Annotated in this window: 43 protein-coding genes (1 of these 43 running past the window's edge); 31 read left to right on the forward strand and 12 right to left on the reverse strand. The window is 73.7% G+C overall.

Annotated features, from left to right (window positions below; genetic code table 11):
* From ppdK to ACZ6S5_RS14005, 4 genes are all read left to right on the forward strand, one after another.
* Positions 1 to 495, forward strand: partial view of a pyruvate, phosphate dikinase gene (gene ppdK / locus ACZ6S5_RS13990; RefSeq protein ID WP_466000473.1) — the end only. It extends 2,214 nt beyond the left edge of the window; only the last 495 of its 2,709 coding nucleotides appear in the window; its start codon lies beyond the left edge, outside the window; its stop codon occupies positions 493 to 495.
* Positions 496 to 623: 128 nt separating this feature from the next.
* The gene (locus ACZ6S5_RS13995; protein WP_466000475.1) at positions 624 to 974 is read left to right on the forward strand and encodes a VOC family protein; all 351 of its coding nucleotides are present in this window, start codon (positions 624 to 626) and stop codon (positions 972 to 974) included.
* A 3-nt stretch (positions 975 to 977) separates the two neighbouring features.
* Positions 978 to 2,216, forward strand: a complete 1,239-nt coding sequence (locus ACZ6S5_RS14000; protein WP_466000477.1) for a deoxyguanosinetriphosphate triphosphohydrolase — start codon at positions 978 to 980, stop codon at positions 2,214 to 2,216.
* 77 nt (positions 2,217 to 2,293) lie between these two features.
* Positions 2,294 to 3,130, forward strand: a complete 837-nt coding sequence (locus ACZ6S5_RS14005) for a siderophore-interacting protein (RefSeq protein ID WP_466000478.1) — start codon at positions 2,294 to 2,296, stop codon at positions 3,128 to 3,130.
* A gap of 4 nt (positions 3,131 to 3,134) precedes the next feature.
* Here the strand turns inward: ACZ6S5_RS14005 and ACZ6S5_RS14010 are convergent, their stop codons facing one another.
* Together ACZ6S5_RS14010 and ACZ6S5_RS14015 are read right to left on the reverse strand one after the other, a co-directional pair.
* A complete protein-coding gene (locus ACZ6S5_RS14010) occupies positions 3,135 to 5,123 on the reverse strand; it encodes a DUF459 domain-containing protein (RefSeq protein WP_466000480.1) in 1,989 nt (662 codons plus the stop codon).
* 51 nt (positions 5,124 to 5,174) lie between these two features.
* Complete coding sequence (locus ACZ6S5_RS14015; protein ID WP_466000482.1) at positions 5,175 to 5,864, reverse strand: hypothetical protein; 690 nt, start codon at positions 5,862 to 5,864, stop codon at positions 5,175 to 5,177.
* Positions 5,865 to 5,974: 110 nt separating this feature from the next.
* Here ACZ6S5_RS14015 and ACZ6S5_RS14020 point away from each other — a divergent pair, with 110 nt between their 5' ends.
* The 3 genes from ACZ6S5_RS14020 to ACZ6S5_RS14030 are packed head-to-tail and all read left to right on the forward strand — an operon-like array spanning position 5,975 to position 8,059.
* Positions 5,975 to 6,949, forward strand: coding sequence for an ABC transporter ATP-binding protein (locus tag ACZ6S5_RS14020; protein ID WP_466000483.1), 975 nt, complete (start codon positions 5,975 to 5,977; stop codon positions 6,947 to 6,949).
* Positions 6,946 to 7,797, forward strand: a complete 852-nt coding sequence (locus tag ACZ6S5_RS14025; protein WP_466000485.1) for an ABC transporter permease — start codon at positions 6,946 to 6,948, stop codon at positions 7,795 to 7,797. The genes ACZ6S5_RS14020 and ACZ6S5_RS14025 overlap by 4 nt, the downstream gene beginning before the upstream one ends.
* Positions 7,798 to 7,807: 10 nt before the next feature.
* Positions 7,808 to 8,059, forward strand: a complete 252-nt coding sequence (locus ACZ6S5_RS14030) for a helix-turn-helix transcriptional regulator (protein WP_466000486.1) — start codon at positions 7,808 to 7,810, stop codon at positions 8,057 to 8,059.
* A gap of 48 nt (positions 8,060 to 8,107) precedes the next feature.
* Here ACZ6S5_RS14030 and ACZ6S5_RS14035 read toward each other — a convergent pair whose 3' ends face one another.
* Positions 8,108 to 9,676 carry an FG-GAP repeat domain-containing protein gene (locus tag ACZ6S5_RS14035; protein WP_466000488.1) on the reverse strand — a complete coding sequence of 523 codons (1,569 nt, stop codon included), beginning with the start codon at positions 9,674 to 9,676 and terminating at the stop codon, positions 8,108 to 8,110.
* Positions 9,677 to 10,032: 356 nt separating this feature from the next.
* On the opposite strand from ACZ6S5_RS14035, the gene ACZ6S5_RS14040 reads away from it, so the two are divergent.
* The 4 genes from ACZ6S5_RS14040 to ACZ6S5_RS14055 all read left to right on the forward strand — a co-directional run bounded on the left by ACZ6S5_RS14040 (position 10,033) and on the right by ACZ6S5_RS14055 (position 16,548).
* Positions 10,033 to 13,200: an AfsR/SARP family transcriptional regulator gene (locus ACZ6S5_RS14040; protein WP_466000489.1), complete on the forward strand. Its 3,168-nt coding sequence runs from the start codon at positions 10,033 to 10,035 to the stop codon at positions 13,198 to 13,200.
* A gap of 116 nt (positions 13,201 to 13,316) precedes the next feature.
* Positions 13,317 to 13,898, forward strand: a complete 582-nt coding sequence (locus ACZ6S5_RS14045) for a hypothetical protein (RefSeq protein ID WP_466000490.1) — start codon at positions 13,317 to 13,319, stop codon at positions 13,896 to 13,898.
* A 245-nt stretch (positions 13,899 to 14,143) separates the two neighbouring features.
* Positions 14,144 to 16,012 (forward strand): DNA primase, encoded by a 1,869-nt coding sequence (gene dnaG / locus ACZ6S5_RS14050; protein ID WP_466000491.1) that lies wholly within the window; start codon positions 14,144 to 14,146, stop codon positions 16,010 to 16,012.
* Positions 16,012 to 16,548: a hypothetical protein gene (locus tag ACZ6S5_RS14055; RefSeq protein WP_466000492.1), complete on the forward strand. Its 537-nt coding sequence runs from the start codon at positions 16,012 to 16,014 to the stop codon at positions 16,546 to 16,548. Before dnaG ends, ACZ6S5_RS14055 begins: the two co-directional genes overlap by 1 nt.
* Positions 16,549 to 16,551: 3 nt before the next feature.
* On the opposite strand, the gene ACZ6S5_RS14060 is transcribed toward ACZ6S5_RS14055, so the two are convergent.
* The 5 genes from ACZ6S5_RS14060 to ACZ6S5_RS14080 form a co-directional block, all read right to left on the reverse strand.
* The gene (locus ACZ6S5_RS14060) at positions 16,552 to 17,520 is read right to left on the reverse strand and encodes a TAXI family TRAP transporter solute-binding subunit (RefSeq protein WP_466000493.1); all 969 of its coding nucleotides are present in this window, start codon (positions 17,518 to 17,520) and stop codon (positions 16,552 to 16,554) included.
* Positions 17,517 to 17,909 (reverse strand): roadblock/LC7 domain-containing protein, encoded by a 393-nt coding sequence (locus ACZ6S5_RS14065; RefSeq protein WP_466000494.1) that lies wholly within the window; start codon positions 17,907 to 17,909, stop codon positions 17,517 to 17,519. Before ACZ6S5_RS14065 ends, ACZ6S5_RS14060 begins: the two co-directional genes overlap by 4 nt.
* Positions 17,906 to 20,377, reverse strand: a complete 2,472-nt coding sequence (locus ACZ6S5_RS14070; protein ID WP_466000495.1) for a sensor histidine kinase — start codon at positions 20,375 to 20,377, stop codon at positions 17,906 to 17,908. The genes ACZ6S5_RS14065 and ACZ6S5_RS14070 overlap by 4 nt, the downstream gene beginning before the upstream one ends.
* Before the next feature lie 70 nt (positions 20,378 to 20,447).
* Positions 20,448 to 21,467 carry a TAXI family TRAP transporter solute-binding subunit gene (locus ACZ6S5_RS14075; RefSeq protein WP_466000497.1) on the reverse strand — a complete coding sequence of 340 codons (1,020 nt, stop codon included), beginning with the start codon at positions 21,465 to 21,467 and terminating at the stop codon, positions 20,448 to 20,450.
* Complete coding sequence (locus ACZ6S5_RS14080; RefSeq protein ID WP_466000539.1) at positions 21,464 to 23,602, reverse strand: TRAP transporter permease; 2,139 nt, start codon at positions 23,600 to 23,602, stop codon at positions 21,464 to 21,466. The genes ACZ6S5_RS14075 and ACZ6S5_RS14080 overlap by 4 nt, the downstream gene beginning before the upstream one ends.
* A 350-nt stretch (positions 23,603 to 23,952) precedes the next feature.
* Here ACZ6S5_RS14080 and ACZ6S5_RS14085 point away from each other — a divergent pair, with 350 nt between their 5' ends.
* Positions 23,953 to 24,885 (forward strand): ABC transporter ATP-binding protein, encoded by a 933-nt coding sequence (locus tag ACZ6S5_RS14085; RefSeq protein ID WP_466000498.1) that lies wholly within the window; start codon positions 23,953 to 23,955, stop codon positions 24,883 to 24,885.
* On the opposite strand, the gene ACZ6S5_RS14090 is transcribed toward ACZ6S5_RS14085, so the two are convergent.
* Positions 24,886 to 25,131 carry a flavin reductase gene (locus tag ACZ6S5_RS14090; protein WP_466000499.1) on the reverse strand — a complete coding sequence of 82 codons (246 nt, stop codon included), beginning with the start codon at positions 25,129 to 25,131 and terminating at the stop codon, positions 24,886 to 24,888.
* Positions 25,132 to 25,567: 436 nt separating this feature from the next.
* Here ACZ6S5_RS14090 and ACZ6S5_RS14095 point away from each other — a divergent pair, with 436 nt between their 5' ends.
* From ACZ6S5_RS14095 to ACZ6S5_RS14185, 19 genes are all read left to right on the forward strand, one after another.
* Complete coding sequence (locus tag ACZ6S5_RS14095; RefSeq protein WP_466000500.1) at positions 25,568 to 26,371, forward strand: helix-turn-helix domain-containing protein; 804 nt, start codon at positions 25,568 to 25,570, stop codon at positions 26,369 to 26,371.
* Positions 26,362 to 26,553 carry a DUF397 domain-containing protein gene (locus tag ACZ6S5_RS14100; RefSeq protein WP_466000501.1) on the forward strand — a complete coding sequence of 64 codons (192 nt, stop codon included), beginning with the start codon at positions 26,362 to 26,364 and terminating at the stop codon, positions 26,551 to 26,553. Before ACZ6S5_RS14095 ends, ACZ6S5_RS14100 begins: the two co-directional genes overlap by 10 nt.
* A 615-nt stretch (positions 26,554 to 27,168) precedes the next feature.
* Positions 27,169 to 27,963: an ABC transporter permease gene (locus ACZ6S5_RS14105; RefSeq protein WP_466000503.1), complete on the forward strand. Its 795-nt coding sequence runs from the start codon at positions 27,169 to 27,171 to the stop codon at positions 27,961 to 27,963.
* Between the two features lie 11 nt (positions 27,964 to 27,974).
* Positions 27,975 to 28,781 (forward strand): ABC transporter permease, encoded by an 807-nt coding sequence (locus tag ACZ6S5_RS14110; RefSeq protein WP_466000504.1) that lies wholly within the window; start codon positions 27,975 to 27,977, stop codon positions 28,779 to 28,781.
* 64 nt (positions 28,782 to 28,845) lie between these two features.
* Positions 28,846 to 29,862: a YihY/virulence factor BrkB family protein gene (locus ACZ6S5_RS14115; protein ID WP_466000505.1), complete on the forward strand. Its 1,017-nt coding sequence runs from the start codon at positions 28,846 to 28,848 to the stop codon at positions 29,860 to 29,862.
* Positions 29,863 to 30,073: 211 nt separating this feature from the next.
* On the forward strand, positions 30,074 to 31,252 hold the full coding sequence (locus ACZ6S5_RS14120) for an ROK family transcriptional regulator (RefSeq protein WP_466000507.1): 1,179 nt from the start codon (positions 30,074 to 30,076) through the stop codon (positions 31,250 to 31,252).
* Between the two features lie 17 nt (positions 31,253 to 31,269).
* A complete protein-coding gene (locus tag ACZ6S5_RS14125; RefSeq protein WP_466000541.1) occupies positions 31,270 to 32,874 on the forward strand; it encodes a sugar ABC transporter ATP-binding protein in 1,605 nt (534 codons plus the stop codon).
* A gap of 43 nt (positions 32,875 to 32,917) precedes the next feature.
* Positions 32,918 to 34,027 (forward strand): ABC transporter permease, encoded by a 1,110-nt coding sequence (locus ACZ6S5_RS14130; RefSeq protein ID WP_466000509.1) that lies wholly within the window; start codon positions 32,918 to 32,920, stop codon positions 34,025 to 34,027.
* Between the two features lie 91 nt (positions 34,028 to 34,118).
* Positions 34,119 to 35,171, forward strand: a complete 1,053-nt coding sequence (locus ACZ6S5_RS14135; protein WP_466000510.1) for a substrate-binding domain-containing protein — start codon at positions 34,119 to 34,121, stop codon at positions 35,169 to 35,171.
* 20 nt (positions 35,172 to 35,191) lie between these two features.
* Positions 35,192 to 36,397 carry a Gfo/Idh/MocA family protein gene (locus ACZ6S5_RS14140; protein WP_466000512.1) on the forward strand — a complete coding sequence of 402 codons (1,206 nt, stop codon included), beginning with the start codon at positions 35,192 to 35,194 and terminating at the stop codon, positions 36,395 to 36,397.
* Between the two features lie 221 nt (positions 36,398 to 36,618).
* Complete coding sequence (locus tag ACZ6S5_RS14145; protein WP_466000514.1) at positions 36,619 to 37,767, forward strand: inositol-3-phosphate synthase; 1,149 nt, start codon at positions 36,619 to 36,621, stop codon at positions 37,765 to 37,767.
* Entirely contained in the window at positions 37,764 to 38,627 is an 864-nt protein-coding gene (locus ACZ6S5_RS14150) for an SCO3242 family prenyltransferase (RefSeq protein ID WP_466000516.1), read from the forward strand. The genes ACZ6S5_RS14145 and ACZ6S5_RS14150 overlap by 4 nt, the downstream gene beginning before the upstream one ends.
* A complete protein-coding gene (locus ACZ6S5_RS14155) occupies positions 38,624 to 39,511 on the forward strand; it encodes a sugar phosphate isomerase/epimerase family protein (protein WP_466000517.1) in 888 nt (295 codons plus the stop codon). Before ACZ6S5_RS14150 ends, ACZ6S5_RS14155 begins: the two co-directional genes overlap by 4 nt.
* A gap of 32 nt (positions 39,512 to 39,543) precedes the next feature.
* Positions 39,544 to 40,164, forward strand: coding sequence for an EboA domain-containing protein (locus ACZ6S5_RS14160; protein WP_466000519.1), 621 nt, complete (start codon positions 39,544 to 39,546; stop codon positions 40,162 to 40,164).
* Positions 40,164 to 41,015 (forward strand): TatD family hydrolase, encoded by an 852-nt coding sequence (locus tag ACZ6S5_RS14165; protein ID WP_466000520.1) that lies wholly within the window; start codon positions 40,164 to 40,166, stop codon positions 41,013 to 41,015. Before ACZ6S5_RS14160 ends, ACZ6S5_RS14165 begins: the two co-directional genes overlap by 1 nt.
* Positions 41,015 to 42,202, forward strand: coding sequence for a metabolite traffic protein EboE (gene eboE, locus ACZ6S5_RS14170; protein ID WP_466000521.1), 1,188 nt, complete (start codon positions 41,015 to 41,017; stop codon positions 42,200 to 42,202). The genes ACZ6S5_RS14165 and eboE overlap by 1 nt, the downstream gene beginning before the upstream one ends.
* Positions 42,199 to 43,593, forward strand: a complete 1,395-nt coding sequence (locus ACZ6S5_RS14175; protein ID WP_466000522.1) for an alkaline phosphatase family protein — start codon at positions 42,199 to 42,201, stop codon at positions 43,591 to 43,593. The genes eboE and ACZ6S5_RS14175 overlap by 4 nt, the downstream gene beginning before the upstream one ends.
* On the forward strand, positions 43,590 to 44,657 hold the full coding sequence (locus tag ACZ6S5_RS14180) for a polyprenyl synthetase family protein (RefSeq protein WP_466000523.1): 1,068 nt from the start codon (positions 43,590 to 43,592) through the stop codon (positions 44,655 to 44,657). Before ACZ6S5_RS14175 ends, ACZ6S5_RS14180 begins: the two co-directional genes overlap by 4 nt.
* Positions 44,658 to 44,852: 195 nt before the next feature.
* A complete protein-coding gene (locus tag ACZ6S5_RS14185) occupies positions 44,853 to 45,863 on the forward strand; it encodes a sugar phosphate isomerase/epimerase family protein (protein ID WP_466000525.1) in 1,011 nt (336 codons plus the stop codon).
* A gap of 167 nt (positions 45,864 to 46,030) precedes the next feature.
* On the opposite strand, the gene ACZ6S5_RS14190 is transcribed toward ACZ6S5_RS14185, so the two are convergent.
* From ACZ6S5_RS14190 to ACZ6S5_RS14200, 3 genes are all read right to left on the reverse strand, one after another.
* Complete coding sequence (locus ACZ6S5_RS14190; RefSeq protein ID WP_466000527.1) at positions 46,031 to 47,215, reverse strand: ROK family transcriptional regulator; 1,185 nt, start codon at positions 47,213 to 47,215, stop codon at positions 46,031 to 46,033.
* 108 nt (positions 47,216 to 47,323) lie between these two features.
* Positions 47,324 to 48,397, reverse strand: a complete 1,074-nt coding sequence (locus ACZ6S5_RS14195; protein ID WP_466000528.1) for a sugar phosphate isomerase/epimerase family protein — start codon at positions 48,395 to 48,397, stop codon at positions 47,324 to 47,326.
* Between the two features lie 88 nt (positions 48,398 to 48,485).
* A complete protein-coding gene (locus ACZ6S5_RS14200; protein ID WP_466000529.1) occupies positions 48,486 to 51,821 on the reverse strand; it encodes a ThuA domain-containing protein in 3,336 nt (1,111 codons plus the stop codon).
* Between the last annotated feature and the right edge of the window lie 344 nt (positions 51,822 to 52,165).

Below are 52,165 nucleotides of genomic sequence, written 5' to 3' on the forward strand. Positions count from 1 at the left end.
GAGACGGTACGCGCGGAGGCCGAGAAGATCATCGCTGAGGTGGTCGGGGACAGCGGCGTCGAGGTGCTGATCGGCACCATGATCGAGGTGCCCCGGGCGGCGCTGACCGCCGGGCAGATCGCCGAGGCGGCACAGTTCTTCTCCTTCGGCACCAACGACCTCACCCAGATGGGCTGGGGCTTCTCCCGGGACGACGTCGAGGGCGCGTTCTTCTGGCGCTACCTGGAGCTGGGCATCTTCGGCATCTCGCCGTTCGAGTCGATCGACCGGGAGGGCGTCGGCCGGCTGGTCCGGATCGCCGCCGAGGAGGGCCGGGCCGCCCGCCCGGGACTCAAGCTCGGGGTCTGCGGCGAGCACGGCGGCGACCCGGACTCGGTGCACTTCTTCCACGAGGTCGGGCTCGACTACGTCTCCTGCTCGCCGTTCCGGGTGCCGGTGGCGCGGCTGGAGGCCGGCCGGGCGGCGATCACCACCACCGGCTCCGACTCCCGCTGACCCGCGTGACACGACCGGGGCCGTCGGCGCTTACGTCGGCGGCCCCGGCTTCGCCCGGCGCGCTCTTTCCCGGCGCCCGGCGTAACCTGGGCTCGCCCGCGCTCGTGTCGATCAGGAAAGGTGGCCGCATGACCAGCCTCTGGGAGAACCTCACGGTCGACGCCCAGGACCCGTCCCGGCTCGCCCACTGGTGGGCCGAGGCGCTCGGCTACCAGGTGATCAGCGACAAGCCGGACGAGGTGGAGATCCGCCGCTCGCCCGACGCGCTGCCCGGCATCGTCTTCGTCCCGGTCACCGAGCCCAAGGAGGGCAAGAACCGGCTGCACATCGACCTGCGTCCGGCCGACCAGGAGGCCGAGGTGGAGCGTCTGGTCGACATGGGCGCCCGGCACGTCGACGTCGGCCAGGGCGACGCGGCGTGGACGGTGCTGGCCGACCCAGAGGGCAACGAGTTCTGCGTCTTGCGGCAGCGGGGATGACGGTTGAGCGCGGCTCCGGGGGCTGACGACGCCGCGCGGCTCGTCGTCGAGGGGCCGAAGGACACCGGGTACGGGCGGTCGCCGTACGAGCGGGACCGGGCGCGGGTGCTGCACTCGGCGGCGTTCCGCCGGCTCGCCGCGAAGACCCAGGTGCACACGGCCGGCACCGACGACTTTTTGCGTACCCGGCTGACCCACTCGCTGGAGGTGGCGCAGATCGCCCGCGAGATGGGCGCCCGGCTGGGCTGCGACCCGAACGTGGTGGACACCGCCGGGCTGGCGCACGACCTCGGCCACCCGCCGTTCGGGCACAACGGCGAGGACGCGCTGGACGCCCTCGCCGCCGACTGCGGCGGGTTCGAGGGCAACGCGCAGACGCTGCGGGTGCTCACCCGGCTGGAGGCGAAGGTGCTCGCCCCGGACGGCCGCTCCGTCGGGCTCAACCTCACCCGGGCCTCGCTCGACGCGGTCGGCAAGTACCCGTGGCCGCGCCGTCCCGGCCGGCGCAAGTTCGGCGTGTACGCCGACGACCGCCCGGTCTTCGACTGGCTGCGCGCCGGCGCCCCGCCCGGGGAGCGGCGCTGCCTGGAGGCCCAGGTGATGGACTGGGCCGACGACGTGGCGTACTCGGTGCACGACGTCGAGGACGGCATCCACGGCGGGTACGTCGGCCTCCGCCCGCTGCTGGCCGACCCCGACGAGCGGCGGGCGCTCTGCGCCGACGTGGCGGCCGCGTACTCCGGGGAGGCCCCCGAGGACCTGGGTGAGGTGCTGGCGGAACTGCTGGCCGAACCGGTGCTCGCCCCGCTCGCCTCGTACGACGGCAGCCACCGGGCGCTCGCCGCGCTGAAGGCCACCACCAGCGTGCTCACCGGCCGGTTCGTCGCCACCGTGGTGGCCGCCACCCAGGAACGCCACGGCCCCGGCCCGCACCGCCGGTACGCCGCCGACCTGGTGGTGCCGCGCCGGATCCGGGTCCAGTGCGCGCTGCTCAAGGGCATCGCCCTGCGCTACGTCATGCGCCGCCCCGGCGCCGGCCCCCGGTACGCCCGCCAGCGGGAGATCCTCGCCGAACTGGTCGCCGCCCTGCTTGACCGGGCGCCGGGCCCGCTGGACCCGGTCTTCGCCCCGCTCTGGCGGGACGCCCCCGACGACGCCGCCCGCCTCCGCGTGGTCATCGACCAGGTCGCCTCCCTCACCGACCCGGCCGCCCTCGCCTGGCACGCCCGCCTGGTCCCCTGACCCCCGCCGCCACCCCCGCGGCGGCGAGAACGCCGCCGGGTGGGGGAGCGGGGGCGACTTAGGCTAGCCTAAGCGGCATGACGGAGCGCCCGAAGAAGGTCACCGCCGCCACGGTCGTACGGACCGAGCGGCCCACCCCGCACCTGATCCGGCTGGTGCTGGGCGGGGAGGAGCTGATTGGCCTGCCGGTGGGCGCGTACACCGACCACTACGTGAAGCTGGTCTTCCCGCCGGCCGGGGTGGCCTATCCGCACCCGACGGACCTGGCCAGCATCAAGCGGGAGTTCCCAGCGAAGCAGTGGCCGCGGCTGCGCGCGTACACGGTGCGGGCCTGGGACGCGGCGGCCGGCGAGCTGACCATCGACGTGGTGCACCACGGCGACGAGGGGCTGGCCGGGCCGTGGGCGGCCACGCTGCGCCCCGGCGACCGGGTGCTCTTCACCGGCCCCGGCGGGGCGTACGCCCCGGACCCGACGGCCGACTGGCACCTGCTGGCCGGGGACGAGAGCGCCCTGCCGGCGATCGCCGCCGCGCTGGAGCGGCTGCCCGCCGGCGTCCCGGCCACGGTGTTCGTCGAGGTCGACGGCCCGGCCGACGAGCTGCCGCTGGCCAGCCCCGGCGCGGTCGAGCTGCGCTGGCTGCACCGGGCCGGCCGCCCGGTGGGCGAGGCGCTGGTCGAGGCGGTGCGGGCACTGGAGTTCCCGCCCGGCCGGGTGCACGCCTTCGTCCATGGTGAGGCCACCTTCGTCAAGGAGCTGCGCCGGCTGCTGCGGGTCGAGCGCGGGGTGCCCAGGGGCGACCTGTCCATCTCCGGCTACTGGCGGCGCGGCATGGACGACGAGGGCTGGCGCTCCACCAAGGCCGCCTGGAACGCCCAGGCGGAGGCGGACGAGTCGGCGGTGCCCGCCGCCTGAGCGGTCACGCGCCCCGCACCGCCAGCCGGTGGAGCTGCGGCAGCAGCCACGGGGCGATCCACTGTTGCACGCCCTCCGGGGTGAAGTGCAGCCCGTCGCTGCGTACCCGGACGCCGCCGGCCTCCCAGCTGAACCGGCCGTCCGGGCAGACCCGGCGGTTCAGGTCGAGCACCGTCGCGCCGTGCCGGTCGGCGGCCGACCGGAGCAGCCGGTTCCAGGCGTCCACCCGGCCGGCGTCGTCCTCGGGCCACAGCCCGCCGTCGGGCCGTTCGGCCCGCCGGGTGTACGGCGCGGTCAGCAGCGTGACGTGCGCGCCCTTGGCGGCGGCGATGTCGATCGCCCGGTCCAGCTCCCCGGTCAGGTACCGGTCGAACGCGGGCTCGCCGACGTGCTGCCAGCGGCCGTCGAGCCTGCGGTCCATCAGCTCCCAGCGGTCGAGCAGGATCACCGCGACGTCCGGGTCGTCGGCGCGGACGCCGCGCTGCCAGCGGTCGTCCCAGTGCTCGCAGCCGGGGTAGTTGGGGTGCGGCTCGCCGAGGTAGCGCAGCTCCGGCAGCCGGGCGATCCCGCAGCCCTGCACGGCCCGGACGCTGACCGCGAGCTTGTCCTGCTGCGGCAGGTAGGTGCCGAGTGACCAGGAGACGGAGTCGCCGAGGAAGGCGATCCGGGGCTGGCCGGGCCGCCGCCCGGGACGCTGCACCGGGGGCGTCGAGCTGGGTGAGCCGGTGACGCCGGCCGTCGGGGTGCCGTCGAGGGCGATCGCCGGGCGGGGCAGCGGGGCGGGTGGCACGGTGCCGAGCACCGCGACGGCGGCCACCCCGGCGACCGCCGTGCCGGCCAGCGCCGGCGCCGGGCGGGGCAGCCGCCGGGCCCGGCGGATCGGCCGCTCCACCAGCAGGTACGAGCCGGTGGCGACGGCCAGTGTCAGCGCGCAGCGGGTGGCGAGCAGGCCGACCCCGGTCAGCCCGGTCCGCTCGGCGGTGAGCCACTGGAACAGCGGCCAGTGCCAGAGGTAGACGCCGTACGAGATCCGCCCGAGCCCGACCAGCGGCGGCAGGGCGAGCAGCCGGGCGGTCGGGGCGGCGGGGCTGACCGTGGCGTGCGCGATGACCGCCGCCACCGCGAGGGCGGCCACGGTCAGGCCGCCCCGGTAGAGCCGGCCGTCGCCGCCCTCCGCGGTGGCCCAGAGCCAGCCGGTCACGACCGCCCCGGCCAGTGCCAGCGCGCCGAGGACCGGGTGGCGGGCCCGCCGGCCGGTCGGCCTGTCCGGCGCCGGCGGGGATGCGGCGTGGACCCGGGCGAGCAGCACGGCGAGCGCGGCGCCGACCAGGAGCGCGACCGCCCGGGTGTCGGTGCCGTAGTAGACCCGGTCCACCGTGCCCGGGGCGTACAGCGCCGCGGCGGCGAGCGCCGAGCCGGCCGCCCCCACCACGACGACCACCGGTACGGCGGTGTGCCGACGGCGGGCCGGGCCGGGACCGCGCCCGGCCGCCCAGCCCAGCAGCGCGATCAGCAGCACCGGCCAGAGCAGGTAGAACTGCTCCTCGATGCCGAGCGACCAGGTGTGCTGCAGCGGGGACGGGTTGCCGGTGGCGGCGAAGTAGTCCCCGCCCCGGTTCGCCATCCGCCAGTTGGCGACGTACCCGAGCGCAGCCAGCGCGTCCCAGCGCAGCGCGCCGAGTTCGGTGCCGGGCAGCAGTTCCCGGGCGACCAGCAGCACCACGACGAGCACCAGGAGCAGGGCGGGTAGCAGCCGCCGTACCCGCCGCCCCCAGAACGCCACCAGGTCGACCCGGCCGGTGGTGCGGTGCTCGGCGAGCAGTAGCGAGGTGATCAGGAATCCGGAGAGCACGAAGAACGCGTCCACCCCGAGGAAGCCGCCCGGGAGGGCGGCGACCCCGCCGTGGAAGGCGAGCACGGCCGCGACCGCGAGCGCGCGGACGCCGTCCAGGGCCGGCTGGTACGGGAGCGTGGCCCTGCTCGTACCCGACATGGGCCGGTTGTCCCCGTCGGCGGCCCCTTTACACCCGTGGCCGACGGATCGTCACGGTCGGGCCGGCGCGAGCGCCGCCGCGTCGTCGCCGGCCGGCGCGGTGCCCGCGCCGGTGAGGGCCCGGCGGTTGAGCACGGCGCCGACCTGCCCGGCGGAGCGTTCCACCCGGCGGCGGATGATCCGCAGGTGCGTCGCGATCGAGGCGGCGGCGACCAGCGCCGCGGCCGGCCCCGCCAGCCGGGCCGCGCCGGTGGCGAGCACCGCCAGCGCGACGGGCAGGCCGACCAGGACGCTGTTGACCAGGGCGAGCATCCCGGCCTGGCTGACCAGGTCGCGGAACCAGTGCCGGCGGAACGGCTCGGGCGCGAACGGGCCGGGATCGTCCAGCGTCGGCATGATGAGGTACGGGGCCAGTTCCGGCGCGCGGCGGGCCAGGTAGGTGCGGAGCACGGTGGCGGCGACGGCGTACCGGCGGCCCCGGTCGTTCAGCTCCACCTGGCGGGCGAAGACGAAGACGCCCAGCAGCAGGACCAGCAGCCCGAGGCCGGCCAGTACGGCGGGGCCGACCGGGCCGTGGGGTGTGCCGGTGGTGATCAGGCCGGCCGACACCGCGGTCGCGCCCGAGGCCACCGCCAGGAAGAAGGTGAACCGGGCGGCGGACTGGTCGTGCACCGCCCGGCTCAGCTCGCGCAGGTGCTCGTACTCGGCGAGCGCGATGGTCAGCTCCGGGTCGTCGGCCATCCGTCGTTCCCTCTCCACGGGTCGTGGGTCTCACCGTAGTCAAGATCTGCAATCGGACGGTGAGGAGCGGGTGTACCTCGACATATAGCAGAGGTGCTACATTTTGCGGCATGACTGCGGTCGAACTGCCGGGAGTTGTCGGAACTCCCCACCCGCCCGACGAGGACCTCGTCCTCGACGTCCGCGACCTGCGCATGCGGTACGGCACCGTCGACGTGCTGCACGGGGTCGACTTCACCGCCCGGCGCGGCGAGGTGCTCGCCCTGCTCGGGCCCAACGGCGCCGGCAAGACCACCACCATCGAGATCCTCGAGGGCTTCCGGATGCGCTCCGCCGGGGAGGTCCGCGTCCTCGGCGTCGACCCCGGCCGGGGCGACGAGCGCTGGCGCGCCCGGATGGGCGTGGTGCTCCAGTCCTGGCGCGACCACGGCAAGTGGCGGGTCCGCGACCTGCTCACCCACCTCGGCGCCTTCTACGCCCCGTACGGCACCGAGCGGATCCGCCGGCCCTGGCCGGTCGACGACCTGCTGGACGCGGTCGGCCTGACCGCGCAGGCGGAGAAGCGGGTGCACCAGCTCTCCGGCGGGCAGCGTCGCCGGCTCGACGTGGCGGTCGGCATCGTGGGCCGCCCCGAGCTGCTCTTCCTGGACGAGCCGACGGTCGGCTTCGACCCGGCCGCCCGGCGCGAGTTCCACGAGCTGGTGCACCGCCTCGCCGACCTGGACGAGACCACCATCCTGCTCACCACGCACGACCTGGACGAGGCGGAGAAGCTGGCCGACCGGATCCTCATCCTGGCCGGGGGCCGGATCGTCGCCGACGGCTCGCCGGACGAGCTGGCTCGCCGGGTCGCCGGTGACGCGGAGATCCGTTGGACCCGGGACGGGGAGCGGTTCGTGCACGCCGCCGCCGACGCCACCGGTTTCGTCCGCGACCTGCTCCGCCAGTACGGCGACGCCGTGCAGGAGCTGGAGGTCCGCCGGGCCAGCCTGGAGGACGCGTACATGGCACTGGTCTACGAGGAGGAATCCGGGGTCCGGACCGGCCGGGCCGACCGGGTGTGGCAGCAGGGGAGCGACCGATGAACCCGACCGTGGTGGCCGTCCGGGCCGGCTTCCGGCGCGGCGTGATCGAGCTGCGCAACACCTTCAGCAACGCCCAGGACCTGTGGAACTACTTCTTCCCCACGGCCGTCCTGCTGATCGCCATGTTCTTCATGCGCGGCTCCACCGTGCCCGGCACCTCCTTCTCGCTCGGCGCCCGTACGCTGCCCAGCGCCCTCGGCATGGGCCTGGCCTTCGGCGGCATGCTGGTGCTCGCCTCACAGCTGGTCATCGAGCGCGAGGACGGCACCCTGCTGCGCGCCAAGGCCACTCCCAACGGGATGCTCGGCTACCTAATCGGCAAGATCACCCTGATGTCCACGGTCGCCCTGGTGAGCATGACGATCCAGCTCGTCCCGTCCCTGCTGTTCCTGGACGGGCTCCAGGTGACCAGCGTGTCCGCCTGGTTCACCCTGCTCTGGGTGGCGGTGCTCGGCCTGGTCGCCACCCTGCCGATGGGCGCGGTCCTCGGCGCGCTGATCGAGAACCCGCGCAACCTCGGGCTGGTCATGCTGCCGAACATGGGCCTGATCGCGCTCTCCGGCATCTTCTACCCGATCAACGGCTACCCGGGGTGGCTGCAGGGCGTCGCCCAGGTCTTCCCGATCTACTGGCTAGGGTTGGGCATGCGCTCGGCGCTACTGCCCGACAGCATGGCCGCGGTCGAGCTGGGCGGCTCCTGGCGGCACCTGGAGACGCTCGGCGTGCTCGGCGCGTGGGCGGTGCTCGGGCTCGTGCTGGCCCCGGTCGTGCTGCGCCGGATGGCCCGCCGGGAGTCCGGCTCGCGGGTGGCCGCGCGCCGCGAGCGGGCCATGCAGCGGGTCGGATGAGAGGGCGTCGATGAGCGAGACCGTGCACAACCGGATCGCCGTGCTGCGCGCCGAGCGGGGCATCTCCCGCCGGCAGCTCGCCGACGCGCTGGGCGTGCACTACCAGACGGTCGGCTACCTGGAACGGGGTGAGTTCCGGCCCAGCCTGCACCTGGCGCTGCGGATCGCCGCGTACTTCGAGGTGCCGGTCGAGGTGGTCTTCTCCATCGAGCCGTTCCCCCGGATCGGGGATCCCTCGGCGGCCGGGGAACGGACGGCGTGACGCCGGAGCGGGGTCCCGGCCTGCCGCCGGGACCCCGCCTCGGGTGGATCACCAGTTGCCGAGGACCATGCGGCCGGCGACCGGGCCGAGGTTGTAGGGGCCGGAGGTGTACCAGCGGCCGAGGCTGGTGAGGCCGGCGTTCCAGACGTAGTAGCCGAAGGTGCCGTCGCTGATCTGGTAGGCCATGACGATGTCGGCCTTGCCGTCGCCGGTGACGTCGCCGGCGGCGACCCGGTCGGCGACGTTGGACAGGTAGAAGGCGCCGCCGCCGGTGTAGTCGGTGGTGCGGGAGAAGCTGCTGCCGGTGGAGGTCCAGCGGTGGATGGTCATGGAGCCGTCGCCGTCGTCGTGGGCCAGGGCCGGTTCGGCCTTGCCGTCGCCGGTGAAGTCGGCGACCACGAGGCGGTTGGCGACCGGGCCGAGGCTGTAGGGGCCGGAGGTGTACCAGCGGCCGAGGCTGGTGAGGCCGGCGCTCCAGACGTAGTAGCCGAAGGTGCCGTCGCTGATCTGGTAGGCCATGACGATGTCGGCCTTGCCGTCGCCGGTGACGTCGCCGGCGGCGACCCGGTCGGCGACGTTGGACAGGTAGAAGGCGCCGCCGCCGGTGTAGTCGGTGGTGCGGGAGAAGCTGCTGCCGGTGGAGAGCCAGCGGTGGATGGTCATCGTGCCGTCACCGTCGTCGTGGACCAGGGCCGGCTCGGCCTTGCCGTCCCCGTTGAAGTCGGCCACGACCAGCCGCCCGCCGACCGGCCCGAGGTTGTACGGACCGGAGGTGTACCAGCGGCCCTTGCTGGTGAGGCCCTCGTCGAAGACGTAGAAGCCGAAGGTGCCGTCGCTGATCTGGTACGCCATCACGATGTCGTCGTTGCCGTCGCCGTCGACGTCGCCGGAGGCCACCCGGTCACCCACGTTCGACAGGTAGAAGGAGCCCTCGCCCTTGTAGTCGGTGGTGTGGTCGAAGGCGCTGCCGGTGGAGTTCCACCGGTGGATGGTCATGGTGCCGTCACCGTCGTCGTGCGCCAGCGCCGGGCCCTTGCGGCCGCTCGGCCCGTTGATCAGTCCGGTCCGCCGGATCGGCTTGTACGTCGCCAGGTCGGAGGCGCTGTTGAAGCCCCGGTAGCCGTAGTTGTTGAGCGCGTACGGGTTCTGGACCGTCTGGTAGTCGCTGTTGAACGAGTAGACGTAGGCGCCCTTGCCGTGGTCGTTCTTGTCGGCCCAGTAGGCGAACAGTTCCATGTGGCCGGTGCGCACCATCGCGTCACCCGGCTGGAAGTCGTCGATGCTGCCGAGGGTGGTCCAGCGGGAGTTGCTGCCCTGGAAGTCGCCGGTGACGTAGCTGGCGTTCAGGTGCCAGGCCATCGAGACCAGGCCGGAGCAGTCGCGCCGGTAGGTGTGGGCGCCCTCGGCGTCGCTGGCCCAGGTGCCGGTCTGGGTGTACGTGATGCCACGGTCCACCCAGTTCTGGGCGCGGGACAGGATCTCGCTGCGGCTGATCGGGCCGTCGATCGACGATGCCTGGGCGGGGGCGGGGGACAGGCCGACCAGGCCGCCGGCGACGACCGCCAGGGCGCCGAGGACGGCGAGAGGTCTGCGTACCAGACCTGGAATTCGCTGCATTGTGCTTGTTCCTTTCTGGAGAAACGGCCCGGAAAGGGTCACGAACCGGCGTGTGGCGTACGGCGGGCATTGGCTGGAGCCGATACGGCCGGTAAAGTCCGCGACGCAGGATTCACCGTGGGGCCGGCCTCCGGTGGCCGGTCCTCAATGGGTCCTGCTGTGCGGTTGTCGGTTCGTGGCCCTTCTGTCGGAGGTGGATGGAAACGGGCCCGGTCGGTGGTGCCGTGCGTTCCGGGCGGTTCCTGGGAAAGACGATGGCGGTCGGACCAGGTAGCAAACCTGAACGGAACCTTGACAACTTCAAACGGCCTGTTCGGCAGGCCGTGTGGCGGTACTACGGGCGCGGGGGCGATGCCGTGGAACTACGCATACTTGGTGATCTGCAGGTTCTGGTGGACGGCCGGCCGTTGGAGCTGGGTCCGCCGAAGCAACGGCTGGTGTTCGCCGCGCTCGCGGTCGACGTGGGCCGCAGCGTGCCGATCGAGGCGCTGGTCGACCGGGTCTGGGACGAGGCGCCGCCGGCCGACGCCCGCGGCGTCCTCTACACCTACCTGACCCGGATCCGTCGGCTTCTCGCCACGGCCCAGCCCGACGCCACGGCGCCGATCACGGTGAGCCGCGGTGGGACCGGGTATCTCCTGGACGCCCCGCCGGACCGCGTCGACCTGCACCGGCTGCGCCGCCTCGCCGAGCAGGCCCAGGGGCTGCCGACGGACGATCCCGGCCGGCCGGCGCTGCTGCGGGAGGCGATCGACCTCTGGCGGGGTGAACCGCTCGACGGCCTGCCGGGCGGTTGGGCGGCCCGGGTCCGGGAGGGGCTGCGCCAGCAGCTGGTCCGGGTCCTGCTCGACTGGGCCGGGAGTGAACTCGACCGGGGCCGGCCCGGGCCGGTGGCCGACCGGCTCGCCGTGGCGGTGGAACGCAGCCCGCTCAGCGAACCGCTGGTGCTGTGCCTGATGCGGGCGCTCTACTTCAACGGGCGCCGGGCCGAGGCCCTCGACCTGTACGCCCGCACCCGGACCCTGCTGGCGGACGAGCTCGGCGTCGACCCGGGTACCGAGCTCCAGGAGCTGCACCGGGAGGTGCTGCGGGGCACGCTCCGGTCGCCCGTGGCCACCGTCGCCCCCGGCGAGCCGCGACCGCTGCCGATCCCCGCCGTCCCGGCCGCACCCGTCGCGCCGGAGCCGGAGCCGACCGCGCACCCGGTGGGGACCGCGCCCGGCTGTCAGCTCCCGGCGGACCTGCCCGACCACGTCGGCTGCGAACCGGAGATCTCCTGCGCGCTCAGCGTGCTGCAACCTGCCGGCCGGCGGGTGGAGGGCACCGCCGGACCGGTGGTCATCCTCTCCGGGCCCGGCGGGGTGGGGAAGACGGCGCTCAGCGTCCGGCTGGCGTACCTGCTGCGCGCCACCTACCCGGACGGGCAGATCTTCGTCACGTTGAGCAACCGCGGCGGCGACTCGGGGGACGCCCTGGACCGGGTTTTGCGTGCCCTCGGCGCCACCAACCTCCAGCAGCTGCGCACGCTGGAGGACAAGCTGGGCCAGTACCGGTCGGTGCTCAGCGGACGGCGCTTTCTGATCGTGCTCGACTCGGCGGCCAGCGCGGAGCAGGTCCGGCCGCTGGTCCCGGGCGGCCCGGGCAGCGCTCTCATCGTCTCCAGCCGAGCCCTGCTGACCACCATTCCGGGCGCCGAGCACATCGAGGTGCCGCTGCTGGACCGCGCCGACTCCACCACCCTGCTCGAGCGCATCGTGGGGCCGGACCGGGTGATGGCCGAGCCGGAGGCGACCGGCGCGCTCGTCGAGATGTGCGCCGGTCTGCCGCTCGCGCTGCGGATCGTCGGCGCCCGGATCGCGGCCCGGCCGCACCGCCGGATGGCCCGGCTCGCCGAGCGGATGCGGGACGAACGCGGCCGCCTCGACGAGATGGCGGCGGACGGGCTGGCGGTCCGGGTCAGCGTCGGGATCGGCTACCAGGCGCTGGACCTGCCGGCCCGGCGGGCGTTCCGGCTGCTGGGCTTCATGGGGATGCCCAACTTCGCCGAGTGGCTGGTGGCGGCGCTGGTGGGCGGCTCGGTGGACGACGCCGAGGAGCTGTTGGAGCAGTTGGCGGACGCCCGGCTGGTGACCGCACTGCCCGACCCGACCCACCGGCTGCTCCGCTACCAGATGCACGACCTGGTCCGGTTGTTCGCCTGGGAACGCGCCGTCGAGGAGGACGCCGAGGGGGTGCTGCGCGCGGCGATGGCCCGGGTGCTGGTGGCCGCCACCGAGATCAGTGAGCGGCTCGGTCAGCGGCTGCCGTACGCGGTTCCGCCGCTGCACCGGCAGGCGTCGGTCCCGGCGGCGCTGGAGTCCTCCGTCCTCGCGGCGGACCACCTGCGGCCCGGCTGGGTGGAGGTCGAGGGGCCCGGCCTGATCATCGCGGTGGAGCGCGCCGCCGAGCTCGGCATGGACGCTGCCGCCTGCGCCCTCGCGGACGCGCTGGTGTACGCCTCCTTCGCGGTCCGCAACGACTTCGTCGGCTGGGGCCGGACCCACACGGCGGCGTTGGCCGCGGCGCGGACGGCCGGCAATGCGGTCGGCGAGGCGGTGATCGAGTGCGGCATCGCCCTGCTGCGCTACATGGAGGACCGGTTCGCCGAGGCCGAGCAGAACTTCCGTTCCGCCGTCGAGCGGTTCGACGCGGCGGGCCACGAGCGCGGATCGGCCGCGGCCCGGAGCGGCCTCGGCACCGTGCTGCGCGAGGTCGGCCGGCACCGGGAGGCCATTCCGCTGCTGACCGCCGCCGCCGAGACGCTGGACCGGCTGGCGGACCACAACGCGGCCGCGGACGCCACCTACGGACTGGGGCACAGCCTGCGGGAGCTCGGTGACGACGAGGCGGCGCTCACCTGGCTCACCCGGGCCATTGACAGCTACCGGTCGCTGGGGCATTTCCGGGGCGAGGTCATCGCCGTCCGGGGGATCGGCCTGGTGCACCGGGCGCGCGGCGAGCTGGACGAGGCCCTGCGCTGGTGCGCGCGGGCCCACGACCTGGTCGGCGCGCACGGCGACGAGCACATGACCGCCTACACCGAGCAGGCCCTCGCGAAGGTCTGGTTCCGGCAGGGCGACGTGGTCCGCCCCCTGACACCGTTGGAGCGAGGCCTGGCGACCTGCCGGCGCCTGCACGACCGGTTCGGGGCGGCACTGATCCAGCGGACGATCGGCGAGCTGCACCTGGCCGCAGGGCGTCCCGAGGCGGCCCTCGACGCGCTCGGGCTGGCCCGCGACCGGTGGGTCGAGCTGCACCACGATCTCGGCACGGCGCGGACCCTGCGGGACCTCGGGGCGGCGCACGCGGCCCTCGGGGACGTCGCGGCGGCGCATGCGGCCTGGGAGACCGCCGCGGCGACCTTCCACCGGCTCGGCACCCGGGAGGCCGCCGAGGTGCCGGGCTGGCACCAGCGGTGGGGGTGCGCGTGCGGGTCGGGGGGCGTCCCGGCGGGCCGCGCGACCTCCGCCGTCAACCCGGGCTGACCCTCCGACCTGCCCTTCCAGGTTTCGTTCAGATCGCACGTAGGTCGCCTTCCTAGCGTCGGTTCCACGCCGGGCGCGGCTCCGGCCGGCAGTGACGACGAGATGGGAAGACGATCATGACGATCCGACGCAGCAGCGCACACCTGGTCCTGGCGGCCGCCGCGGCCTTGGCGGTCGGCGGGTGCGGGCATGCCGACCGGGCGGCGGGAGCAGCCGCCCCCCCGTCGTCCGGCGTCCCCGCGACGGCATCGGCCGAACCCCAGGTGACGCCGGCCGCTCCCGGCGCGGCCACCCCGGCGGCGCCGGCTCCGGGCGTACGCACCACCGCCCCGACCCAGTCCGGTACGGGCGGCGGTGCGGCACCCGTGCCGGTCCCGTCCACCACCGGGCCGACCCGTCTGGCGGCCCGGCCCACCACCGACTCCGACCCGGCGTGCCGGCCCCCGGTCCTGCAGGAGGCGACCGGCGCGGCGCTGGCCCCGCAGCAGGTGACCGGGGTCGAGTTGCTCGCCTGCCGCAACGGCTTCGCCCGGTTGTTCGCGACCGCCGGGTCGACCGAGATCACCGGCGGCAACCAGGTGTTCCTCCAATTGGAGAACCGCGCATGGCGGGTCGTCGGGCGTACGCCGGCGAGCACCGACTGCGGCGACCCGGGCCTGTCCGCCGAGGTGAAGGCGGTCTGTACCGGGCTGGCCTGAGCGCCGACCGGCGCACCCGGGCCGGTGTGAGCCTCCCCATCGTGCCGCACGGTCCCCCGCCCTGCGGCACCCCCGCCGGCGTGGCACCCCCGCGCCGCGCCGGCGGGACCCGGCCTCCTCGCGCGCCGGGGCGGCCGCCGTGCCCGCCCGAGGGGGCGGGCCGATCCTGGAGTGGCGAGGCCCACCCGGGGCGGGAACTGTCGCCGGCACAAGGCAGGATGGAGGGCTGAGGAGGGGGTGCAACCATGGCTGGCCGGATCCGGGACGAGGACATCGCGCTGGTCCGCGAGCGCACCTCGATCGCCGAGGTCATCTCCGACACGGTGACGCTCAAGTCGGCCGGCGGCGGCAACCTCAAGGGCCTGTGCCCGTTCCACGACGAGAAGAGCCCGTCGTTCAACGTCTCCCCGGCCCGCAACGTCTGGTACTGCTTCGGCTGCGGGGCCGGCGGTGACGCGATCAAGTTCCTGATGGACGCCGAGCACCTGAGCTTCGTCGAGTCCGTCGAGCGGCTCGCCGCCCGCGCCGGCCTCCAGCTCCGGTACGTCGAGGACGACCGGTCCGCGCCCCGGCAACGGCCCCAGCAGGGGCAGCGGCAGCGGCTGGTCGCCGCGCACGCGGCCGCCGTGGAGTTCTACCGCGGGCAGCTCACCACGGCCGGGGCCCGGCCCGCCCGGGAGTTCCTCGCCCAGCGCGGCTTCGACCGCGCCGCCGCCGAGCGGTACGGCTGCGGCTTCGCCCCGGACGCCTGGGACCTGCTCACCAAGCACCTCCGCCAGCAGGGCTTCAGCCACGACGAGCTGGTCACGGCCGGGCTGTCCCGCCCGTCCCGTTCCGGCAGCCTGATCGACCGGTTCCGTCGGCGGCTGCTCTGGCCGATCCGCGACCTCACCGGGGACGTGATCGGGTTCGGCGCCCGCAAGCTCTTCGACGACGACGACGGCCCGAAATACCTCAACACCCCCGAGACGCCGATCTACAAGAAGTCGCACGTCCTCTACGGCATCGACCAGGCCAAGCGGGAGATCGCCAAGCAGGGCAAGGTGGTCGTGGTCGAGGGCTACACCGATGTGATGGCCTGCCACCTGGCCGGCGTGACCACCGCCGTGGCGACCTGCGGCACCGCGTTCGGCGCCGACCACATCGGGGTGCTGCGCCGGCTGCTGATGGACACCGACGCGGTGGCCGGCGAGATCATCTTCACCTTCGACGGGGACGCCGCCGGCCAGAAGGCCGCGCTGCGCGCCTTCGAGGACGACCAGCGCTTCGTCGGGCGTACCTTCATCGCGGTCAGCCCCGACAACATGGACCCGTGCGAGCTGCGGCTGGCCAAGGGCGACCTGGCGGTCCGCGACCTGGTCGCCCGCCGCGAGCCGCTGGTCGACTTCGCGCTCCGCCACGTGATCAACCGGTACGACCTGGACACGGTCGACGGCCGGGTGGAGGCGATGCGCCGGGCCGCCCCGCTGGTCGCCAAGATCAAGGACCGGGAGAAGCGCCCGGAGTACGTCCGCAAGCTCGCCGGCGACCTCGGCATGGAGATTGAGCCGGTGCAGCGCGCGGTGCTGGCAGCCGGGTCCGCGCAGCCGGCCGGCGACACGAGCGCCCCGGCCCGTCCCGGCCCGGCCGCCCCGACCGTGGACAGCCCGCAGTCGATGGTCGAGCGGGAGGCGTTGAAGCTGGCCCTCCAGGAGCCGGTGCTGGCCGGCCCGATGTTCGACGCGGTCGAGGCGGCGGAATACCGGCACCCGGTGCACCAGGTGGTGCGCGCCGCGGTCGCGGCGGCCGGCGGGGCGGCGGCGGCCACCGGCGGCGCGGTCTGGATCGAGCAGGTCCGGGACGCCTGCGACGACCTGGCGGCCCAGGCGCTCGTCGGCGAGCTGGCCGTCGAGCCGCTGCGCATCGCCGGCGAACCCGACCCCCGGTACGTCTCGGTCACCATGGCCCGACTCCAATGGGGCTCGGTCACCGGCCGGATCAGGGACCTCAAATCGAAGATCCAGCGGATCAACCCGGTGAGCAGCAAGGACGAGTACTTCGCGCTCTTCGGGGAACTGCTCTCGCTGGAGCAGCACGCGCGGGCGCTGCGTGAGCAGGCCGCCGGAGGACTGTGATGGGACTCTTCACCCGCAAGCCCAAGCTGCCGCCCGCCGACCGGCCGCCGCTGGCCGCGGACGAGCGGGTGCTCGCCTGGGCCGCCGCCGGCAACGGCGAGGGCGACGGCGTCGTGGTGGCCAGCAACCTCGGGCTCTGGCTGCCCGGCCGGGCGCACCGGATCGGCTGGCACGACATCCTCAAGGCGGTCTGGTCCGGCCGGGAGCTCACCGTCACCCCCGCCGAGCGGGTCACCGAGCGGGACGGCTACCTCGTGGTGGCGGACTGCCCCGCGGAGACCTACCTGCTGCTCGACCCGGGCGACCTGCCGCACCAGGTGCGGGCGCGGGTCACCCGCTCGGTGGCGTACACCGCGCACCACCCGGTGCCCGGCGGCGCCGGCCGGATCGCCGCCCGCCGGGTGCCCGGGGTGGACGGTCTGACCTGGACGGTCCGCTACGACGCGGGCACGCCGGCCGACGACGAGGCGGTGTCCGCCGAGACGGACCGGCTGGTCACCGCGGCCCGGGCCGCCACCACCCCCGCCGATGTCTGAGTCTCAGCCGTTGCGGTAGTAGCGGCTCGCGCCCGGGTGCAGCGGGATCGGGTCGGTGCCCGGCGCGCTCTCCCGGGTGAAGTTGGCCGCCTCCGGATGCACCTTGATCAGCTCACCCTGGTACGTGAAGAGCAGCCGGGTCAGGTCGTACGCGAGTTGGTCCGGCATGTCCGCCCGTACCAGGATCACGTTCGACACGGTGATGGTCGGGGTGGCGGCGGGCGTGCCGTAGACCTCCTTCGGCAGCGTCGACGTGGTGTAGACCGTGCCGTAGCGGGCGGCGAGCGGCTCGATCAGGTCGGCGATGGGCAGCAGCCGGAACCGGCCGGGCGCGCTGGCGAGCAGGTCCTTGATGCCCGGGGTGGGCAGGCCGCCGGAGAAGAACATCGCGTCCAGGCTGCCCGCCCGCATCCGCTTCGCCGTCTCAGGCAGCGACAGGTTGAGCCGCTGGATGTCCCGGTCCGGGTCGATCCCGGCGGCGGTCAGCAGCCGCCCGGCGATGATGTCCGTGCCGGACTTCGGCGAGCCGGTGGAGATCCGCTTGCCGCGCAGCTGGGCGAAGGTGCCGATCTTCCCGTCGGCCCGGACGATCACGTGCGTGTAGTTGCTGTAGATCCGCGCGAGGGCCCGGACCGGCTGCGCCTGCCCGTCGAACGCGCCCCGGCCGGCGACCGCGTCCGCCGCCGTGTCCGCCAGGCTGAAGGCGATCTCCATGTCGCCGCCGGCCAGCCGGTTGATGTTCTCCACCGAGGCGCCGGTCGGCTCGGCCCGGGCCTCGTAGCCGGTCAGGTGCCGGCTGATCACGTCGGCGTAGCCGCCGCCGAACTGGTAGTAGACCCCGGTGGTGTTGCCGGTGGCGAGGAAGATCCGCCCGCCGTGCCACGCCTGCGGACCGGCCTGCGCCGCGCCGCAGCCGGCGACGACGACGGCCAGCAGCAGCGCGGCCACCAGCCGCAGGGGGCGGCGGATCACCGTCGGGCCGCCGGTTCCAGGGCCTCCGCCACCCGCTGGACCAGCGTCGCCGTCTCGTAGCCGATCTGGCCCAGGTCGCAGCCGGGGGCGGCGAGCACGCCGAGCAGCGCCCGCTCGCCGACCGCCATCACCAGCAGCACGCCGCCGTCCATGTCGACGATCTGCTGGCGTACCCGGCCGGCGGACATCAGCCGGGCGGCGCCCACGGTCAGGCTGGCCAGGCCGCTGATCACCGCGGCGAGCTGGTCCACCTGGTCGGAGGAGAGGTCCGGCGAGGCGGCCAGCCGCAGCCCGTCCTCGGACACCGCGAGGGCGTGCGACACGTCGGGCACCTGCTCGGCGAAGTTCGCCAGCAGCCAGTCGAGTCCGGCGGTCACGGATGGGGTCATTGGGTTCTCCCGGTGGGTGTGGTGTGCGGGGCACGGCGCGTCGCGCTGGCCACGCCCTCGGCGAGGGCGGACAGGCGGGCCCGTACCACCTCGGGGTCGAGCAGGTCCGCCTCGGGGCGGGGCGGCGCGGCGGTGGTGGGCAGGGGAGCGGGGAGCTGGCCGCCCCGGGTGCGTCGGGGCAACCCGGCCGCGGTGGTCTGCGGCAGCGGCGGGGCGTCCGCGGGGCGTACCCGGGCGGCGCTGGGCGCCAGCACCGCGGCGCCGGGCGGACGCACGGCGGCCACGCCTCGGACGTGGCCGGTGCCGGCCGGCGCGGCGCCGGCCACCGGCATCGGGACGGCGGGCGCGGCGCCGGCCACCGGCATCGGGACGGCGGGCGCGGCGCCGGCCACCGGCATCGGGACGGCGGCGGTCCGGCCCAGGGCGGCCGGGGTGGGCGGGGTGGTGACCAGGTCGCGGCCGCCGGCGCGGGGCCGGAACCAGGGCGCGCCTCGGCCGGTGAGCTGGCGGCGGGCGGCGGCCGGCCGCCGGGTGACCGACTCGACCCGGGTCAGCGCGGCCTCGGGCACCTCCACCTGGGCGACCGTGCCGCTGCCCGTGTGGTGCAGCTGCACCCGGATCCCGTGCCGGGCGGCCAGGTGCGCCACCACGTGCAGGCCCATGCTGCCGGCCGCCGCGCTGGAGAGCGTGGCCGGGGAGGCGAGCCGCTCGTTGACGGTCGCCAGCCGGCTCTCGCTGATGCCGATGCCCTGGTCGTGCACCCGCAGGGTGAGCCCGTCGACGGTACGCCGGCCGTCCACCAGCACCGCCGAGTCGGGCGGCGAGTAGACGGTGGCGTTCTCCAGCAGCTCGGCCAGCAGGTGCACCAGGTTGCCGACGGCCGCGCCGTGCACCGCCGCGGTCGGCACGTCCACCTCCACCCGGGGGTAGTCCTCGATCTCGGAGGCCGCGGCCCGGACCACGTCGTCGAGCAGCAGCGCACCCTCGTGCCCCCGGCCCGGCTCACCACCGGCGAGGACCAGCAGGTTCTCCCCGTTGCGGCGCAGCCGGGCGGCGAGGTGGTCCAGCGCGAAGAAGCGTTCCAGCGCGTCCGGGTCGGTCTCCTCGCGCTCGAACTCGTCCAGCAGCCGGAGCTGGCGGGTGATCAGGGTACGGATCCGCCGGGCCAGCGCCTCCGCCATCCGGGTCACGTCCAGCCGCAGCTCGGCCTGCTCGCCGGCGAGCCGCAGCGCGGCCTTGTTGACCGTGTCGAACGCCTCGGCCACCTGGGCCACCTCGTCCCGGCCCCGCCGGATGCCCTCGGTCAGCCGGGTCGCCGTGCCGTCCCCCGAGGAGCCGTCGCCGGCGGCGATCGCGGTGATCCGGTCCGGCAGCTCCCGGTTGGCCATGGTGAGCGCGGCGACCCGCAGTCGGCGCAGCCGGCGGCTGGTCCGGACCGCCAGCAGCACGGCGGTGACCAGCGAGCCGAGCGCGACCGTGCTGGTCGCGGTGGCGGTGAGCAGGGCCCGCTGCCGGGCGGTACGGGCCAGCGCGGCGGCGTCCCGGTCGAGTTCCTCCGACAGTTCCCGGCCGAGCAGGTTGTACCGGCGGATCGTCCCGCTCTGCGCCACGTACCAGGCGTCGCCGTCGGTCTTCAGCGACTCCGCCGAGCCGTCGGTGTCCAGCACGGCGTCCCGCATCCGGCGGGCGGTCTCCACGTCGCCGCCGCCCACCAGCCGGTACCAGGCGGTGTGGGCCGCGCCGGTGGCGATCCGCAGGAACTCGGCCTGACGCTGTTCCCGGGCGCCGCGCAGCCGGCCGAGCCCGGCCAGCTCGCCCGGGGCGAGGGTGCCCCGGACGAAGACGCCGCGCAGCAGGTCCCGCTCCAGGGACGCCAGGTGCTCCTGGGCGGCCACGGCCGCCACCTCCCGGGCCGCGTTGGCCAGTTCGGCGTCGCGCAGCTGGGCCGGGAGCGCGTCGGCGACGGCGAGCAGCGACTCGACCAGCGACACGTACGTCGGGTCGGCGCTCTCCCCGCCCAGCGCGAGCCGGCGGTTCGGGCCGAGCTGGTCGAGCTGGCCGGCGGCGTCGTTCAGCACGGGTTTCAGGTCCGGCGCGGCGCGGCCGGCCTCCGCGCTGGCCGTGCGGTACCGGTCGACGGCGGTGTCCACCCGGCGCCGCTGGGCGTCCACCAGCGGCCGGCCGGACGTACCGCCGCGCTGGCGCAGCGCCGCCGTCTCGCCCAGCTCCCGTTCCAGCTCGTGCACCAGCCGCACGGTGGCGGTGGCGGTGCCGGCGAGCACGCGGGCCCGGTCGGCGTCCCGCGACGCGTCGAGCGCGGCGTCGGTCTGCGCGGCGCCGAGCACGACCAGGCCGACCGTGGCCACCAGGATCGGCGCGAGCAGCTGGGTGCGCACCGACCAGAGGTGTTCGGCGCGGTTCGCGGTGCGATGGTGCCGGCGTACGCGGGCCGGACGGGGGAGCGGCACGGGATCTCCCGGATCGGGGGTCGGGGTGCCGGGCCCGGACGACGGGTCGTCCGGGCCCGGCGTCGTGGGATCAGTTGGCGCCCAGATCCTTGAGCGCCTTCTCCGCCCCCCGGTGCAGCTTCACCGGGTCGGTCTTGCGGGCGTTCTCCAGGCTGATGCCCTTGGCGGCCGGGTTGGCCTGGGCGAGGGCGTCCTTCTTCTCGAAGACCGTCCGGGTGATCGCGCAGGCCACGTTGGCGTCCAGGTTGTCCCGGACCAGCAGCACGTTCGGCACCACGATGGTGGGGGTGTCGGCGGCCGTCTTGTACACGTCCTTGCCGATGGTGCCGGCCTGGTACGCCGGGTTGAGCTCGGTCATCTTCGGCAGCAGCGGGCTGATGTCGATGAACTTGACCTTGTCGCCGGCGGTGGTGAAGAGGTCGGTGACCCCGCCGGTGGGCACGCCGCCGGACCAGAAGAAGCCGTCGATGCTGCCGTCCTTCATGCCGTCGACGGTCTTGGTCAGGTCGAGGCGCTGCGCCTGGATGTCTTTGGCCGGGTCGAGGCCGGCGGCGGTGAGCAGCCGGTTGGCGATCACCTCGGTGCCGGACTTCGGCGAGCCGGTGGAGATCTTCTTGCCCTTCATGTCGGCGACCGAGGTGATCCCCGAGTCGGCCCGGACGACCACCTGCGTGTAGTTGTCGTAGATCCGGGCGAGCGCCTGCACCGGCTGCGGCGAGCTGAAGCTGCCCTTGCCCTGGACCGCGTTGACGGCGGTGTCGAAGAGCGAGAAGGCGACGTCGTACTGGCCGGCGACGAGCTGTTCGATGTTCTGGACCGAGGCTCCGGTCTCGGCGGCCGTCCCGGTGAGCTTGCCGTCGGTGGCTCCGGAGAGCTGGCCGGCCAGGGCGTTGCCGACCACGTAGTAGACCCCGGTGGCGTTGCCGGTGGCGATGCCGACCCGGGTGTCCTTGGTGACCTTGCAGGTGATCTCGCTGGCGGCGTCGTCGGTCGCCGCGCCGTCCTGACGGCCCCCGCATCCGCCGGCACCGGCCACGACCAGGGCCAGCGCCCCGATGCCCGCGGCGATCCGCACGTCGATCCGTCTCACTCTTTCTCCTCCCGATGGTCCACCAGTTGGGTCGACGCGCTGCCGGCTCGTCCGGCCGAGGCGCGTCGGAACAGCACGCCCGCCACCGTCAGCGCGGCCAGGACGGCGCCGATCGTGACGGGTACGGGTTCGAGTCGGAGCAGCACCAGCCCGGCGATCGCGCCGAGGATCCGCTCCGGTACGCCGGCCGGCCCGACTCCGGGCAGCCAGCCGCCCGCCGCCACCGCCAGCAGGGCCACCCCGACCGCGGAGACCACGCCGGCCAGCGCGATCCGGGCCGGCCCGCCGATGCCGAGCAGCCCCAGGCCGGTCGGCGTGATCACGAAGGCGATCGGGATGAGGTACGCGGGCAGGGCGTATCGCAGGGTCTGCCACATGGTCGGGACCAGCCGGCCGCCGGTCACCGCGGCGGCGGCCACCGCGGCGAGCGCGGTCGGCGGGGAGACCTCGGACAGCACCGCGAAGTAGAAGACGAACATCGCCGCGGCGGGCGCGGCGACGCCGAGGTTGAGCAGCGCCGGGCCGATGATCACCCAGCCGATCACGAAGGAGGCGGTGACCGGCACGGCCAGGCCGAGCAGGGTGAGCGCGACGGCGGCCAGCAGCGCGGTGAGCGCCAGCACCACGGCCGGCTCGGAGCTGACCGCCTGAGCCCCGCTGACCAGCAGCGCGGCGGCCTGCGGGCCGAGGCCGGTCTTGGTGGTGGTGGCGGTGATGATGCCGGCGGCGGCGCAGACCGCGGTCACCGCCAGCACCCCGCGTACGCCGCCGCTGAGCGCCTCGACCAGCCGGGCCGGGGTGAGCCGGTGCCGGCGGTCCAGGAAGGACAGCGCGGCGGCCAGCACGGTGGCGATCACCACCGCCCGGACCGCCGAGGCGCCCGTGGCGAGCACCACGATGATCACGATGAGCGAGAGGAAGTGGTAGCCGAAGCGGGCCAGCAGCCGCCAGGCCGAGCCGGTGGCGAGCACCACGGGGCGTACCCCCGAGCGCCGGGCGTCGATCTCCACCGAGAGCAGGATGCCCAGGTAGTAGAGGATCGTCGGCACGGTGGCCCAGCCCAGCACCTGGAGGTAGGACACGCCCAGGTACTCGGCGATGATGAAGGCCGCGGCGCCCAGCGTCGGCGGGGAGAGGATCGCGCCGACGCCGGCGGCGGCGAGCATGCCGCCGGCCCGCTCGGGCGGATACCCGGCGCGGCGCAGGATGGGCCAGGTGACCGCGCCGATGCTGACCGTGGTGGCCGCGCCGGAGCCGGAGACGGTGCCGAGCAGGAAGCCGGAGGCGACCGCCGTCCGCCCCGGGGCGGTGCGGGAGCGGCGGAACGCGGCGGCGGACAGCTCGACGAAGAAGCGGCCGGCCCCGGAGAGGTCCAGCACCGCGCCGTAGATGGTGAACAGCACGATGTACGAGGCGGCCACGTCCAGCGGGGTGCCGTAGAAGCCGCTGTCGGAGTTGTAGAAGGCGTCGACGAGCTGGTCGAAGTCGAGCCCGGCGTGGGCGACCGGCCAGGACTGCGGCAGCAGCCCGCCGTAGTAGCCGTAGCCGAGGAAGAGCAGGCAGACCGCCGGGAGGATCCAGCCGGTGGTGCGCCGGCACGCCTCCAGCAGCAGGAGCAGCAGCACGGTGCCCATCGCGACGTCCACCGGGTCCAGCAGGCCCTGCCGGTCGAGGAAGGCGTCGTACCCGCCGCCGCCCGCGCCGATGGTCACCGGCAGCACCGGGTAGAGGCAGCTCACCAGCGCGGCGAGGGCCAGCGCCCAGTCGACCGGGGTGGGCCCGGTCCGCTCCGCCGGGGCGGTCGCCGTCCGCCGGGGCCAGGGCAGCCGCACCCCCGAGGGGTACGCCAAAAAGACCATCGGCAGCACGCCGGCCAGGAAAATGATCAGGTAGTACTTGCTGCCCTGCGGAAGCGGAAAGAAGACCTGCCAGAGGGCGAGCAGCGCAATGGCGACGGTGGCGCCGGTGAACAGCAGCCCGACCGGTCCGGACAGGACGCGGCCCGGTTTCTCGTCCTCGAACTGGGCGGCGAGTTCCCGGGTGTCGTGGTGCGCGGCGACCGGCCCGTCGTCGGCCCAGACCGGATCGCCGACCGTCCCGTCGTCGGGCGGGAGCGGGACCGGAGCGGCGTCCACATCGGAGGCCGGGCTCGGCACGCCGGCTGGTCGGGGCGTCGGAGGGGAGCCGTCGGGGGAACGCACGTGCGACACGAGGGGGCACGATACGCGAATCACGTACACCATGGGAACATTGGTGATTGCGATTGCAGTACGTGACGGAAATAGCGCTCCCATTACTCAGCGCACTCGTATTCGGAGTGGTTTTCGCAATGCCCCGAAGAAGAATGCGGTTCACTTCTTGAATCACGGAGCGTCCGAAAAGGATCCGTCCTTGATGCCCGGTTGATCCGGCATTGCGGCGACTCGACGCGGCGGGTCGCCGTTAACCGGTCGAGCCTGTCGGACCGGACGGCTAGGGTCGGCCGGTGACCACAGCGCAGCCACTCATCCAGGCCCGCGGGCTGGTGAAGCGGTTCGGCGACTTCACCGCCGTCAACGGCATCGACGTCGAGGTGCGCCCCGGTGAGGCGTTCGGCTTCCTCGGGCCGAACGGCGCCGGCAAGTCCTCCACGATGCGGATGATCGGCTGCATCTCCCCGCCCTCCGGCGGCGAGCTGCGCATCCTCGGCATGGACCCGGTCCGCGAGGGGCCCGCGATCCGGGCCCGGCTCGGCGTCTGCCCGCAGCTCGACAACCTCGACCCCGAGCTGACCGTCGGGGAGAACCTCACCACCTACGCCCGCTACTTCGGCATCCCGCGCCGGGTGGCCCGCGAGCGGGCCGCCGAGCTGCTCGACTTCGTCCAGCTCGCCGAGCGGGCCGAGAGCAAGGTGGAGCCGCTCTCCGGCGGCATGAAGCGCCGGTTGACCATCGCCCGCGCGCTGGTCAACAACCCGGAGATCGTGCTCCTCGACGAGCCCACCACCGGGCTCGACCCGCAGGCCCGGCACCTGGTCTGGGAGCGGCTGTTCCGGCTCAAGCAGCAGGGCGTCACCCTGGTCCTCACCACGCACTACATGGACGAGGCGGAGCAGCTCTGCGACCGCCTGGTGGTGATGGACGGGGGCCGGATCGTGGCCGAGGGGTCGCCGCGCGCCCTGATCGAGGAGCACTCCACCCGCGAGGTGGTGGAGCTGCGCTTCGCCGCCGAGTCGCAGGAGGCGTTCGCCGGCAAGCTGAGCGGGCTGGGGGAGCGGGTCGAGGTGCTGCCCGACCGCATCCTGCTCTACGTGGCCGACGGCGACGCGGCGGTGGCCGACGTGGCCGCGCGCGGGCTCGTCCCGGCCAGCGTCCTGGTCCGGCGCAGCAGCCTGGAGGACGTCTTCCTCCACCTCACCGGCCGCACCCTGGTGGACTGATCACCGGGCTCTGGCCCAGGTGACGAAGCGCTCCGTCAGCCCTTGCGGGGCGACGCCGCCGTGCAGGGGGGTGAGGTCGGTCATGGCCTCGCCCAGGAGCGTGCCGAGGTAGATCAGCAGGGCGATCCGATCCTCCCGGTACTCCCCGAGCAGCGCCAGCCGGGCCGGGGAGCACGGCCACGCGGCGCCGCACACCCGGCAGCGCCAGGACGGACGCGCCGCGACGTGCGGGCGGTAGCGCGGCATCAGCGCGTGCCCTCCTCGCCGCGACGCGGCGACGGCACCCCGCGACCGCCGTTCGCCCGCCACTCCTGCGCGCGGGTCAGCCGGCCGGGGCGGCCGGGGCGGTCGACCGGGAGGGCCTCCGTCGGTGCGGTCGCCCACGCCGGGCGCTCGCTGGGCGTGCGCGGGGGGAGCGGGGCGGGCGGTGCCGGGCGCTGGCAGCGCCAGAATCTGAGTCGCATCGAGGTCGGCCTCCGTCGCAGGTGGGATGGGGGCGCCCACGCACCTCGTTGTGCGCAGGCGCCCCCGGGCCTGGTTCCGCCCGCCGTCCGATCCCGGGAGCGGTTCCGCTGCGTGACAGTCTGCTGAGGACCCGACTACGGTGGGAGGTCCCGCGCGCCGACGACCAGCGCGTATGGCGGCCCATCCCAGGCGGTACGAAGATGTACGGAGGCTGTCCGTGGAACTGTCGTCCATGTTGGACCACTTCGCGGAGGAGCTACGGCTCGCCCGGGCCACCAGCGGCATGTCCCAGACGGCGCTGGCCGAGGCGCTGAGCTATTCGGGCGCCCTGGTCGCCAAGGTGGAGACCTGCGAGCGCCGGCCGAGCCTCGACTTCGCCCGCCGCTGCGACACGGTGTTCGGGGCGGACGGCCGGTTCGAGCGCATCCAACGCCGGATCAGCCGGGAGACCGTGGTGCCCTGGTTCCGCGACTGGGCCGGCATCGAGCAGGAGGCCACGGCACTCCGCTCGTTCGAGCCGCTCTATGTGCCCGGCTTGTTGCAGACCGGGGAGTACGCCCGCGCCATCCTGGTCGGTGCTGGCTTGTTCGCGCCGGATGAGATCGAGCAGCAGGTGTCCGCCCGGATCGACCGCCAGGGGGTGCTCATCCGCGACCGACCGCCGCTGCTCACCGCCGTCATCGACGAGTATGTGCTGCGCCGGCGGATCGGCGGGCCGGAGGTGATGCGCGAGCAGCTTCGTCACCTGATGAAGCTCGGCTCGACCCTGCCCCGGGTCCGAATCCAGGTCGTGCCGCTCTCGGCCGGTGCGTACCCTGGCCTCGACGGCCCCTTCGTGATCGCCACCCTGCGCGGCGGGGAGGACATCGTCTACCTGGAGGGGCAGCGCCACGGCCAGGTGGTCGACCGAACCGACTTCGTGCAGCAGATGGTCGAGGTGTGGGAGTCGATCCGGGCTGAGGCACTATCGCAGCAGCAGTCCCTCGACCTGATGGCGGAAGTGGCGGAGACATGGACCTGACCGGCGCCCGGTGGCGCAAGAGCACCCGCAGCAACGGTAGCGGCGGCAACTGCGTGGAGATGGCCGGCAACCTTCCCGGCGTGGTGGCCGTGCGCGATTCCAAGGACCCGGCCGGCCCGGTGCTGGCCTTCGCCCCTGAGGCCTGGCGCGCGTTCGTCGCCCGGTTCGCCGGCCGGTCGTAGCGGCCGTCCGCGGCGCTGCGCGTCGCGGCACCCGGGTAACGCCAGCCGCTAACCGAGCGTGACCCGCCGGTGGTCCAGCACTCCGGCACGCAGGGTAATCGGCCCCACATTGCCGGATCATCCCCTCATCCGGCCGCTCCTGCCCGAGAGCGCCGCTGAGCTGGTTCTTCAATGTGGGCCTGGTCCACCGACCACGAACCGTCGCGCTGCCTTTGCTCTGCTGCAGCGGAGGCAACAGTTACGGACCGTTTCTGTTGCCTCCGCTGCAGCAGAGCAAAGCGAGCTGCGAGAGGGGTCGCGCCGGCGGAGGTGGGGTGACGGTCGGTGACCACCGGCTCTGCGGCCGCCGGATGTGTCACCGCGTTGCGGCCGCGTCGGTCGACCGGAAGTTGGCCGGTCGACCTGCCAGCGGCGGGCTCGGGGCGTTGCGCCGGGACGGCAGTTGGGGCGCGTCGCCGAACCGGGCAGCGCGTCCGGGACGTCGGACGGGGCGGGTGGGTGGAGCGCGGGAAAACCGGCGCGACGGTCCCGGGTGGTCCGTCGTAGGGTGGCCGGCGGCCTGTCGTACCCGGGCGGTAGGAAGGCCGGAGTGGGCGGAGAGCGGGGGTGGTCGCGGTGAGCGTGGCGGAGCGGGCCGGGGCGACGGTGCCTCGGGTGCCGGCGCTGGCGGTGCTCGCGCACTACCTGGTCGGCTACCGGCGCACCTGGCGGGCGGGCGTCTTCTCGTCCTTCCTGCTGCCGGTGCTCACCGTGCTGGGCTTCGGCGTCGGCGTCGGCGCGTACGTGGACCAGGGCGTCGGCGGTGTGTCCTACCTGGAGTGGCTGGTCCCCGGCCTGATCGCGTCCACCGCGCTCCAGGTGGCGGTGTCCGAGTCGACCTGGCCGGTGCACAGCAACTTCAAGTGGATCCGGACCTACCACGCCCAGGTCGCCGCGCCGCTGCGGGTCGGCGACATCGTCGGCGGCCACCTCGCCTTCGTGCTGTTCCGGGTGCTCACCAGCGTGCTGGCGTTCCTGCTGGTGACGGCGCTGTTCGGGGCGCTGCGCTCGCCCTGGGCGCTGACCGTGCCGCTGGTGGTCCTGCTGCTCGGCGCGGCGGTGGCCGCGCCGACCTTCGCGTTCAGCGCCGCCGTGCCGAGCGACAGCTACCTGGCGCTGTTCTTCCGGTTCGCGGTGATCCCGATGACCCTGTTCGCCGGGGTGTTCTTCCCGGTGGAGCAGCTCCCGGGCGGGCTGCGCCAGCTCGCGTACGTGACCCCGCTCTGGCACGGCGTGGACCTGTGCCGGGCCGCCACGCTGGGCGTGCCTCCGCAGTGGTCGGTCACCGGTCACCTGCTCTACCTCGCCGCCTGGGCCGCCGCCGGCTGGCTGCTGTCCCGGCGGGTCTTCCGTCGCTCGCTCGTCGTCTAGGGGAGGAAACCGTGGTCGCTCTCGTCCTGCCCCGGCTCGTCGGCTCCGCGGGGGTGCGCCGCTCCGCCTCGGTGGCCGAGCGCAACCTCACCGCGCTGCGCAGCGCCTACTGGCTGGTGCTGCTCTCCGGCTTCCTGGAGCCGGTGCTCTACCTCTTCTCGATCGGCATCGGGGTGGGCGCGCTGGTCGGCGACCTCACCCTGCCCGGCGGCCGGGTGGTGTCGTACGCGGCGTTCGTGGCCCCGGCGATGCTCGCCTCGTCGGCGATGAGCGGGGCGCTGGCGGAGACCACCTTCAACTTCTTCGGCAAGATGAAGTACATGAAGCTGTACGACGGGGTCATCGCGACCCCGGTGCAGCCGTTCGAGATCGCCCTCGGCGAGCTGGGCTGGGCGATGATCCGGGGCAGTCTCTACTCGGCGGCCTTCCTGGTGATCATGGTGGCGATGGACCTGACCACCGCGGTGCGGGCGGCCACCGCCTTCCCCGCCGCGGTGCTGGTCGGCTTCGCCTTCGGCGCGCTCGGCATGACCGTCTCCACCCTGATGCGCAGCTGGCAGGACTTCGACCTGATGGGTTCGGCCCAGTTCACCCTCTTCCTCTTCTCCGGCACGTTCGTCCCGGCCGAGGCCTACCCGGCGGTGCTGCGCTGGGTGGTCGAGCTGACCCCGCTCTACCGGTCGGTGCACCTGATCCGGGGCATCTGCGTGGGGGCGTCCGGCTGGTCGTGGCTGCTGGACCTGGCCTACCTGCTGGTGCTGACCGTCGGGATGCTGGCGCTGGCCTCCCGGCGGATGGGGCGGTTGCTCTACCAGTAGCTGGTTATCCGACCTCGTCGTCGGGGCATGTCACGGGGCACGACGCGACGACGAGGGAGAAGCGATGGCCGCCGAGGAGTCTTCCGCCCGGAACGGGCGTGACCGGGTCCGGCCGGTGGGGCCGGACGACGGGCCGGAGAGCCCGACCGAGCTGTCCGGCACCGGGTGGGTGGCGACGCTCAAGCGCACGGTCAGGGAGTTCCAGGAGGACAGCCTGACCGACTGGGCCGCCGCGCTCACCTACTACGGGGTGCTGTCGATCTTCCCGGGTCTGCTGGTGCTGATCTCGCTGCTCGGCCTGCTCGGCGAGAGCGCCACCAAGGGGGTGGAGGACACCGTCAACCAGGTGGTGCCGGAGGACAACATCCGGCACATCATCACCACGGCGATCGAGCAGGCGGGCCGTTCCGGCGGGCTGGCCAGCATCGCCGCGATCATCGGCCTGCTCGCCGCCTTCTGGTCCGCCTCCGGGTACGTCGGCGCCTTCATGCGCGCCTCCAACAGCATCTACGACGTGCCGGAGGGGCGGCCGGTCTGGAAGACCCTGCCGATCCGGCTCGGCGTGACCGCCGTCATCGGCGTGATGCTGCTGGCCGCCGCGATCATCGTGGTCTTCACCGGCGGTCTCGCCGAGCAGGCGGGCAGCGCGATCGGGCTCGGGTCGACCGCCGTGACCGTGTGGAACGTGGTCAAGTGGCCGGTGCTGCTGGTGCTGGTCAGCCTCATGTTCGCGATCCTCTACTGGGCGTCGCCGAACGCCCGCCAGGGCGGCTTCCGCTGGGTCAGCCCGGGCGGCCTGCTGGCCGTGGTGATCTGGGTGGTGATCTCCGGCCTCTTCGCGCTCTACGTCGGCAACTTCGGCTCGTACAACAAGACGTACGGGGCGCTGGCCGGGGTGATCATCTTCCTGGTCTGGCTCTGGCTCAGCAACGTCGCGATCCTGCTCGGCGCGGAGTTCGACGCCGAGCTGGAGCGCAGCCGGGCGATCGCGGCCGGGCACTCCGCCACCGAGGAGCCGTACGTGGAGCTCCGGGACGATCGCAAGCTGAAGAAGAAGCACAACGCGGCCACCCGCCGCTGACCCGTACGCCCCCGCTCCGCCCCCGCCGCCCGCGCCCGCGACGGGGGCGAGCGTTTTTCTTGATCCACTCCTGCTTTTGCTCAGATTGACAAAAGTTTGGACTGGATCTGCTGAAGCTATGGACACGTCACCCCGAAGCCTCCTACTGTGTCGGACACGACACATCGCCATTGCGTCGATGTGAACGACTCCGATGCGGAGGTGAGTCCCGGTGCGGACAGTCGACCCCCTGCACGTACAGCTCCTGCGACTGCTCCGGGACGAGGGCGCGGTCTCCCGCGCCGAACTCGGCGACCGGTTGCAGATGCCCCGTCCGCGCCTCCTCGCCGAGCTGGAGCGCCTGGTCGGCCTCGGCTACGTCGCCGAGGCCGGGCTGGCCGCCTCGCGGGGCGGCCGGCGGTCCACGCTGGTCGAGCTGAGCCCGCACCTGCGCTTCGCCGCGGTGGACCTGGGCGCCAGCTCGATCGACGTCGAGGTGGTGAACGGCCGGCTGGAACCGGTGGCCGCCTACACCGAGCAGGCCGACATCCGCTCCGGGCCGAAGGTGACCCTCCAGCGGGTCAACGAGCTGCTGCACAAGGCCAAGGTCGACGGGGCGTACGAGCGGCTCGACGCGGTGGGCATCGGCGTGCCGGGGCCGGTGAGCTTCCGGGACGGGGTGCCGGTCTCGCCGCCGATCATGCCGGGCTGGGACCGGTTCCCCGTCCGTGAGCTGCTGACCCGGGAGCACGGCTGCCCGGCGGTGGTTGACAACGACGTGAACATCATGGCGATCGGCGAGCGGCACGGCGGGGTCGCCCACTCGGTGGACGACTTCCTCTTCATCAAGATCGGCACCGGCATCGGCTGCGGCATCTACCTCAACGGCGAGGTCTACCGGGGCACCGACGGGTGCGCCGGCGACATCGGCCACATTCAGGTCGACCCGAACGGTCCGATGTGCTCCTGCGGGAACGTCGGCTGCCTGGAGGCCGTGTTCAGCGGCGCCGCGCTGGCCCGGGAGGCCACCGCCGCGGCCCGCGCCGAGGTCTCCCCGGCGCTGGCCGAGCGGCTGGCGGCCCGAGGTGCGGTGACCGCGCTGGACGTGGCGCAGGGGGCGGCCGAGGGGGACGTCACCTGCATCCAGCTGATCCGGGACGGCGGTCGCCGGGTGGGCAGCGTGCTGGCCGGGCTGGTCAGCTTCACCAACCCGTCGATGATCGTGATCGGCGGCGGGCTGGCCCAGCTCGGCCACATCCTGCTCGCCGAGATCCGGAGCGTCGTCTACCGCCGCTCGCTGCCGCTGGCCACCGGCAACCTCCCCGTGGTCCTCTCCGAGCTGGGCCCGCGCGCCGGCGTCGCCGGCGCCGCGGTGCTCGCCAGCGACCTGGCCTTCGGGGAGGCGGCATGACCACCCCGGAGACACCCATGGACCACGGGGGACCGGCCGAGCACAGCGAGGAGGGCGACGTGACGGAGACGCCGCTGGTGGAGGCCCCCGCCGACACCGTCGCGGGCGAGGTGGTGCTGCGCCTCACCGACGTGGTCAAGACCTTCCCCGGCGTACGCGCGCTGGACGGGGTGCAGCTGGAGGTGCGCGCCGGCGAGGTGCACTGCCTGCTCGGGCAGAACGGCGCCGGCAAGTCCACCCTGATCAAGGTGCTCGCCGGGGTGCACCGGCCGGACTCCGGCGAGGTCGAGTGGCGCGGCCAGCCCGCCGCCTTCGCCAACCCGCAGGCCGCGATGCGGGCCGGGATCGCCACCATCTACCAGGAACTCGACCTGGTCGAGGACCTGTCGGTGGCGGAGAACGCCTTCCTCGGTCACGAGCCGAAGCGACTCGGCTTCGTCCGCCGCGGCCAGATGGCCCGGCGTACCCGGCAGATCCTGGCCCGGCTCGGCCACCCGGAGATCCCGCCCGGCCGGCTGGTCCGGCACCTGCCCGCCGCCGGCAAGCAGATCGTCAGCATGGCCCGGGCACTCTCCCACGAGGCCCGACTGATCATCATGGACGAGCCGAGCGCCGTGCTCGCCCACGACGAGGTGGGCAACCTGTTCCGGATCATCCGGGAGCTCACCGCGCAGGGCATCGCGGTCATCTACATCTCGCACCGGATGGAGGAGATCCGCGAGATCGGCGACCGGGTCACCGTACTCAAGGACGGCCGGACCACCGCGGCGAACCTGCCGGCGCGCGACACCCCGACCCGCGACCTGGTCGCCCGGATGACCGGCCGGACCATCGAGTACGTTTTCCCCGACCGGCCGGCCGAGGAGCGACCCGGCGCGGAGCTGCTGCGGGTGGACGGGCTGACCCGGCACGGCGAGTTCGCCGACGTCTCGCTGACCGTGCGGGCCGGGGAGATCGTCGGCATCGCCGGCCTCGTCGGCTCCGGCCGCTCCGAGCTGCTGGAGACCATCTACGGCGCGCGGCGGGCGCAGGCCGGCACGGTCCGGATGGGCGACCGGACGCTGCGCCCGGGCAGCGTGGGCGCGGCCGTGAAGGCCGGCATGGGGATGGCCCCGGAGGAGCGCAAGAGCCAGGCGCTGCTGCTCGGCGAGCCGATCTACCGCAACGTCACGCTGGCCACCTTCGGCCGGTACGCCCGCCTCGGCTTCACCGACGCCGGCCGGGAACGGGCCGAGGCGGACCGGATCGCGAAGTCCCTCGAACTGCGTCCCCGCGACGTACGCCGGCCGGTGCGCACCCTCTCCGGCGGCAACCAGCAGAAGGTGGTGGTCGGCCGGTGGCTGCTCGGGGACACCCGGCTGCTGCTGCTCGACGAGCCGACCCGGGGCGTCGACGTGGGCGCCCGGGCCGAGCTCTACCAGGTGGTCCGGGAACTGGCCGCGCGGGGCGTCGGGGTGCTGCTGGTCTCCAGCGAGGTGCCCGAGGTGCTCGGTCTGGCCGACCGGGTGCTGGTGATGCGGGAGGGCCGGGTGGTCCGGGAGGCCCCGGCCGGCGACCTCGACGAGAACACCGTGCTCGACCTCGTCATGGCGGGGTCCCTGATGGAAGGCGCGCCGGCATGACCGAGCGATGCGCAGACACCGAACTGTGGACGGAGGCCGCGGCATGAGCGAGATGACACCCACCGCGACGCCGGAGCGGGCGGCGGGGCTGCCGGCCCAGTCGCCGCCGGTCGACCCGGCCGAGACGGCGAAGGCCGAGGCGCCGGCCCGGCTCTCCTGGTGGCGCGGGGACGGCGGGGAGGGCGCCAAGCGCAACCTGGGCCTGCTGGCCACCCTGGTGGTGCTGGTCGTGATCGGCATCCTCACCCGGCCCGACCTCTACGGCAACGCGAGCTGGGTGTGGGGCAACACGCTCACCATCCTCAAGCTCGCCTCGGTGGTCGGCGTGGTCACCGTCGGGATGACCTTCGTGATCATCGGCGGCGGCATCGACCTGTCGGTCGGCGCGATCGTCGCGCTCGCCGGGGTCTGGTGCACCACGGTCGCCACCCAGAGCTACGGCGCCGGCGGCATGATCTTCAGCGCGCTGGTTGTCGGACTGGCCGTCGGCGTGGTCAACGGCCTGCTCATCTCGTACGGGCGGCTGGTGCCGTTCATCGCCACGCTGGCCATGATGGTGGCCGCCCGCGGCCTGGCCGCCGAGATCTCGGACAAGCAGACGCAGGTCTCGAACAACCAGTTCATCAACGGCATCGCCAGCACGAACGTGCTCGGCATCCCGCTGCTGGTCTACATCCTGGCCGCGGTGGTGATCGCCGGCTGGGTGCTGCTCAACCGGACCACGTTCGGCCGCCGCACCGTGGCCGTCGGCGGCAACCCGGAGGCGGCCCGGCTCGCCGGCATCAACGTCCGCCGGCACACGCTGCTGCTCTACGCGCTCTCCGGCCTCTGCTGCGGCATCGCCGCGATCATGCTGACCGCGCAGGCCACCTCCGCCCAGGCGGCGATGGCCAACCTCTACGAGCTGGACGCGATCGCCGCCGCGATCATCGGCGGCACGCTGCTCAGCGGCGGGCGGGGCACCATCATCGGTTCCCTGCTCGGGGTGGTCATCTTCTCCACCATCACCAACCTCTTCGCCATCAACGGCCTCTCCACCGAGGCCCAGAACATGGTCAAGGGCGGCATCATCGTCGCCGCCGTCCTCGTCCAGCAGGTGCAGTTCGGCAGTCTCAAGCAGTTCCTCGCCCGTAACCGGGCCACCACCACCTGATCCCACCGCGCAACCGGCGGCCACCTCGACAGCGACGGTGGCCGGGCCCAGCACACCCTTTTTCACCTCACCACCTCATCAGGAGGCCGTCATGACAACGCAGGGTCGCGACCTGTCGCGCCGCCGGCTGCTCTTCGGCGGGGCCGCTCTCTCCGCCGGTGCGCTGCTCACCGCGTGCACCAGCAACGAGCAGGCGCCCACCGCCGCGCAGACCAAGGCGGCGGCGACCGGCGGCAACGCCGAGCCGGGCAAGAAGGTGACCATCGGCTTCTCCGCCCCGGCCGCCGACCACGGCTGGATCGCCGCCATCACCAACAACGCCAAGGCGCAGGCCGGGGCGTACTCGGACGTGGAGCTCAAGTCGGTGGAGGCCGGCGCGGACGCGGCGGCCCAGCGCGCGGCGCTGTCCACCCTGGTCTCCCAGAAGCCCGACGTGATCGTGCTGCTGCCGCACGACGGCAAGGAGCTCAACGCGTTCGGCCTGGAGGCGATGAAGGCCGGCATCCCGGTGGTCAACCTGGACCGGGCCTTCCCCGACGCGCGGGCCTACCGGCTCCAGATCAAGGGCGACAACTACGGCATGGGGGTGGCCGCCGCCACCTACATCGCCGAGCAGCTCAAGGCCAAGGGCGTCAGCAACCCGGTGATCGGGGAGATCCCCGGCATCGACTCCCTGGAGCTGACCCAGGAACGCTCCAAGGGCTTCGCGGACACCCTCGCCTCGTACGGCCTGAAGGTGGCCAACCGCCGCCCGGCCGAGTTCACCGCCGACTCGGGGCAGCAGGCGGCCACCGGCCTGTTCCAGGCGCTGCCCAAGATCGACGCGCTCTGGAACCACGACGACGACCAGGGCATCGGGGTCCTCGCCGCGGTCAACCAGGCCAACCGCAAGGAGTTCTTCATGGTCGGCGGCGCCGGCTCGAAGAAGGCCATGGAGGACATCAAGGCCGACAACACCGTCCTGAAGGCGACCGTCACCTACAGCCCGTCGATGGCCTCCTCGGCCATCTCGCTGGCCCGGCTCATCGGCCAGAACAAGGGCATGTCCGACCTGGTGGAGCTCCAGGTTCCGAAGGAGATCGTGCTGGCTTCCGAGACGATCACCAAGGAGAACGCGAGCGACTACCTCAAGCTCGGGTTCTGACACACGGGGGGAGACCCACCTTGTCCACTCACGACAACCTCCTGCGGGTCGGCATGGTCGGCTACGCGTTCATGGGCGCCGCGCACTCCCAGGCGTGGCGCACCGTGAACCGGGTCTACGACCTGCCGGCGCGGGTCCGGATGGCGCTCATCTCCGGCCGGGACGGCGGGAAGGTGGCCGAGGCCGCCGACCGGCTCGGCTGGGAGGGGCACACCACGGACTGGCGCCGGCTGGTCGAATCCGATGAGATCGACGTGGTCGACATCTGCACACCGGGGGACAGTCACTGCGAGATCGCTCTCGCCGCGCTGGCCGCCGGCAAGCACGTCCTGTGCGAGAAGCCCCTCGCGAACACCGTGGCGGAGGCCCGGGAGATGGCGGCAGCCGCCGCCCGCGCCCGGTCCGCCGGGGTACGCGCGATGTGCGGGTTCAACTATCGCCGGGTGCCCGCGGTCACCATGATGCGGCAGCTCGTCGCCGACGGGCGGCTCGGCGAGATCCGGCACGTCCGGGCCGTGTACCTGCAGGACTGGATCGTCGACCCGCAGTTCCCGCTGGTCTGGCGGTTGCAGAAGGACAAGGCGGGTTCCGGCGCGCTGGGTGACATCGGTGCGCACATCATCGATCTCACCCAGTTCGTCACCGGACAGCTGATCTCCGGGGTCAGCGCGGCGACCGAGACCTTCGTCAAGGAACGGCCGTTGCCGGCCGGCTCGAGCGGCCTGGCCGCGCAGGCCGACGGCAACGGCCAGGCGATGGGCCAGGTCACCGTGGACGACGCGGCGGTCTTCGTGGCCCGGCTCGACGGGGGCGCGCTCGCCACGTACGAGGCGAGCCGGTTCGCCACCGGCCGCAAGAACGCCCTCCGGGTGGAGATCAACGGCTCGCTCGGCACCGTGGTGTTCGACCTGGAACGCCTCAACGAGCTGGAGTACTACGACGCCACCCGGCCCGCGGCCGAGCAGGGCTTCACCCGGATCCTGGTGACCGAGGCGGAGCACCCGTACATGTCGGCCTGGTGGCCGCCCGGCCACATCATCGGCTACGAGCACTCCTTCACCCACCAGATGCGCGACTTCGTCGAGGCGGTCGCCACCGGCACCGACCCGACGCCGTCGTTCGCCGACGCGTTGCAGGTCCAGCTCGTGCTGGACGCGGTGACCCGCTCGGCGGAGCTGGCCGCGTGGACGGAGGTGGAACCCGCGCTGGCCGAGCTCGCCGCCTGATCCGACGCGGCGCCGGCCGGCGCCGCCCGAGCAGCTTTCCGGAGTCGACCGGCGAGGGCCCGCCGTGGTTGCGCCCCGCGGCGGGGACGAGGTCGACCCCGGGGAAGCGTGCCGCCGGACTCCTCCGGACGGCACGACCAGCACGGCCGTCCGGTGCGGCCGGACCGGGATTCCCCGGCCGCACCGGCGGGCCGACCCGACGACGACGGGGAGGAAGCATCATGCGTACGGGTGTCTGGCTGGTGGGAGCGCGCGGCTCGGTCGCGACCACCAGCATCGTCGGGGCGCTGGCCCTGCGGGCCGGGCTCACCGGTCCGACCGGCTGCGTCACCGAGCTGCCCGAGCTGCGGGGGCCGGCCCTGCCCGCCTTCACCGACCTCGTCCTGGGCGGCCACGACGTGGTCGCCACCCCGCTGGCCAAGCGGGCCGAGGCGCTCGCCGCCGCCGGGGTGCTGCCCGGGCGGCTGGTCGACGCCCTCGCCGGTGAGCTGGCTGGCGTCGAGGAGGAGCTGCGGCCCGCCCCCAGCGGGGGCACCCAGGCGGACCGGATCGACGCCGTGGCCCGCGACCTGACCGCGTTCCGGGACCGGCACGGGCTGGACCGGGTGGTGGTGGTCAACGTCTCCGCCACCGAACCGGCCGCCACGCCGCACCCGGCCCACCAAGACCTCGCCGCGCTGCGCGCCGCGCTGGCCGGCCCCGCCGACGTGCTGCCGCCCAGCTCGTCGTACGCGTACGCGGCGTTCACCGTCGGCTGCCCGTACGTCGACTTCACCCCGTCCACCGGGGCACGGCTGCCCGCCCTCGCCGAGCTGGCCGCCGAACAGGGCCTGCCGTACGCCGGCCACGACGGCAAGACCGGGGAGACCCTGGTCAAGTCGGTGCTCGCGCCCATGTTCGCGATGCGGCACCTGGCCGTGCGCTCCTGGTCCGGGGTCAACCTGCTCGGCGGCGGGGACGGCGCCACGCTGGCCGAGCCGGCCGCCAACGCCGCCAAGGTGGCCAGCAAGCAGCGGGTGCTGGGGGAGACCCTCGGCTACGTCCCGGAGGGCGACACCCGGATCGACCACGTGGCCGAGCTGGGCGACTTCAAGACCGCCTGGGACCTGGTCACCTTCGCCGGGTTCCTCGGCACCGGGATGCGGATGGAGTTCACCTGGCACGGCTGCGACTCCGCGCTCGCCGCCCCGCTGGTGCTCGACCTGGCCCGGCTCACCGCCGCCGCGCACGCCGCCGGGCGTACCGGACCGCTGACCGAGCTGGCGTTCTTCTTCAAGGACGGGCTCGGCGCGCCCACCCACGCGCTCGCCGAGCAGTGGACGCTGCTGCGCGAGTTCGTCGCCGGCCTGCACGCGGGAACGGCGCGATGACGCGCCTCGCCGACCTCGCCGAGCTGGTCCGGGCGCCCGCCGCGCTCTCCGTGCCGGGGGACGTGCTGGCCGGCGCGGCGGCGGCCGGCACGCTGGACCGGCGTACGCCCGCGCTGGCCGGGGCGTCGGTGCTGCTCTACTGGGCCGGCATGGCCGGCAACGACTGGGCCGACCGGCGGCTGGACGCGGTCGAGCGCCCCGAGCGGCCGATCCCGTCCGGCCGGGTCCGCCCGGCCGCCGCGCTCGGCGTCGCGGCCGGCCTGACCGCCGCCGGGGTCGCCCTCGCCACCGCCGCCGGGGGCCGGCGGGCCGCCGCCGTCGCGGTCCCGCTCGCCGCCGCGATCTGGGGGTACGACCTGCTCGCCAAGGACACCGCCGCCGGTCCCGCCGTGATGGCCGCCTGCCGGGGCCTGGACGTGCTGCTCGGCGCGAGCGCCGGGCCGGCGGCCCCGGCCGGGCGCGGGCTGGTCCGGGCGGTGCCGGCGGCGCTGACCGTGGCCGCGCACACCTGGACCGTCACCGCGCTGTCCCGGCGCGAGGTCTCCGGCGCGGACCGGCGGCTGCCCCGGGCCACCCTGGCCGGCACCGCCCTGGTCGCGGCCACCGCGCTGGGCCGGGCCGACCCGGTCCCGATGGCGCTGGCCGCCGGCTACGCCACCCGCTACGGGGCCGCGCAGGCCCGGGTGCTCGCCGACCCGTCGCCGCCCCGGGTACGCGCCGCCGTCGGCGCGGGCATCACCGGGCTGCCCGCGTTGCAGGGCGCGCTGACCGCCCGGGCCGGTTCGCGGTTGCTCGGCCTCGCCGTCGCCGCCGCCGCGCCGCTCGGCCGCCGCCTGGCCCGACTGATCTCACCGACATGACCGCCTCACCGCCGCCCCCGCCTGACCGCCCGCCGCTCGACCCGGCCGCCCTCCGCTTCGGGTACGGCACCAACGGCTTCGCCAACCACCGCCTCACCGACGCGCTCGCGGTCCTGGCCGACCTCGGCTACCACGGGGTCGCGCTCACCCTGGACCACGACCACCTGGACCCGTTCGCCCCCGGCCTGACCCGCCGGGTGGCCGCCGTCGCCAACCGGTTGAGCGCCCTCGGCCTCGGGGTGGTGGTCGAGACCGGGGCCCGGTACCTGCTCGACCCGTGGCACAAGCACGCCCCGACCCTGCTGCACGACGACCCGGCGCTGCGGATCGAGTTCCTCCGCCGGGCCGTCCGGATCGGCGCGGACCTGGGCGCGGAGGCGGTCTCCTTCTGGGCCGGCGTACGGCCGCCCGAGGTGCCGGCCGACGTCGCCCGGGACCGCCTGGTCGCCGGCTGCGCCACCGTGTGCGCCGAGGCCGAGGCGGCCGGCGTGCCGCTCGGCTTCGAGCCCGAGCCGGGAATGCTGGTCGAGGACATCGCCGGCTGGCGGTGGCTGCGGGACGCCCTCGGCGCGCCGCCCCGGTTCGGGATCACTCTCGACATCGGGCACTGCCGCTGCCTGGAGCCGGCTCCGGTGCCCGACTGCGTGGCGGCGGTCGCCGACCATCTGGTCAACGTGCAGATCGACGACATGCGCCGGGGCGTCCACGAGCACCTGGAGTTCGGTACCGGCGAGATCGACTTCCCGCCGGTGCTGCGCGCCCTCGCCGACGCCGGCTACCGCGGGCTGGTGGCGGTGGAGCTGCCCCGGCACTCGCACGCCGCGCCCACCGTCGCCGCCCACTCGCTCGACTTCCTGCGCACCGCCGCCAAAGGCGGTGGCTGACCACCTGCCACCCGGCTCAGAGGGGAGACGGCATGACACCCGACGGACTGCGCGCCGCGCTGCGCGGCGTACCCGATCCGCAATGGCTGGACGCGGCGCTGCGCCGCGTCGCGACCGAACCCACCGCGATCCCGCGGCTGTTCGCCGCCGCCGCCCGGCGGTGCGGTCGGGGGCCGCTGCCCGACCCGCCCGGCTGGACCGTCGACGAGGCGGCCCGGGCGCTGCTGCTCACCGCCCTCCCCGGCGACCACGCGTTCGTGGCCGACTCGCTCTACCGGCACGGCGACGCCGCCGAGAAGCGGGCCGTGCTGCGGGCCCTGCCGCTGCTGCCCATCGGGGCCGAGTGCGTGCCGCTGCTGCACGACGCGATCCGCACCAACGACACCCGGCTGATCGCCGCGGCGCTCGGCCCGTACGCCCGGCACCTGGAGCAGGCGGCCTGGCGGCAGGCCGTGCTGAAGTGCGTCTTCACCGGCGTGCCGTTGGCCGCCGTGGACGACCTGGACGGCCGGGCGGACGGCGAGCTGGCCACCATGATGGCCGCGCTCGCCGCCGAACGGCACGCTGCCGGCCGGACCATGCCCGCCGACGCCACCGACCTGCTCGTCCGACTCGGCGCCGGCTCGCACCCCACCACCGCCAGGGAGGCGTGATGCGCATCTTCGATCCGCACATCCACATGACGTCCCGGACCACCGACGACTACGAGCGGATGGCCGCCGCCGGGGTACGCGCGGTGGTGGAGCCGGCGTTCTGGCTCGGCCAGCCCCGCACCAGCGTCGACTCCTTCGTCGACTACTTCGACTCGCTGGTCGGCTGGGAGCCGTTCCGGGCCGGGCAGTTCGGCGTCCGGCACCATGCCACCGTGGCGCTGAACCCGAAGGAGGCCAACGACCCGCGCTGCCGCCCGGTGCTCGACGTGCTCCCGCGCTATCTGGACAAGGACGGCGTGGTCGCGGTCGGCGAGATCGGCTACGACTCGATGACCCCGGCCGAGGACGCCGCCTTCGCCGGCCAGCTCGCCCTGGCCGTCGCGCACGACCTGCCCGCCCTGGTGCACACCCCGCACCGGGACAAGGCGCGCGGGGTCGAGCGCACCCTGGCGGTGGTGGCCGAGTCCGGCATCGACCCCGGGCGGGTGCTGGTCGACCACCTCAACGAGGTCACCGTGAAGCTGGTCCGGGACACCGGCTGCTGGCTGGGCTTCTCCATCTATCCGGAGACCAAGATGTCGCCGCCCCGGATGGTCGAGCTGCTGAGGACGTACGGGACCGAGCGGATGCTGGTCAACTCGGCCGCCGACTGGGGGCGCTCCGACCCGCTGCTCACCCGGGCCACCGGGGAGGAGATGCTGCACGCCGGGTTCACCGAGGACGACGTGGACCAGGTGCTGTGGCGCAACCCGGTCGAGTTCTACGGCCAGTCCGGGCGGCTGGACCTCAGCGACCTGGACGCCCCGGCGCCCACCTTCGCCGGCAACTCCATCCTGCGTGGGGGCGAGTGATGCGGTTCCGGCACGCCGACGGCAGCACCGTCCACCTCGGCTACTGCACCAACGTCCATCCCGCCGAGGACCTGGCCGGCGTCCTCGCCCAGCTCGACGCGTACGCGGTCGGGGTCCGGCGGGCGCTCGACACCGACCTGCTGGGCCTGGGGCTCTGGCTGGCCGCGCCGGTCGCCGCGGAACTCGCCGCCGACCCGGCGGCCCGCCGCCGGCTCCGGCACGAGCTGACCGTACGCGGGCTCGAGGTGGTCACCCTCAACGGCTTCCCGTACGCGGCCTTCCAGGCGCCGGTGGTGAAGGGCGCCGTCTACCACCCGGACTGGACCACCCCGGAACGGCTCGGGTACACGCTCGACCTGGCCCGGGTGCTGGCCGACCTGCTCCCCGACGACGCGGCCCGCGGCTCGATCTCCACCCTGCCGCTGGCCTGGCGTACGCCCTGGGACGCCGGCCGGGCCGACGCCGCCCGGCGCCGCCTCGACGAGTTGGCCGCCGGCCTCGCCGCGGTGGAGCGGGAGACCGGCCGGGTGATCCGGGTCGGCTTCGAGCCGGAGCCGGGTTGTCTGGTGGAGTCGACGGGACAGGCGGGCGGGGTATTGTCAACCATGGATACCGACCGGCTCGGGATCTGCCTGGACCTGGCGCACCTCGCCTGTGCCTGGGAGGAGCCGGTCGAGGCGCTGGGCCGGCTCCGGGCCGCCGGGCTGCCGGTGGTCAAGGTGCAGGTCTCCGCCGCCCTCGCGGCGGCCGAGCCGGCCGAGTCCGTCGAGGCGCTGCGCCGCTGGGTCGAGCCGCGCTTCCTGCACCAGACCCGGACGGCCGGCTGCGCGGGCACCGCCGACCCGGCCCACCCGGCGTACGCGGCCGACGACCTGGACGTCGCCCTCGACGCGTGCCTGCCCGGGCCGTGGCGGGTGCACTACCACGTGCCGCTGCACGCCCCGCCCGAGCCGCCGCTCACCTCGACCGTGCCGGTGCTGCGGGCCGCCCTCGCCGCGCTCTTCGCCGGACCGGTCGCCGGCTGCGACCACCTCGACGTCGAGACGTACACGTGGGGGGTGCTGCCGGCGGCGCGGCGGCCGCGCACCGACCCGGAGCTGGCCGCCGGCATCGCCGCCGAGCTGGCCTTCACCCGCGACGAGCTGGCCGGCCTCGGGCTGGCCACGACGGTGGGGGTGGCGCGATGAGCCGGCGACTGGTCGTGCTGGACGTGGTGGGGCTGACCCCGCGGCTGCTGGCGCACATGCCCCGGCTGCGCGCGGTGGCCGAGGCCGGCTTCGCCGCCGAGCTGGGCACCGTGCTGCCGGCGGTCACCTGCTCGGTGCAGTCCACCTTCCTCACCGGCGAACCGCCGTCCGGGCACGGCATCGTCGGCAACGGCTGGTACTTCCGCGACCTCGGCGAGGTGTTCCTCTGGCGGCAGCACAACGCGCTGGTCGGCGGGGAGAAGCTGTGGCAGGCCGCCCGGCGGGTGGAGCCCGGCTACCGGGTGGCCAACGTCTGCTGGTGGTACGCGATGGGCGCCGACGTGGACTGGACGGTGACGCCCCGGCCGATCTACCACGCCGACGGGCGTAAGGAGCCGGACTGCTGGACCGACCCGCCCGAGCTGCACGACACCCTGACCGACGCGCTCGGCACCTTCCCGCTCTTCACCTACTGGGGGCCGGGGGCCGGGTTGCCCTCGTCCCGGTGGATCTGCCGGGCCGCGGAGAAGATCCTCGCCGAGCAGTCGCCCGACCTGACCCTGGTCTACGTGCCGCACCTCGACTACGACCTGCAACGGTTCGGGCCGTCCGGGCCGGAGGCCGCCGCCGCGGCGGCGGAGCTGGACGCGGTGCTCGCGCCGCTGCTCGACGCCGCCCGGGCGCGGGAGGCCACGGTGGTCGTGCTCTCCGAGTACGGCATCACCGACGTCTCCCGGCCGGTCGACGTCAACCGGTTGCTGCGCGCGGAGGGGTTGCTGCGGGTCTACACCCAGGCCGGGATGGAGTATCTGGACCCGTGGACGTCGCGGGCCTTCGCGGTCGCCGACCACCAGGTGGCGCACGTGTACGTGAAGGACCCGGCGGACGTGCCGGCGGTGGCGAAGCTCTGCGCGGCGCTGCCCGGGGTGGCCGAGGTGCTGGACGCCGCCGGCCAGGCCGGGTACGGGCTGGACCACGCCCGCGCCGGCGAGCTGGTGCTGGTGGCCGAGCCGGACGCCTGGTTCACCTACTACTACTGGCTCGACGACGCCCGCGCGCCCGACTTCGCCCGGCTGGTGGAAATTCATCGGAAGCCGGGTTACGACCCGGCCGAGCTCTTCTTCGACCCGGCCGGCCCGGGTGCCGCGAAGCGGCGCGCGGCGGTGGCGCTGGCCCGCAAGAAGCTCGGGATGCGTTACCTGATGAGCGTGGTCGGGCTGGACGCCGGGGCCCGGGCGGTACGCGGCTCGCACGGCCGGCTGCCCGCCGATCCGGCCGACGGGCCGGTGCTGCTCTGCTCCGACCCCGCCGCGGCCCGGGACCGGGTCGCCGCCACCGACGTGAAGGCACTGCTGCTCCAGCTCGCCGGACTGGCCTCGGAGGCGCCATGACCCTCACCGTCGTACCGACCGACCCGACCCTGCTGCGGGACCGCTTCGACGCCGCGCTCGCCGCGTTCCTGCGTGAGCGGCGGCCGGGTCGGTCGGACGACGGGACACTGGCCGTGCACGCCGTGCTCCGCCGGTTCGTCCTCGCCGGTGGCAAGCGGCTGCGGCCGCTCTTCTGCTACTGGGGCTGGCGGGGTTCCGGCGGCCCGGACGGCCGGCCGATCGTGGTCGCGGCGGCGGCGCTGGAGCTGTTCCACGCCTTCGCCCTGATCCACGACGACATCCTCGACGGCAGCGACCGCCGGCGCGGGAAGCCCTCGGTGCACCGGATCTTCGCCGACCTGCACGCCCGCGCCGGCTGGCACGGCGATCCCGAGGCGTACGGCCGGGACGCGGCCCTGCTCTGCGGCGACCTCTGCGCCGCCTGGTCGGGGCAGATGTTCCACGGCTGTGGGCTCGACCAGGAGCGGATCCGGCGGGGGCAGGTCCTCTTCGCCCGGATGCGGGCCGAGGTGATCGCGGGGGAGTACCTGGACGTGGTGGGCGCCGCCGGTGCGGGCTCGGTGGCCGACGCCCTCACCGTGATCCGGTTGAAGACGGCCCGCTACACGGTGACCCGACCGGTGCAGATCGGCGCCGCCCTGGCCGGCGCGGACCCGGACGTGGTGGCGGCGCTGGCGGGCTTCGGTGACCCGCTCGGCGAGGCGTTCCAGCTCCGCGACGATCTGCTCGGCGTCTTCGGCGACCCGGCGGTCACCGGCAAGTCCAACCTGGACGACCTGCGCGAGGGGAAGTCGACGGTGCTGCTGGCGCTGGCCCGCGCCGGGGCCGGGCCGGCCCGGGCGGCCCGGCTGCGGGCGCTGGTCGGCGACCCGGGCCTGGACCAGGCGGGCGCCGCCGAGGCCCGCGGGATCATCGAGGCCACCGGCGCGCGGGAGCGGGTCGAGGGGATGATCCGGGCGCGGGCCGACGCCGCGCGGGCCGCGCTGGCCCAGCTGCCGCTGGCGGAACCGGCCCGGGGCGCCCTGGCGGACCTCGCGGCGCGGGCGGTCGACCGGCGGCACTGAGCCCTTCCGCGCCGGCCCCGCTCGACCGTAGAGTGGGGGCGGCGACCGCGAGGTGGCCGGTGACCCGCCGGGAGGCGCAACCCGACGGGCCCAGGCGCGACCGCGCCCACCGGTGCTTCGACGAGGTCGCCCGCACCCGGTCGCCCTCGCCCCGGTCCGCTACGGAATCCCCCATCACGACAGGGGAGAAGGACAATGGCGCGACCCATCACGCTCTTCACCGGCCAGTGGGCCGATCTTCCGTTCGACGAGGTCTGCCGGCTGGCCGCCGAGTGGGGGTACGACGGGCTGGAGATCGCCTGCTGGGGCGACCACTTCGAGGTCGACAAGGCGCTCGCCGACGACTCGTACGTGGACCGGAAGCGGGCCACCCTCGCCAAGCACAACCTCCAGGTCTTCGCCATCTCCAACCACCTGGTCGGCCAGGCGGTCTGCGACCACCCGATCGACGAGCGGCACCAGGACATCCTCCCGGCCCGGATCTGGGGCGACGGCGAGCCGGAGGGCGTCCGCCGGCGCGCCGCCGAGGGGATGAAGGACACCGCGCGGGCGGCGGCGAAGCTCGGCGTGCGGACCGTCATCGGCTTCACCGGCTCGTCGATCTGGCACACCCTGGCCATGTTCCCGCCGGTGCCGCCGGCGATGATCGAGCGCGGCTACCAGGACTTCGCCGACCGGTGGAACCCGATCCTCGACGTCTTCGACGAGGTGGGTGTGCGCTTCGCCCACGAGGTGCACCCGAGCGAGATCGCGTACGACTACTGGACCACGAAGCGGACCCTGGAGGCGATCGGCCACCGGCCGGCGTTCGGGCTGAACTGGGACCCGTCGCACTTCGTCTGGCAGGAGCTGGACCCGGTCAACTTCATCTTCGACTTCGCCGACCGGATCTACCACGTCGACTGCAAGGACGCGAAGGTGCGTACCGGCGACGGCCGGCGCGGGCGGCTCTCCTCCCACCTGCCCTGGGCGGACCTGCGGCGGGGCTGGGACTTCGTCTCCACCGGCCACGGGGACGTGCCGTGGGAGGACTGCTTCCGCGCGTTGAACGCGATCGGCTACGACGGCCCGATCTCGATCGAGTGGGAGGACGCCGGCATGGACCGCCTGGTCGGCGCGCCCGAGGCGCTCCAGTTCGTCCGCCGGCTCGCGTTCGACGCCCCGGCGGCCGCCTTCGACGCCGCCTTCAGCAGCAGCCGGGACTGAGTTTGCCGCCCGCTACGAACTTGATGACGTGAACGACTCGCCGCCGCCCGGCCGGCCCGCCGGCCGTCCGACCCGGTGAATCACCTGCGTCATCAAGTTCGTAGCGTCCGGATCGGTGTCTTGCCGCCGGCACGGTCACGGGCGGTCGCAGCGGGGATACGGGGAACTCAGCAGGCCGCGAAGACCTGCTCGCTGACCAGCCGGGCCGCGCCGACCAGACCGGCCCGGTCGTCGAGGTCGGACAGGACGATCGGCATGCTTCCGGTGGCCAACGGCGTCGACCGCCGGTAGACCACCCCGCGGATCTCCGCGAGCAGGATCGGGCCGAGGCCGGCGGTCGCGCCGCCGATGATCACGAGGGCCGGGTTGACGAAGCTCACCAGGCCGACCAGCACCTGCCCGAGCCGGCGGGCGGCGTCCCGGACCAGCGTCTGGGCGCCCGCGTCGCCGCCGGTCGCCGCCCGGGCCAGGTCCGCCACCGTCAGCGTCCCGGCCTCGGCCAGCCGGTCGGCGAGCGCCGTCGAGCGTCCGGCCCGCGCGGCGGTCACCGCCTCGCGCACCAGGGCGGCATCACCGCAGTACGCCTCGACGCAACCGGTGTTGCCGCAGCCGCAGAGCGGCCCGTCCTCGGCGAGCTGGAGGTGGCCGACATCACCGGCCCCGCTGGTCGCGCCCCGGTAGAGCGTGCCGCCCAGCACCAGCCCGCAGCCGACGGCGTTGCCCAACTTCACGTACAGGAAGTCGTCGAACGGGCGGCCGGTGCCGGCGTGCCGCTCGCCGAGGGCCATCACGTTGGCGTCGTTGTCGACCTGCACCGGGCACCCCAGCTCCGCGGTGATGGTGTCGCGGACCGGGAACCCGTGCCAGCCGGGCAGCGCGGGCGGGGCGACCGGCGCGCCGTCCCGGACCGCGACCGGCGCGGGCAGCGCCACGCCGACCCCGGTCAGCCGGGCCAGCCCCGCCTCGGCCCGGAGCTTGCCGAGGAGTTCGACCGCGCGGCCCACCACCGCCTCCGGCCCGAGCCGGACGTCCACCGGCTCGGTGCGGCGGGCCAGGACGGTCAGCTCACCGTCGGTGAGGGCGACGTCGAGCCGTCCGTCGCCGAGGACGACCGCACCGAAGCGCACCTGCCCGCCGAGCCGCAGCAGGGACGACCGGCGACCGCCCCGGGAGGCGGCCGGCCCGGCGGCCTCCACCAGGCCGAGCGCCGTCAGCCGTTCCACCTCGGCGGCGAACCGGGCCCGGGGCAGGCCCAGGACGTCGCTGAGTTCCGCCCGCGAGCGCGGTCCGTCGTCGCGCAGCAGGCACAGCAGCCGTACCTGGTCCGCGTTCTCCGGTCCGACCATGCTCATCGCGATCACCTCCCTCCGGAAATGTGCCACATCCCGGTCACGGGCGGGTGACGCGGAGGGGCCGCCCCCGGTTTCCCGGCGGCGGCCCCTACGGTTCGTTCGGGTCGATCAGCCCCGCAGACTCGCCATGTGCTGGTAGCTGACCTCGGCGTAGCGCAGCGACCGGCCGGGGTCGGCGGTGCCGCCGGGCGCGGTGTCCTGCTCCCACATCGGGTTGTGGTAGCCCTTGGCGCCCATGTTGGCGAAGAAGGTGCCGTAGTCGATGTCGCCCTCGCCGAGCGGCACCATGTCGTACCCGTTGGTGGTGCTGGTGTTGATCTTGCCGTCCTTGGCGTGGAACAGCGGGAACCGGATCGGCTGGGCGGCGACCACGGCCAGCGGGTCGAAGATGCTGGTCTGGGTCACCCCGTCCGGGTCGGTGTAGCTGCGGTACCGGTACTGCGCCACGTGCGCCCAGTAGATGTCCATCTCGAACCAGACCCACTCCGGGTTGGTCCGGGCGATGAAGTACTCCAGCTTCCGGACGCCGGAGGACCGGGTCGGCCGGCCCGACGCGTCCAGCGGCCCGCTGTCCAGCAGGAAGTTGTACGCCGCGTCGTGGTTGTGGGTGTACAGCTTCAGCCCCCGGGCGGCGGCCATCTCGCCGAAGAAGTTCCACCGGTCGACGGCGGCGTCCCAGTCGGCCTGGTAGTTGCTGCCGGTCGGGTCGCTGCCGGTGCCGATGTGCGACATGCCGAGGATCTCGGCGGTGTCCAGCGTCTGCTCGAACTGGGCGATGGTGGTCGGGTTGACGGCGCCCGGGACCGAGGCGTGCGAGCCGTTGGCGCGCAGCCCGTTGTCGTCGAGGATCTGGCGGATCTCCGCCGGGGTGATCTGCCGGCCGAGGATCGAGGTGTGCTGGGTGTACCCGGCGAACTCGACCTCCTGGTAGCCGATCTCGGCGAGCCGGGCGAGCACCCGCTCGAACCCGTACGGCACCCCGGTGCCGTCGTCGGCGGCGCCGATCCGGTCGCGGACGCTGTAGAGGATGATGCCCCGCTTGCCGGTGGGGACGAGCAGGCCGTTGCCGGCGAAGGCGGCCGACGGGGCGAAGCCGGCGGCGCCGACGGCGACGGCGCCCGCCGCCCCGGCGATGGTGCCGAGCATCCGGCGGCGGCTCATCCCGTGCGATGTGTCGTTCATGTCCTGGCTGCCTTTCTCAATGGTGCTGGGCTGGTGTGGGGAGGTGGTGGGTGGGGCCGCCACTGCGGCGGCGACCCCACCCCGGGAGTCACGGCGTGACGCCGATGCCCTGGCCGGTGAAGTCGACCCAGTTGAGGTTGCCGAAGCCGCTGGTCGGACCGCCGGAGACGGTGGTGAAGACCAGGTAGAGCTTGTGCGAACCGCCCGGGTCGGTGATCGGCACGGTGGTGCCGGTGAAGGCGTTGTTGCCGCTGGTCGCGTTGACCGTGGCGGTGGTCAGCAGCGGTCCGGTGGGGGAGTCCAGCCGGAACTCGACACCGAACCGGGGCTGCCCGGCGGTGGCGGCGCTGCCTCCGGAGGTCCGCAGCGTCACCGACTGCATGTTCTTGAGGTTCACCGTGTTGTTGATCGCGATCCAGTCGCCCGGGTCGAGGCTGCCGCGCTGCTGCCCGCCGCCGGTGTCCGCGCTGGTGCCGACCGTGGTGCCGGACTCGTCGGTGGCGAACTCGACCTCCTGGCGCTTGGCCTGGACGATCTGCTGGTCCAACGTGGTCAGCGCCGGCTGCCCGTTCGCCCCCTTGTCGCTGTACGACGCGCTGACCACGCCGTAGATGTAGCCGCCGTGGGAGGCGTCGTCCGCGTCCGTGGGCAGTACGCCCGAGCAGCCGAACTGGTTGGCCTCGCCGTGGCCGTGGGTGTCGTGGCCGAGGACGAAGGTGACCTCGACCCTGCTGCAGTCGATCGGGCCGTCCTCCGGGTCGGTGACGGTCACCGACCAGGGGATGTCGTCGCCCCAGCTGAAGAAGCCGCCCTCGAGCGGGGTGTTGACGGTGACGGTCGGCGCGGTGTTGCCGACGGTGATGGTGGTGTTCGCCGACGCGGTCTTGCCGCTGGAGTCGGTCACCGTCAGCCGGGCGGTGTAGACGCCGTTGGCGGTGTAGGTGAACGACGGGTTCGGGTCGATCGAGTCGGTGGTGCCGTTGCCGTCGAAGTCCCAGGCGAACCTGATCGAGTCGCCCGGGTCCGGGTCCTTCGAGCCCTCGCTGGAGAAGGCGACGGTCAGCGGCGCGATCCCGTTGGTCGGGGTGGCGTTCAGCACCGCGGTCGGCGCCCGCAGGCCCTTGACGTAGCTGAACTTGAGCATCGCCGCGTCCGGGTTGATGTTGAAGAACCCGTCGCCGTACGTCAGCAGGTAGAAGTTGCCGTCCTTGCCCCAGCGCATGTCCATCGGGTTGTCGCAGAGGAACGGTTTGGTCGGGGTGGTGGGTGCCTGCCCGCAGTTCAACACATTGTTGATCTTCAGGGTGTCACCCTTGTCGTCCAGCCGGATCTCCTTGAGGGTGTCCCGGGTGAACTCACCGAAGAAGATGGCGCCGTCGTAGTACGCGGGGAACTTCGTCTCCGACCTCAGCTCCGGGTCGTAGTCGTACTTCGCCGCGCCGTGCGGGCCGACACCACCGGTCCCCAGCTCGGGGAAGAGCACCGGGCAGGTCTGGGTGGGCGTCGACAGGTAGGACTCCGGGCACGGGGTCGGCGCCTGGAACGAGTACCACAGCTCGGACTTCTCCACCGGCGGCAGGTCGGTCAGGCCGGTGTTGTGCCGCGAGGTGTTCTTCGGTGCCGCGCAGTCGAACGGGGCGACCGGAGAGATCGGGTTGGTGGTCCAGTTCATCTCGATGTACGGCAGGTTCGGCTGCACGCACATCGGCCAGCCGTAGTTCGCCGGCTTGTCGACCACCATCATGCGGCCGGTGCCCGCGGGGCCCCGCCCGACCTGCGCCACCGACGAGTCCGGGGAGTAGTCGGTGATGTAGGCGACGTCGTTCTTGTCGAGGGTGATCCGGAACGGGTTCCGGAAGCCCATCGCGTAGATTTCCGGCCGGGTCTTCTCGGTGCCGGACGGGTACAGGTTGCCCGCCGGGACGGTGTACGAGCCGTCCGCGCCGACCGTGATCCGCAGGATCTTGCCGCGCAGGTCGTTGGTGTTGGCCGAGCTGCGCCGGGCGTCGACGAACGGGGCCTGGTAGACGCCGGTGGCGCTGACCGAGTCGTTGTGCGGCGAGAAGCCACCCGACCCGCCGCCGCCGGCCGGGGTGTCGTCCCCGGTGACCAGCCAGAGGTTGTTCCTCGAGTCGAACGCGATGTCACCGGCCACGTGGCAGCAGGCACCCCGGTCGACCGGCACCTGGAGGATCTTCTGCTCGGTGCTCAGGTCCAGCGAGGGCGTCCCGCCGTCGACGAACTTGAACCGGGAGAGCTGGAAGTAGCCCTTCCACACGTCCCAGGCGTGCGGGTCGGTGCTGGTGGTCGGCGCGCTGCCGGTCGGGGTGTCCAGCGGCGGCGCGTAGTAGAGGTAGACCCACTTGTTGGTGGCGAAGTCGTTGTCGATCGCCGGCCCGTACATCCCGTCCTCGCTGTTGGTGTAGACGGGGATCTGGGCGAGGACGGTGGTCTCGTTCGTCTCCGGGTTGTGCAGCCGTACGCCGCCGCGCCGGTCGGTCTGGATCACCCGGCCGTCGGGGAGCACGTCGAAGCCGATCGGCTCGTTGACGTTGGGCTGGGCCCCGATAACCGTCATCTGGTAGTTGGCCAGCACGGTCGCGCCGCAGTCGCCGTCGGTCACCCCGGCCGCCCACTGGATCGCGCCGCCCAGGTGGGCCCGCAGGTCCACCGTGTCGTAGCTGTCGGGCGTGGCACCGAGTCCGGTGTAGAACGATCGCCCGCCCTGGTAGTCCTTGCACCAGGTGATCGGGTGGTCGAAGCCCATGGTGCCGCCGGTGTACGTCTTCTCGTCCACCGTGGCCAGCACGTGCGAGACGCCCCGGACGTTGGCCGCGAAGTTGTACCACCGGTCGGTAGTGCTCCACCGCTGCGGCAGCGTCTTCGAGGCCGGGTGGACCCGGTCGGCGACCGTGACGGTGGCCTTGCTGACCGCGGACGGCGCCCCGGTGGCCCGGGTGCCGAGCACGTTGGTGAGGAACGACCAGTCCGGTTCGGCCTCGATGGCGGAGTTGACGCCGACGAAGCCGCCGCCGTCGCGGTAGTACTGCTCGAAGGCCGCCTGCTGGGCGTCGTTGAGCACGTCGCCGGCGGTGTTGAGGAACACCACGGCGCGGAACTGCTTCAGGTGCGGTTCGTCGAACTTGCGGGCGTCGTTGGTCACCTCGACGGTGAAGCGCCGCTCCTGCCCGAGTTGCTGGATGGCCTGCACGCCGGCCGCGGTCGCGGCGTTGTTGCCGCTGGCCGACCTCGTGAAGACGAGCACCTTGTACTGGATGCCGTTGCTGTTTGGTGCCGGAGCGGTGAGCACCGGCGCGGCCTGCGCCGGGGTCGGAGCCTGCTCAGCGGTCGCGACGAGCGTCGCGCCGGCGAGAGCGAGCAGGCTGAGATGGGTGGCGGCCCTGCGGCCGAACGGTCTGCGCATCGAACCTCGCTCTGGTCGGGCGGGTCCGCCTCAGCGCCGGGACGAGGCTGAGGAGGTCGCTGGGGAGGTGACGAGAGCCTGGCCAGGTTCTACGCGAGACGATATTTGCGCGAGGGACCAAAGAGAAGAGGGTGCAGCCAAAAGTTTTCGATGAACCGGCACTACTTTTGCTCAGGATGAGCAAAAGTAGGAGTGTCGGCATACTTTTCGGACAGACGGCAGCGGGGGGGGGGGGGGGGGGGGGGGGGGGGGGGGGGGGGGGGGGGGGGGGGGGGGGGGGGGGGGGGGGGGGGGGTCGTGGGGGGTGGGGTTGTGTGTTGGTGGGTTGTGGGAGGGTGGCGCGT

The organism is Micromonospora sp. NPDC051924 (genome assembly GCF_055586005.1).

Bases quoted from the DNA above. Each gene is read 5' to 3' on its own strand.
- eboE (WP_466000521.1), top strand. From the start codon at position 41,015: ATGCGGTTCCGGCACGCCGACGGCAGCACCGTCCACCTCGGCTACTGC.
- ACZ6S5_RS14125 (WP_466000541.1), top strand. From the start codon at position 31,270: ATGGACCACGGGGGACCGGCCGAGCACAGCGAGGAGGGCGACGTGACG.
- ACZ6S5_RS14115 (WP_466000505.1), top strand. From the start codon at position 28,846: ATGGCCGCCGAGGAGTCTTCCGCCCGGAACGGGCGTGACCGGGTCCGG.
- ACZ6S5_RS14100 (WP_466000501.1), top strand. From the start codon at position 26,362: ATGGACCTGACCGGCGCCCGGTGGCGCAAGAGCACCCGCAGCAACGGT.
- ACZ6S5_RS14145 (WP_466000514.1), top strand. From the start codon at position 36,619: ATGCGTACGGGTGTCTGGCTGGTGGGAGCGCGCGGCTCGGTCGCGACC.
- ACZ6S5_RS14130 (WP_466000509.1), top strand. From the start codon at position 32,918: ATGAGCGAGATGACACCCACCGCGACGCCGGAGCGGGCGGCGGGGCTG.
- ACZ6S5_RS14155 (WP_466000517.1), top strand. From the start codon at position 38,624: ATGACCGCCTCACCGCCGCCCCCGCCTGACCGCCCGCCGCTCGACCCG.
- ACZ6S5_RS14030 (WP_466000486.1), top strand. From the start codon at position 7,808: ATGAGCGAGACCGTGCACAACCGGATCGCCGTGCTGCGCGCCGAGCGG.
- ACZ6S5_RS14180 (WP_466000523.1), top strand. From the start codon at position 43,590: ATGACCCTCACCGTCGTACCGACCGACCCGACCCTGCTGCGGGACCGC.
- ACZ6S5_RS14135 (WP_466000510.1), top strand. From the start codon at position 34,119: ATGACAACGCAGGGTCGCGACCTGTCGCGCCGCCGGCTGCTCTTCGGC.
- ACZ6S5_RS14175 (WP_466000522.1), top strand. From the start codon at position 42,199: ATGAGCCGGCGACTGGTCGTGCTGGACGTGGTGGGGCTGACCCCGCGG.
- ACZ6S5_RS14045 (WP_466000490.1), top strand. From the start codon at position 13,317: ATGACGATCCGACGCAGCAGCGCACACCTGGTCCTGGCGGCCGCCGCG.
- ACZ6S5_RS14010 (WP_466000480.1), bottom strand. From the start codon at position 5,123: ATGTCGGGTACGAGCAGGGCCACGCTCCCGTACCAGCCGGCCCTGGAC.
- ACZ6S5_RS14020 (WP_466000483.1), top strand. From the start codon at position 5,975: ATGACTGCGGTCGAACTGCCGGGAGTTGTCGGAACTCCCCACCCGCCC.
- ACZ6S5_RS14090 (WP_466000499.1), bottom strand. From the start codon at position 25,131: ATGCCGCGCTACCGCCCGCACGTCGCGGCGCGTCCGTCCTGGCGCTGC.
- ACZ6S5_RS14165 (WP_466000520.1), top strand. From the start codon at position 40,164: ATGCGCATCTTCGATCCGCACATCCACATGACGTCCCGGACCACCGAC.
- ACZ6S5_RS14005 (WP_466000478.1), top strand. From the start codon at position 2,294: ATGACGGAGCGCCCGAAGAAGGTCACCGCCGCCACGGTCGTACGGACC.
- ACZ6S5_RS14185 (WP_466000525.1), top strand. From the start codon at position 44,853: ATGGCGCGACCCATCACGCTCTTCACCGGCCAGTGGGCCGATCTTCCG.
- dnaG (WP_466000491.1), top strand. From the start codon at position 14,144: ATGGCTGGCCGGATCCGGGACGAGGACATCGCGCTGGTCCGCGAGCGC.
- ACZ6S5_RS14190 (WP_466000527.1), bottom strand. From the start codon at position 47,215: ATGAGCATGGTCGGACCGGAGAACGCGGACCAGGTACGGCTGCTGTGC.
- ACZ6S5_RS13995 (WP_466000475.1), top strand. From the start codon at position 624: ATGACCAGCCTCTGGGAGAACCTCACGGTCGACGCCCAGGACCCGTCC.
- ACZ6S5_RS14035 (WP_466000488.1), bottom strand. From the start codon at position 9,676: ATGCAGCGAATTCCAGGTCTGGTACGCAGACCTCTCGCCGTCCTCGGC.
- ACZ6S5_RS14160 (WP_466000519.1), top strand. From the start codon at position 39,544: ATGACACCCGACGGACTGCGCGCCGCGCTGCGCGGCGTACCCGATCCG.
- ACZ6S5_RS14025 (WP_466000485.1), top strand. From the start codon at position 6,946: ATGAACCCGACCGTGGTGGCCGTCCGGGCCGGCTTCCGGCGCGGCGTG.
- ACZ6S5_RS14200 (WP_466000529.1), bottom strand. From the start codon at position 51,821: ATGCGCAGACCGTTCGGCCGCAGGGCCGCCACCCATCTCAGCCTGCTC.
- ACZ6S5_RS14195 (WP_466000528.1), bottom strand. From the start codon at position 48,397: ATGAACGACACATCGCACGGGATGAGCCGCCGCCGGATGCTCGGCACC.
- ACZ6S5_RS14055 (WP_466000492.1), top strand. From the start codon at position 16,012: ATGGGACTCTTCACCCGCAAGCCCAAGCTGCCGCCCGCCGACCGGCCG.
- ACZ6S5_RS14150 (WP_466000516.1), top strand. From the start codon at position 37,764: ATGACGCGCCTCGCCGACCTCGCCGAGCTGGTCCGGGCGCCCGCCGCG.
- ACZ6S5_RS14015 (WP_466000482.1), bottom strand. From the start codon at position 5,864: ATGGCCGACGACCCGGAGCTGACCATCGCGCTCGCCGAGTACGAGCAC.
- ACZ6S5_RS14065 (WP_466000494.1), bottom strand. From the start codon at position 17,909: ATGACCCCATCCGTGACCGCCGGACTCGACTGGCTGCTGGCGAACTTC.